Origin of the sequence: Catalinimonas alkaloidigena, assembly GCF_900100765.1 — a bacterium.
GTDB lineage: Bacteria > Bacteroidota > Bacteroidia > Cytophagales > Flexibacteraceae > Mooreia > Mooreia alkaloidigena.
In genome coordinates this window covers 57,672-115,342 of sequence record NZ_FNFO01000002.1, presented here as the reverse complement: position 1 = coordinate 115,342, position 57,671 = coordinate 57,672, and the positions used below count along the sequence as shown (strand labels likewise).

Genomic DNA, 57,671 nt, shown 5'->3' with positions numbered 1-57,671 from the left:
CAAACTCGCCAACGAACGGACACTGCTTACCTACGTGCGCACCAGCCTGTACATGGTGCTGGCGGGCATTGCGTTTCTGCAAATGGATAAGCTGGAGGACCTGACCTGGGTGGGCTACGTCTTGTTCGGGACCAGCGCGCTGGCGTTTACGTTCGGGACCGCCCGCTTTCTGCTGCTGACCTGGCGCTTGCAGAAGTATTACGACGACATCGACCTGGAAAGCTGATCGGCTGCAACTTCCTTGTCGTGGTGGAGTATACTCTGGAAAAACGTCTTGCCATGAACCTCTCTGCCCTGATTCATACCCTACGCCACAAACAATCGCCCAGCCTGACCCGTCGGCGGCGGCTGATTCTGCTCGCGGCGGTGGGCCTGGTCGACTTCAGCCTCATCTCGCTTTACCAGACGGGCGTTATCCGTCGCCTGCCCGATCTACCCGGAAAACTCTTTGATTCCAACGCCGTGAACGCTTCGGAAGAGGCGTATCAGTTCGGCGTGCCCGACGGCCCGATCAGTGCCGGGGTGTATGCCCTGAACATGCTGCTGGCGGCCTACAAGGGGGACGCTGCCCACGGCCGTCCGCTGTGGAGCGACGTGGCCTTAGCCGGCACGGTGATGCTCAACAGCGTGGGCGCAGCCCTGTATCTGAAAAATATGATCACGGTCCAGAAGAAAGCCTGCCTTTATTGCCTGACCGGCGCCGCCCTCAACTTCGTGATGACGCCCCTCGCCCTCGCAGAACTGAGAGAAAGACTACAAAACAAATGAGTGGTTAACAGAAAAAGGCTGCTCCGCCAATGCGCGAAGCAGCCTTTTTTATTCAACAACCTGATCGGCTAGAGCCGTTCCAGTTCCTTCATTTCCTCGTCCGACAGCTCAATGTCAGTGGCTTTCATGTTCTCGTGGAGGTGCTCTTCGCTCGACGTGCCCGGAATCGGCAGCATGATCGGCGAGCGGTGCAGCAGCCACGCCAGCGCGATTTGACTCGGCTCCGCGTTGTGCTTCTGCGCAATCTGGCTCAGTTGATCATCTTCCGTCAGCTTTCCTGTATTGAGTGGGTACCACGGAATGAATCCGATGCCTTCTTTTGTACAATACTCCATCACCGCTTCCGACGAGCGGTCGGCCAGGTTGTAGCGGTTCTGGACCGTGACGATGGTGGTCAGTTCCCGTGCCTGTTTCAGTTGCGCCACCGACACGTTGCTCACGCCGAGGTGGCGAATTTTTCCTTCCTTCTGCAAATCGACCAGCGTCCCGATCGAGTCTTCGTAAGGCACGTTGGGGTCGGGCATATGGAATTGGTACAGGTCGATGCGTTCAACGCGGAGACGTTTCAGACTGCCTTCCAGCGCTTTGCGCAAATGTTCAGGTTTGCCGTTGGGGCTCCACTGGTCGGGGCCGCCCCGCTCCAGACCGCCCTTGGTAGCGATTACCAGCCCGTCCGGGTAAGGGTGCAGCGTTTCCGCAATGATTTCTTCGCTGACGTTCGGTCCGTACGAGTCGGCCGTATCGATAAAGTTGACCCCTAAGTCAAGGGCCATCTGTAGAACGCGTTTGCATTGCTCCCGGTCGCGAGGCTCGCCCCAGATGCCCTTGCCGGTGAGGCGCATGGCCCCAAAACCCAGCCGGCGAATGGTCAGGCCGTCGGGAAAAGAAAAGTCCGTTTGAAAAGTGGTTGCGCGATTCATAGCGTACATGTTAAAAAGTGAAATAACTATTTTGCTGTACGTACAGATGTTAGATGCGTTGTGGCTTCGTCGCTAAGAAGCCTTTCGCTTTCAGCTACTTAGTCCTTTCTACCGCCTGGTTTCTGCGAAAAGAGGGGGCCAGCGAGATGCCTGTTTTTTTCTTAATCGAATTTTAATCTGGAAATTAAACGCTTGTTTAAAACAGACGTTTAATCTTGTAGTCCCACCCACACTTGTATGAGCGAAACCACAAAGCGGGAGCTCATTCTCGTGGCTGCCGAAGAACTTTTCCGCCACAAAGGCTTTGAAGCCACCACCGTACGAGAGCTCGCCGAAAAAGCCGGGGTCAACCTGGCCATGATCAATTATTACTTCGGGTCGAAAGAGAAGTTGCTCGAAGAGCTGATTCAGCAGCGCGCGGAATACACGCGCCTCCGGCTGCACGACATCCAGCAGGACGAGCGGCTGACGCCGATCGAAAAGATGGACCGCGTGGTGGAGTTCTACGTGGAGAAGGTCTTCAGCAACCGGGGCTTCCACCACATGATGTACCGCGAGTTGTCCATGAGCCAGCGCTCGGCCCTGCACAGCAGCATTTCGGACGTGCTGTTTCGCAACGTGGAAACGCTGCGGGGCATGATCCGGCAGGGCATTGACCAGGGGCATTTCCGGCCGGTGGATGTGGAGCTGACGCTCTGCACGCTGTACGGGACCATTAATCAGGCGTCGAACGAAAACTTTATGGGTCACTTGACCAACACGTTGATTGCTGACGAAGAAGCCATGCTCAAACAGCGCCTGATTCAACATTTACAGAACGTATTACGAAAGTATCTACTCTAATTCCATGTTTCTTCTGAACCGATTCCGCATCTCGCTGGCCGGGATGCTGATGCTGCCTGTCTTCCTGGTGGGAGCACAGCCGTTGGATACGCTTTCCTGGCAGGGGCCGCTTACGCCCGAACGTGCCGTGCAGTTGGGCCTGGCCCACAGCAAAACGCTAAAAATGGCCGAAAGCCGGGCCGAAGCCGCCAAGGCGCGAACCGAACAGGCGCGCGAAAAAGCGCTGCCGGACGTAGGGCTGAGCGGCACGTACCTGTACCTGACGCAACCGCATGTCTCCCTGAAAACGGCCCCTCCAGCCGGACAGGAAGGCGGGAGTTCGCCGCTGGCGGGGCTGAGTTTCAGCAACGTACACAGCCTGATGCTCGCACAGGTGCAGGCTTCACAGCCCCTGTTTACCGGCGGCAAAATCCGCAATGCCATTACCTCGACCGAGTTTCTGGAAAAAGCGGCGGCCTTTCAGGCATCGGCCACGCGCGACGAGGTGAGCCTGCAGGTGCTGCAGGCGCTCTACCAATATTATACGCTGCAACAGACGCGCACGCTGGTGCAGAACAACCTGGAACAGGCGCACCAACGGGTGGTTGACTTTACCGGGCTGGAGGCGAATGGCGTCATCGCCCGCAACGATCTGCTGCGTGCCGAATTGCAGGAAGCCCAGGTGCAATTGACGCTGTCGGGCGTGGACAACAACCTGAAGGTAGCCAACTACAACCTGAATCTGCTGCTGGGACTGCCGGAAACGCAGCCCCTGGCGCTTGATACAACAGCCCTGTTTTTCCCCCAGGAAAGCGTCACGCTCGACGGCCTGTTTGCCAATGGCCTATCGCAGCGCGACGACCTGAAAGCCGCCGAGATGCGCACGCAGTCGGGCGCGTATGGCGTGCGGGCTGCCAAAGGCGACCGCTATCCGTCGCTGGCCCTGACCGGCGCGTACGTCAACGCCGACATTCCGAATCTGATCGCCCTCACCAACGTGGTGAACGTGGGCGTCGGATTGAACTATAGTCTGAGCGGGGCGTTGTTTTCGCGGCACAAAATTCAGGAAGCGCAGGCCCAACAAGCCGAAGCCCGGTGGGCCTACGAAGCCCTTTCTGATCAGGTCAAATCCGAAATCAACCAGGCTTTCCTCGACTACCAGCAGAGTCTGGAAAAGATTCGCATCAGCCAGAAGGCCATTACGCAGGCACAGGAAAACTACCGCATCACCAAAAACAAGTACGACAACAGTCTGGTGCTGCTGACCGATCTGCTCGAAGCCGACGTCACCCTCCTGCAAACGCAAATTAACCTGGCCAGTGCCCGCGCCGAGGCGGCTGTGGCCTACTATACGCTGCAAAAAGCCAGCGGCAATCTGAACTACTAACCCTTTTTGAACTAGAGACTCGAATGGAAACGACCGTTCAATCCAACACAACTGCCAACAAAACCGCCCCGGCTACTGAGGAGAAAGGGCGCAAAAAGAAACCGTATTTCGGCATCATCCTGGGCGTCCTGGTGGCGCTGGGCGCCGTATTCGGTATTTACCGTTATGTGCACGGCCTGCACCACGAAACGACCGACGATGCGCAGATCGAAGCCAACATCAGTCCGGTCATTGCCCGCACGTCGGGCTACGTAAAAGAGCTACGCGTGGACGATAACCAGTACGTCCACAAAGGCGATACGCTGGTGGTGCTCGACGACCGTGAAACCTCGATTCGTGTGATGAACGCACAGGCGGCGTACGACAATGCGCTGGCCAGCCTCGACGTGAGCCAGTCGGGCGTGCCTTCGGCGACCGCCAACCTGCAAACCGTGCGCGCCAACGTCGCCGCCGCCGATGCCGCCCTGGCGGCCGCCCGCGTCGATTACAACCGCGCCACGCAGGACCTGCAACGGTACCAGAACCTGATCAAAGACCACTCGGTCACCCAACGGGAGTTCGAACAAATTCAGGCCACGCAACAAGCCGCCGCCAAAAACCTGGAACGGCTGGAGCAGCAGTACAATGCGACCAAAAGCCAGACTGTCGCCGCCGGCACTGAGGTAACCGCCGCCGAACGGCGCATTTCGGTCGCGCAGTCGGTCGTGGAGCAGCGGAAAGCCGAACTGGACCTGGCCAAGCTGCAACACAGCTACTGCTGGATTACCGCTCCGGAAGATGGCACGGTATCGCGGCGCAACGTACAGGTAGGTCAACTGATGCAGGCCGGGCAAACGGCCTTCGCGCTGGTGGCCGACAATGAAAAATGGGTCGTCGCCAATTTCAAAGAGACGCAACTGGAAAACGTGCGGCCCGGACAGGAAGTAAGCATCGAAGTGGATGCCTTCCCCGGCGAGGAGTTTCACGGCAAAGTGGAGTCGTTCTCGCCCGCGACGGGCGCGAAGTTTTCCCTGCTGCCGCCCGACAACGCGACCGGCAACTTCGTGAAGATCGTGCAGCGGGTGCCGGTCAAAATCGTCCTGACCGATACCACCGAGAAGATGCAGCTGCTTCGTGCGGGCATGAACGTGGAAGCGGACGTACACCTGAACTAACCTCCATTGCAGATTTAAAACAACCATGTACAGCGTGCCCTAGCGCTGCCTGTCAGCACGTGGGTCGATCTGTACATGGTAATGCGATACCATGCAAGCTACCCTTTCGCCCCCCTCCACGGTGGAGTACGGGTTCCGGCGGGTGATCGTCACGATCACCGCCATTACCTGTGCGCTGTTGGAGATCATCGATACGACCATCGTCAACGTGGCCCTGACCGACATGCGCGGCAACCTGGGCGCCACGCTGACCGATGTGAACTGGGTCATCACGGCCTACGCCATTGCGAACGTCATCATCGTGCCGCTCACGAGCTGGCTGTCGCAGCAGTTCGGCCGGCGGTACTACTTCGCCGCCTCCATTGTGCTGTTTACGGTGGCGTCGTTCCTGTGCGGCAACGCCACCAACATCTGGGAACTGGTCGCGTTCCGGTTCATTCAGGGTCTGGGTGGCGGTGCACTGCTGGTCACCTCGCAGACGATCATCACGGAAGCCTATCCGCCCGAAAAACGGGGCATGGCGCAGGCCATCTACGGGCTGGGCGTGATCGTCGGCCCGACACTCGGTCCGCCGCTGGGCGGCTACCTGATCGACCACTACGCCTGGCCCTACATCTTCTACGTGAACGTACCGGTGGGCATCATCGCAACGCTGCTCACGCTGACCTACATCCGCAGTCCGCACTACGGCGGCAAGCGCAAAGCCTCGGAAGTCGACTGGCTGGGCATTTTCTTCCTGATCGTGGCCGTCGGGTCGTTGCAGTTCATTCTGGAGCGCGGGCAAGAAGAAGACTGGTTTGACAGTGGTCTTATCATTCTGTTCGCCGTGCTGGCGTTCCTGGGCATTTACTGTTTCGTCTGGCGCGAGCTGGTCACGCCCAATCCGGTGGTGGAACTGCGGGTACTGAAAAACCGCAACCTGGCCATTGGCTCGGTGCTCTCGTTCGTGCTGGGCTTCGGACTGTTCGGCTCCACGTTCGTCATCCCGATTTTCACGCAGAGTTCGCTGGGTTGGACCGCCCTGCAATCGGGCATGTTACTCATTCCGAGTTCGTTGGCGACGGGCTTTATGATGCCGGTGGTCGGCCAGATCATCCAACGCGGCGTGTCGCAGAAGTACCTGATTGCGCTGGGCTTTTCCATCTTCTTCCTCTACAGCCTGTGGGCGTATCAGTTGATCATGCCCTCCACGTCGAGCGACGACCTGTTCTGGCCCCTGATGGTACGCGGGTTCGGGCTGGGCTTCTTGTTCGTGCCGACCTCGACCCTGTCGCTGTCTACGCTGCACGGTAAGGAGATCGGGCAGGGCGCGGCGTTCACGGGGATGATGCGGCAGCTCGGCGGTTCGTTCGGCGTGGCACTGATCAGCACGTACATCAACCACCAGAACCAACAGCACCGGGTCGACCTGCTGCCCAAACTTTCGCCGTACGACTGGGAGGTGACGCAACGCCTGCAAATGATGGCGCAAAATTTCCGGACGCAGGGATTTACGGCCGATCAGGCCCTGCAACAGGCGCAGAAGCTGATGGACCTTTCCATCACCCGGCAGGCCGCGTTGCTGTCGTACATGGACGTGTTTCTGGGCATCGGGATTTTCTTCGTGGTCTGCGTGCCGTTCGTCCTCATTCTGCGGCAGGACAAACCCAAAGGGGCCGTTTCGCGCGAGGCGATGAACGCACACTGATCACTCCGCCGTCGCGAAGCTGACTTCTTTCGTGGCCTCGTTTCCGACCCGGTCGACAGCCCGGATGGTGAGCGTGTAGGTCTGGCCGGGTTTGAAGCCGCTGAGCGGCCCTGCGTACGTTCTTTCGCTGCCACCGTTGAGTCGGTAGAAGACTTTGTCGATGCCCGTATCCTGATCGGTCGCGGCCAGAAAAACCGACACCAGTGCGGGATACTGGTTCTCGGCCACGGCCCCAATGCTGTAGCTCACGGAGATTTCCGGCGCATGGGCATCGACTGTGAAGTCGAGTTCGCTTCGGTTGCGGTTGTTGACGTTGTCGTAGCCGAACAGCGCCAGTTGGTGCGGCCCGTGCTGCGTGACCTGGAACGGTTGCTCGTACCGCGTTTCGCCGGGCTGCTGGTCCTGCGCATAGGCGATGTATTGCAGCCCCGACTCGTCGTCCGAAGCGGTCAGCACCACGTCGGTCGTCGGCCCGATGAAGGTTGTTTTTCCGATGCTGATCGATTTTCCACGAAACTGATGGGTGAGCTTGGGCCCGGTCAGGTCCACGTACACGCGGCTGACGTTCAGCTTAAAGCGGGCGTAGGGGTCGTCGCGCCGGCCACTGCCGCCTTCGTTCTGGGCGTTGTCGAGCGCATAAAATCGGATCTCGTGCAGGCCGGGCCGGTTGGGCAGGTAAAACGGCTCCTCATAGTCGGTGAACGGGGCGTTGTCGATCGAATACTTCACTTCCTTAATGCCTGACTTGTTGTCTACGGCAGTCAGTTTCAGTTTCGTACGCCCGGAAAAATAGACCTGCCCGTTGGCGACAAAGCGGTCGCCCAGCACGTCGGAGGCGATGATGGGTGCGGTCTTGTCATAGTAAAACGAAACCGACTTCACAGTTTCCCGATTAGCGACCTGATCTTCCGAATAGTAGGTCAGGCGGTGCGGGCCATCTTCCAGAAAAGTGAACGGCACGCCCTGTCCGTCGTAGCGCTTCCAGGGCAGGCTGTCGAGCCGGTAGTAGGTGGCAGCGATGCCCGCCAGGTTGTCTTCGCTGGTGAGGTAAATCTTCGAAGCCGACGAGATTATGCTATCCGCCGAAAAGCCGGTGATGTTGTGGAACGTACGGGGCGCAGACAGATCAACGGTAAAATTCGCGGTGTGTGGGGCTTCCTGATTTCCTACGCGATCGGTAGCGTAATAGGTGTACGCATGCGCTCCCTCCGCAAACGTTGCCAAGGCCGTTTGGTACGGCTGGTACCCCTTACCGTCCATCGAGAAATAGGTGGCCTGCACCCCCGACATTTCGTCGGTCGTAGCCAGCGCTATCGAAAGCCCGGGGCCGTAGTAAACCCTCTGCCCCGAGCGGTGCGTGGGCGCGCCCGAAAAAGAAGCGTTGGTCTGAGGGGCGTAGCCGTCGGCATAAATTTCGAAGGCGACGTATTCCTGATGGTCGGCGTCGTGGTGCCGAATCAGGTGTTTGCCGTGCCCGTCCAGGTACATCGGCTCGACACCGCCGTTGTTCTGTGCCAGAGGTGTGGCGTTACGGCCGTCCGGGGTGGCGGCCACAAACAGGTACACTGGCAAGGCCGCCTGCTGAAAATAGCGCCCGGCGCTATCGACGTAGGTGCGGGCCGTAGGCGCGGCGGGCGTTTGCGCCCACCCCAGAGTGCACAGCAAAAATCCGCTCCACAAGAAGCCGGCGTAGTGCAGGAAAGACGTTGCGGAAGAAAAGGCGGGACAGCAGTAGCGTGGTGTCATGAAGAGAAGTTATTGGCCAGATTGGTATTGATCTCGTGCGTGACCGAATCCAGCTCGCGGGCCGTAAAACCAATGCTTTTTACTACCTGCCGCTGTTCTTCCTTGTTCAGGGCGGTGGCCTGCAACAGTTGCACCAGCCCCAGCATGCGGGCCAGCGGCGCACGTAGTTTATGTGAATTGAGGTAAAGATGCTCCGAGAGCTGTTCGTTGCGGCGCTCCAGTTCGGCGGTCCGTTCCTGAACCTTGATCTCCAGCCCCTCGTTGATTTCCCGAATGCGCCGGGCTTGCGCCTCGATTTCCGCTTGCTGTGCCTGCAACAGTTTGTTCTGAGCCGTTACGCGCCGGTGGGCCCGGAACAGAAAAAACGAGTAGACCAGCACCACCAGTGCCAGAATCGCCACGCCCCACAACAGCATCCGGTCCTGTTTCAGTTGGGTGCTCAGCAGCATCAGCTCCTGCGAGGCCATTGCCCGCTCCAGGTTGTTGATTTTCTGCGCTTTTTCCAGGTAAGCAATCTCCAGTTCGCGCCCCTTCAGGCCCTTCAGCAGATCCAGGTTGACCGAGTCGGTCTCCAGCAGGGCCGCGCCGGTGGTGGCCAGGGCTTCTTCGGTTTGCTGCAACTGAAACTTTTTGAGCTGCTCTTCTTTTTCGGCCAGTGCGGCGCGCAGCTTGGCGGCTTCCACTTCGCGCTGTTGCTCTTCTTCTTTGTCGCGCTGCACCAACTCGTGGAAACTGCGGTAGAGGTTAAAATACTGGAGCGACTTTTCGGCATTGCCCGCATTCGAATACGTTTCGGCCAGCATGCCGTAACAACTGCGGATCTCTTCGGGGCTGCTCAATTCCTTGGCGAGCGTCAGTGCTTCTTCCAGCCGTGCGATGGCCTCGTCGTAGCGCGCCAGCCGGTTCAGCACCACGCCCAGGTTGTAGAGCGCCGAAATCTGCCCGATGCGTTCGCCCGCCGCTTTACGTGCTTCCAGCGTACGCTTAAAGTGCTCCTCTGCTTTTTCGTATTGCTGCACGTCGGCATACAACATGCCCAGGTTGCTGTTGATCATCGCCATGCCGTTTTCGTTGTTGAGTTGGGCATTGAGCGACAGCGATTGCAGGTAATAGTCGATGGCGCGCTGGTACTGGCTGTGCTTCCAGTAGATCATCGCGATGTCGTTAAAGTGGTGAGAAGCTTCCCGAAAATCGCCGAGGCCGCGGTACCGGGCCGCCTGCGCTTCGGACTGAGCGACCTGGAAACTGTCCTGCCGCGACAGGGCCATTTGCGCACACACCGTTTGCCCCAAAAGCCACAGCAGGAGCGACGTGCCGATCCAACGGTAGTGCAGGGGGCTGGCAAAAAGGCGCATACAGGATGGGAATAAGAGGATCAGGCTATGAAAGAAGCCCGGCTGTTTACGGTTGAAAGACAGCGAAATCAAGGCTTTTGTTGGATGATTCCGAACCCCTTGGGGACGAAATCGTTATTGAGTCGTTTGTCCGTGTTGAAAACAAACTTTGGCACAACACAGAAATACAATAAAGATAATTTTATTCATCATAATCAATATTTTAGTCCAGAAATTGTTTGCTTTGCTATCCATAAATTCCCCGTCGGGCACTCCCCGCCTGCCTTGCGGTACGGGGTACCGACCCGAAACCTTTTTTCCTTTACCCTCTTCCGAACGTACTGCATGATTCCAGACTGGTTTATTGCGCTCAGCCCGGTGGTTCAGGCGCTGCTGGCGACGTTGTTCACCTGGGGCGTCACCGCGCTCGGGGCCGCCTTTGTGTTCTTTTTCAAAACCATCAACCGCAAGGTGCTCGACTCCATGCTGGGCTTTGCGGCGGGGGTGATGATCGCCGCCTCGTTCTGGTCGCTGCTGGCACCAGCCATCGAAATGACCGAACAGGCCGGCGGCACGCCCTGGGTCCCGGCTACGGTCGGTTTCCTGGCGGGAGGCGCGTTTCTGTTCGGCATCGACAAGATCATCCCGCACCTCCACCTGAACCTCCCTCCCGAAAAAGCGGAGGGCATTCATACCAGCTGGCACCGGAGCATTTTGCTGGTCATGGCCATTACGCTCCACAACATTCCGGAAGGCATGGCGGTGGGCGTGGCGTTCGGCGCACTGGCCGACGGCGACGTGGGCGGCAGCACACTGGGGGCGGCCGTTGCCCTGGCACTGGGCATCGGGCTGCAAAACTTCCCGGAAGGCGTGTCGGTGGCCGTGCCGCTGCGGCGCGAGGGCTTTTCGCGGTTCAAAAGTTTCTGGTACGGGCAACTGTCGGGCTTCGTGGAGCCCATCGCCGGGGTGCTGGGGGCCTGGGCCGTCATCGCCATCAAACCACTCCTGCCCTACGCCCTGTCGTTTGCCGCCGGGGCCATGATTTTTGTGGTGGTAGAAGAGCTGATTCCGGAGTCGCAGTCGGACGAAAACACCGACATCGCAACAATCGGGGCCATGCTGGGCTTTGCGGTGATGATGATGCTCGATGTGGCGCTGGGGTGAGTGCGTGTGGTGATGTGGTGATGTGGTGATGTGGTGATGTGGTGATGTGGTGATGTGGTGATGTAAGGTGTACTTGAGGTTAAAGGTCGGATGTTTCAGGCGGTCACCGCACCACTTCACACTTCACACTTCACACTTCACACTTCAGAGTGTACTGGCTTATGGAAAAGGGGGTTAACGAAGCTTTTGATAAAAATATCGTCGATCGCTTGACTCAGCGCCTATTTATCGTAATATTGTATTATTACATTTAAGATCATGGGCATTACGAAATCGGAAGTCTTTAACGCACAGCAGAACCAGATTGCGGAATACGCCAAGGCCCTGGCCCATCCGGCCCGGGTGGCCATCTTGCAGGAACTGATCCGCCAGAAGACCTGCATCTGCGGCGATCTGGTCGACGTGTTGCCCCTGTCGCAGTCCACCATTTCGCAGCACCTGAAGGAACTCAAGCGCATCGGCTTGATCAAAGGCGAAGTGGAAGGCCCCAAAATCTGCTACTGCATTCACGAAGAAAACTGGTCCGCCGCCCAGGCCATGCTCAACCAGCTTTTCGGCTCGTTCGCCACCACCACGTGTTGCTAACGGAAAACCGGATCGGATACCCTCACGCTGATTAGCCCGCACAAATCGTCACCGCCCAAACTTACAGCCCAGTACATCGTAATATTACATTTTAACGATCAATATCATGGAAAATCAAGAAGCCCTGCGCCAACTCGTCCGCGAGAAGTACGGAAAAATCGCGGAACAAACCACTGACCGTTGCTGTGGCCCCGCCTGCGGGTGTGGTCCGGAAGAGGCCCCGTCCGATTACACCGTTTTCGCGGAAGATTACACGCAATTGGCGGGCTACAACCCCGACGCCGACCTGAAACTCGGCTGCGGCCTGCCTACCGAATACGCCAAGCTCCAGCCCGGCCAGACGGTGGTCGACCTCGGTTCCGGGGCCGGAAACGACTGCTTCATTGCCCGCTCGGTAGTGGGCGAAACCGGACGGGTGATCGGCCTCGACATGACCGAACCCATGATTGCCAAGGCGCAGGCCAACGCCGCGAAACTCGGCTTCACGAACGTGGAATTTGTGCTGGGCGAAATCGAAGCGATGCCCCTCCCCGACCAGACGGCCGACGTGGTGGTGAGTAACTGCGTGATGAACCTGGTGCCCGACAAGGAGAAGGCCTTCGCCGAAACGTTCCGCATCCTGAAACCAGGAGGTCACTTCAGCATCTCAGACGTAGTACTGAAAGGCGATCTGCCCGACGGGCTGCAACGCGAAGCCGAACTGTATGCGGGGTGCGTTACGGGAGCCATCGACAAAGACGCGTACCTGGGCCTGATCGAAAAAGTAGGATTCACGAACATTCAGGTCCAGAAAGACCGGGAGATTGTTCTGCCCGACGAACTGTTAAAAAATTACCTTTCCGACGAAGAACTGGCCCACTACCGCCAGTCCGACCTCGGCATCTACAGCGTGACGGTCTACGCCGAGCGCCCCGCCGAAGCGAAAAGCTGCTGTGGTCCCGATTGTTGCAACTAACCTCGACTTTACCTCCGGCCGGTCCAAGGGTCGGAGGCCTTCCCTGACGTTATGAAAAAAATCTTAGTGCTCTGCACCGGCAATTCCTGCCGCAGTCAGTTGATGGAAGGCTACCTGCGCCACTTTGCGGGCGACCGGGCGGCCGTGTACAGTGCGGGCGTCGAGACGCACGGCGTGAACCCCAAGGCAATCCAGGTGATGGCCGAAGACGGCATCGATATTTCCGGACACACCTCCAACCACGTGGATGAGTACGCCGACGTAGCTTTTGATGTTGTGATTACGGTCTGCGACCATGCGAAAGAACGCTGTCCCGTTTTTCCTACACGTGCCCGGCAGTTCCACCACAATTTTCCTGATCCGGCCAAGGCACAAGGCTCCGAAGAAGAGGTCCACGCGGTGTTCGTAGACGTGCGCAACCAGATCCGCACTTACGCAAAAACGTTTGCAGAAGAGCGGTTGTGAGACCATCACAACGCCTTTTCCATGCAGAGGCTCATGTCCAGGTGGGCGTAAGGTCCATAGTTGGGGATGCGTCGGTACCCTAGCTTTTCGTAGAGCGCAATGGCTTCGGGCTGGCGCGGTCCGGTCTCCAGGCGCATCGTCCGATACCCTTCCTCCGCGGCCCACTGTTCCAGGGCCTGCACAATGGCCCGACCGACGCCCCGGCCCCGGCTTTCGGCGTGTACAAACATTCGCTTCAATTCTACCATACCAGCCTCGGCTAGCGGACGAAAAGCGCCGCACCCGACCGGCTGGTCGTCATAATACGCCACCACGAGGCGCGTGGCATGATCCAACTTATTGAAGACTTCGTAGGCAGCCTGGTCTTCGGGATAGCGTTGCCAGAGTTCCCGGTCCAGCGCCCCGATCAGGGAGACGGCCGTCGGATGGTCGGCGGGGGTACGTTCGAGTCGGTACATAGGCGACAAAGCTACCGCGCCGTGGCTGATTTTCAACTGAAATCGAACGCCGAAACGTAGACCGGAACGTGACCCGGTTTGATGTCCTGCACCCCGACGCCGTGCCCTTCGAACATCACGTACGAGAAAATACGGTCGGTCAGCGCCCGCATCGGCCCCCAATTGCCTTTGCGGTGCAGAGCCCGGTGCAGCGGATCGTCCAGATCCAGTACCCACAGGGCGCTGGTCACCTCGAATTGCGCCAGGATGCTCTCCAGAAGTGTGAGCAGTTCCGGTTCCCGGCCGGGTTGTACGTAGGCCGCCTCGACCACCACAAACTGGTGTTGCCGCGGATCAAACAGCCGGTGCACCACCGGCAGGCGCGGGAGGATGTGCTTCAGGACGGCCCCGCCCATGCCGGGCAGTTCGGCGATGTGCCACGCCACGGGAAACACCTGCAATCCGGCCACCACCTGTCCGTGTTCCCGCAACACGAAGTAATTCTGTTCGTCGTAGAAGTGGTCCAGGTGTACCAGCGTGTAGGGTCGATACTGTTCCTGTAACCGCGCGAACATCGTGGGCCGCTCGGCATCGGTCAGCCGCCCGAAGCGACGGTTTTTGCGGGGCGATACGCGGCTGAACAACAGGGCCTCCAGCAGAGCCAGGCTCTGGAAATGCAGTTTTCGGGAAAGGCGCACGGACCGGCGGTTGGCGTACTCCACGTGCGAGTAGAACAGGTGCGACTCGGCCGTTTGTGCGGTCAGGAACCGTACGGCTTCCTGCTTCATCAGCCCTCCCCAGCCCCGGTCACCGTACGGCGGCCGGATGGACAGCAGTCGTCCATAAAAGCTTTGCACCTCGCCCACGGGCGTGCCCGTCCGCTGCGGCGCCACGCAGTAGGTCCCCACCGCTTCGTCCCGATAATAGAGCGTAAAGAAGTACGATCCGGCAAGTTTGTCGAGCTTCGACTGGTTGTTCAGGTGCTGGTAGCGCGGGCCGGACGTGCCGTACACGATCTGCTCGACCAGGTGCGTCCACGCCGCAGAGGCTTGTCGATTCACCGTGATGCGCACGGATTTTTCCTGGTAAATGGTCGTGTCGTCGGTCATAACAAACGGGCAGCTTGGCGCGGGGCAAGGTCTGCACATCGGATGGATTGTGCAACTGCTTCGGGAAGGACTTCCTTTGGTCGAAGTTCGGTATGCAGCTTACCAACTCCTGCGTATCTTTGGGGTTTGTTCACGTAACCTCCTGCATCCGTTGTCTTCTTCACGACTCATCGGCGCCCATGTCAGCACCGTCGGCGGCATCGAGAATGCCCCGCTGAATGCGCACCAGATCGGCGCTACGGCCTTCGCCCTGTTTACCAAAAACCAACGCCAGTGGCAGGGAAAGCCGCTGACACCCGACCAGATCGACCGCTTTCAGGCGGCCTGTGCCGAATACGGTTTTGACCTCGCGTCCATCCTGCCACACGACAGCTATCTGATCAACCTGGGGCACCCCACGCGCGACGGCCTGGAAAAATCGCGGGCCGCGTTTCTGGACGAAATGCAGCGGTGCGAACAGTTGGGGCTGAAAATGCTGAACTTCCATCCGGGTTGCCACCTTAAACAGATTTCCGAGGCGCAGTGCCTGTCGGTGATTGCCGAATCGATCAACCGGACCCTGGACCAGACCGAGGGCGTCACGGCCGTGATCGAGAACACCGCCGGGCAGGGCAGCAACGTGGGCTACTGCTTCGAGCACCTCGCCGAAATTATCGACCAGGTAGAAGACAAAAGCCGTGTGGGCGTTTGCATCGACACCTGCCACGCCTTTGCGGGCGGCTACGACCTGCGCACGCCGGAGACCTACGCCGACACGATGCGGCAATTGGAAACGATTGTGGGGATGCCGTACGTGAAAGGACTCCACGTCAACGATTCGAAAAAGGCCCTGAACAGCCGTGTGGACCGCCACGAAAAGCTGGGACAAGGCGAGCTGGGGCCAGAGGCCTTTCGTCTGCTGATGGAAGACGAGCGCTTTGCGGACGTGGTGTGCATTCTGGAAACCCCGAACCAGGAGCACTGGGACGAAGAAGTTCGTCAGTTACGGGTGTGGGCGGGCGAAATGGTCGAACAATCCTGATGATCATGCGTATCGTTTCAGGCGGACAGACCGGCGTAGACCGGGCCGCGTTAGATGCCGCCCTGGCCGGGGGCGTACCCTGCGGGGGATGGTGCCCCAGCGGCCGCGCCGCCGAAGACGGCCCCATTCCGGAGCGGTATCCGTTGCAGGAAATGGCCGACGGCGGCTACGCCTCGCGCACCAAAAAGAACGTCCGCACCAGCGACGCCACCGCCATCTTGTACTTTGGCGAACTGAGCGGCGGCACACAACTCACCGTTTTCTTCTGCATTCAGGAGCGGAAGCCCTACAAACTGATCGACGGAAAAGAAATTCCGCCGGAACGGGCAGCCGTGCTGTTGGCAGAATTTTGCCGGGAACACGCGGTGCAGACGTTCAACGTCGCCGGACCGCGCGCCAGCACCGACGCCCGCGCCTATCCGTACGCCTACGAGGTAATTTCCGCGTTTTTGCAGCATCAACCCACCGCGCACCCCGCTATCTGCCCGGGTACGCCGCCCGGTGTTGTGTAATTTCTTCCATGTGCTGCACGGCCCACGCTGCCAGGCGGTTGATGTGCGGCAACAGGCTCTGCCCCAGGTCCGTGAGTTCGTACTCGACCCGGGGCGGAATTTCGGCGTATTGCCGGCGCGACACCAGCCCATCGGCTTCCAGCGTGCGTAGCGTCACGGTCAGCATTTTCTGTGAGATGTCGCCGATGGACCGCTGAATGGCTTTGAAGCGCAGCGTGCCCTGTTCGCTCAGAATCAGCAACACGAGCATCGACCACTTGTCACCGAGCCGATCCAACACCTGCCGCACTGGGCAATTACCGTTGTTCTGGTATTTTTCTACTTTTGCTTCCATGCTAAGCTCCTGATTATCAGCATTTGTTTCCTGGACGTAACCGGCTTACCGGCAGGTGCCTTCTTGCGAGGCCCTTTTTTCGCGTCTACCTTTGAGTTACCAAAAGTAACCAAGTACCCTTAGGTTCGCAACCTGGTTGTGCGAGCCCTTTTCACAACAAATCGCATTTTATTATGATACTGATCACAGGAGCTACCGGCCATTTCGGCACGGACGCCATCGATTTTCTTCTGCAAACCACCGACGCTGCTCAGCTGGCCGCGCTGGCCCGCCATCCGGAGAAAGCCGCGCCGCTACGCGCCAAAGGCATCGACGTACGGCAGGGCGACTACAACGACTACGACTCGCTCGTGCGGGCTTTCCAGGGCGTTGAGAAACTGTTGTTTGTTTCCAGCAGCGATCTGGTCAACCGCGATGCGCAGCATGCGAACGTGGTGAAAGCAGCGCAGGCAGCGGGCGTGAAACACGTGATTTACACGAGCTTCCAGCGCAAAAGCGACGACCCCAATTCGCCTCTCGGTTCGGTCGCGCAGCAGCACTTGGCTACGGAAGAGCACCTGAAGGCCTCGGGCATGACCTATACCTTCCTTCGCAACAGTCTGTACATGGACGTGTTGCCGATGTTCATTGGCGACAACGTCCTGGAAACCGGCACGATCTACCTACCGGCCGGCGAAGGGAAAGCCGCCTATGCTTCGCGTCGCGACATGGCCGAAGCCGCCGCCCGCGTGCTCACCTCCGAGGGGCACACCAATCGGTCGTACGAAATCGCCAACGTCACCTCGTATTCGTTTCAGGACATCGCGACTCTCCTGAGTGACCTGACCGGCCAGCCCATCGCGTACCACGCCCCGTCGGTCGAAGTGTTTCAGAAGACGCTCAGCGAGGCAGGCGTACCCGAGCAAGCGATCGGCTTTACGGTGGGCTTTTGTCAGGCCATCCAACAGGGCGAATTCGACCTACCCACGTCCGATCTGGAAACCCTGTTGGGCCATGCCCCAACCTCGGCGCGCGACTTTCTGAAGACGGTTTACCAGCACGCGTAAAGCCTGCGGGCCACTTCTTTCCTTCCCTTCTCCGTCCGCCGACGGGGAAGGGATTTTTTTATGGGCGGCGAACACTTGTCGGGTTTCTACAAGAGCGCCGGAGGAGCGTTGCGTATCTTGTTCATTATGGCTTACGCTTCTACGCTTTCTACCCTACTTTTTTTGTTGCTTCTGCTCGATACGGCCTGCGTTCCTGCGTCTCAGGAGGCACACACGCCGCCCCCGCTGGCCGAGGCCTTCGCTTACGAACAAACGGACGTGAACTTTACGGTCGATTCTTCCTGGCAACAGGCCGGCATTCTGATTCAGGACATCAGCTACCCGTCGTATCAGCCGGACCACGGTCTGTTGAAGGCGTATCTGATTCAACCCCTACACACCACGGCCCCCACGGCCGGCGTTCTGTTTTTTCACTGGCTGGGCGAGCCGCACGGCGACCGCACGCAATTTCTGGACGAGGCGACAGCACTGGCCCAACAGGGCGTTACGTCCCTGCTGCTCCAAGGGTATTTCCCGTGGCGCGAACAACCCACCGACGGCCCCACCGACCGCCAGCACGTGGTTGACCAGACCATCGATGCGCGGCGTTCGCTCGACCTGCTGCTGGCCCAACCTGAAGTAGACCCGCAGCGGGTGGCGTATGTAGGGCACGATTACGGGGCTATGTACGGCGCCATTCTTTCCGGCCTGGAAGAGCGCATCCGCGCCTACGTGCTGATTACCGGCATGGGGACGTTCAGCGACTGGTCGTTAAAATACTGGCCCCATACCGCCACGGCGGGCGAGGCCCACTACCGGCAGGCGCTCGCGTCCGTCGATCCCGAGCAGTTTGTCGCCCAGGCCGCGCCGGCCGCGCTTCTGTTCCAGTTCGCACAGCACGACATTTACATTTCCCACGACGTCGCCAATGCGTTCTACGAAATCGCCAGCCAGCCCAAAACCCAGCTGTGGTACAACGCCCCGCACGACATGGACCTGGAAGCGGCCCGCCGCGACCGCCATCTGTGGTTGCAACCGCACTTGAACCTGGCGCCCTTCCCCACCGAGGTCGTGCAGACGCTGCTCTCGCCCTGAGAAAAGGACCTGTGCGGCGATTTTGCAGAAGGGCATGCAGAAGTGGACACAAATTTTTAATTTGACCGCCACCCACGCTGACCTCCTATGCAATCTCGTACCCCCGTTTTTTTAGCCTTGCTGCTGTTTGTGCTCGCCGCCTGCGCTACCCAACCGACCAACATAGCCAAAGTGGAACGCGGTGCCATGATTACCCTGCTCGGCACCGATACGCTCGCGCTGGAGCAGTTCGAATACACCCCGGCGGCGCTCCGGGCCGATGCCGTGATCCGCTCCCCCCAAACCCAGCTCAGCCATTATTTTCTGCAATTCAACCAGACCGGCGGGCTTTACCGCTACGAAGCCACGACCGAAACGCCGGCCGGTGAAACCCTCCGGCGGGAAGTATACGAACCCACCCCTACCGGCGACAGCGTGCAGGTCACCCTTACCGAAGGCGGCCGGACCGAACAGCGACGCATCGCGCGGCAGGAGCCCATGCTGCCGTTTGTAGAAATGGTCCACTGGCCTTTTGAACTGATGCTCCGGCGCGCCGACGCTACGCGACAAGACAGCCTCGTCCAGACGCTTTTTACCGAGCGCGGACTTTTATCGTTCGTGGTGCGCAAGACCGGTTCCGGCGAAATGACCGTGACGCATCCCTATCGGGGCACGATGGAAGTGAAGGTGGACGACGATGGACAATTGATTCAACTGGATGCGGGGGCAACCACCCGCAAGCTTACCGTCAAGCGTCTTTACAACGTGGATGTAGATCGGTTTGCGCAACACTTCGCCGCGCAGGAAAACGCCGGACATCCGTTTGGGCCGCTTTCGGGTCGGGGTACGGCCGAAGCCACGGTACAGGGCGCTCACCTGAAACTCGATTACGGACAACCGGCCAAGCGGGGGCGCGAGATTTTCGGGACGCTGGTGCCCTGGAACGAAGTGTGGCGGACCGGTGCCAACCGCGCCACGCACTTGGCAACCGACCGCACGCTGCGCTTCGGCGACCTGGATGTGCCACCCGGCGAGTACACCCTCTTTACAATCCCCGCCCCCAGCGGCGGCACGCTGATCATCAGCCGACAAACGGGGCAGAACGGCAATGCCTACGACCCGACACACGACCTGGGACGGGTGCCCATGCGCATCGGGAAGCTGGCCGCTCCGGTCGAACTGTTCACCATTCAGGTGCAGGAAACGCCCGACGGCGGTGCGTTGCACCTCCAATGGGACCGCGCCCAGTTTACCGTGCCCTTTACCGTAACGGCAGCTAACTAACCCAACACGTTACGCTTTCACCACGAGGCATTCCACATCGCGGTGCAGCCACAGGAACGAGGCGGGTAATGCCGTGGTAATTTTCCCCGACAGGAGTGCTTCCCGCGCCTGTTCTTTGTGTGCGCCCGCCACCAGCAAAATGACTTTCCTGGCCTGCAACAACGCCTGCATGCCCAGCGTAAGCCCGAACGACGGAGCCGCTTCGCCCTGAAACATGGGGTGATGCAAGGTAGTGTCCGACAGCTGCGCGACGTGACACAGCGGCTCCAGGGTGGGATGCGGTTCGTTCAACGCGAGGTGTCCGTTCTGGCCGATGCCCAGAATGCAGACGTCGAGCGGGCCGACCTGATCGAGCGCCTCCTGAACGCGCTGACACTCTTCGGCAGGGTCGGCCGCCTCGGACCGGAACGACAGGTAGCGCTCGGGCGCAATGCGCAGCGGCTGCACCAACCGGGTTTGCAGGTAGTGCTCGCACGAGATGGGCGACTGAGGCGACACTCCACCCCACTCGTCGAGTTTCACGACCCGCAGTTGCCCAAACAGCGCGGGGTTCGAGGCGGCGTGTTCGACCAGCTCCTCGTAGAGGCCCGCCGGCGAGTGGCCCGTAGCCGCGCACAGCAGCAGGTTAGGCTTTTGAGTAATCTCTGCGAGCACCAGAGCCGCAGCGCGTACGCTCATCTGAGCGTAATCCTCCCAGTACGTGATGTTCATGGTATGACGGGTCTATCAGGAAGCGTTCGTACGCTTCATTCTCTTTTTTTCCAGAGTTTGTAGGGTTTGTCGGCATCGGTCCGGAACGGCAGCGCCACTTTCTGGCCCGTACCGGCCGAGGCGTAGGCCGCAAAAATTACTTCGAGCACCGCCCGGCCGTCTTCTCCGGTCACCAGGGGTTGCTTGTCGTGTTTCACACAATCGACAAAATGGGCGAATTCCTGCGGAAAGCCGTAGTTCCAGATCTCCTCGTACATCGTGAAACTCCAGCCGACCGTATTGCCGGCTTTTTCCACCGCGTACCCCACGCCTTTGGTGCTGTAGGTCTGGATGGAGTTGCCTTGCAACACATCGGCGTACGCCACCCCTTCCGACCCGTGAATTTCGGCCCGGTCGTCCATGCCGCCCAGTTTGGTCCAGCTCTCTTCGGCCAGGGCCACAACGCCGTTTTCAAATTCCAGGATCAGGAGGGCGTTGTCGTCGCCCTCGGTTTTGTCCGCGTGGACGCTGGTGTTCATCTGCGCGTAGACCGACGTAATGGCATGGTCCCCGTTCAGCCACCGGAAGAACTGAATGGCGTGGCAGCCCATGTCCATCGTGACGCCCCCGCCCGACCGCTCCACATCCCAGAAGTGGTCGGCGTGCGGTCCGTCGTGTTTCTCCGACTGCTTGAAAAACACCGGTCTGCCCAGAGCGCCTTCGTCCAACAGCGCTTTGAGGCGTACGTACTTCGGGGTGAAACAAAGCTCTTCGGCGTACATCAGCTTCACCTTCGCGTCACGACAGGCGGCAATCATCCGGTCGGCTTCGGCCAGGTTCATGCAGAACGGCTTCTCGACCACGATGTGTTTTCCGGCTGCGGCGGCCTTCAGGGTGATGTCGCAGTGCAGGTAGTTGGGAGCGCCGATTACCACCATGTCGATGTCGTCCTGCGCCAGCATCTGGTCCAGGTCGGTGAAGTGCCGCGGAATGCCGAACTTCTCAGCAAACGCCTGCGCGTGGCCGGCGGTGGGCGACATCACGGCCCGGACTTCGGCATCGGCGACAGACTTCAGCGCTTCGGCATGGATGGTGGTGATGAACTGGGAGCCGATCAGGCCTACTCCTACTTTTTTATCCATAAGGGTGTGGTGGTAAGTGGGTTATAAAGTTCCTTGTTTGACCTGCGCCGCCGCGTAGGTAGCCGCCCGCGCGGTCAGCGCCATGTACAGAATCGACGGACTCTGGTTGCCCGTGCTGGTCATGCAGGCCCCATCCGTCACGAAAACGTTCGGGCAGGCGTGCAGTTGGTTGTGTGCATTCAGCAGCGAGGTTTTGGGATCGTGGCCCATCCGCGCCCCGCCCATTTCGTGGATGTCGAGGCCGGGGGCCTGGTGGTTGTCGTGCGTAGAGATGTCCTGACACCCCATGGCCGTCAGCATCTGGCGGCTCTCCTGCAAAAAGTCGGCGATCATCTTCTCGTCGTTTTCGTCGTATCCTACGTCGGTCACCAGCTTCGGAATACCCCACGGGTCGGTTTCGTCTTCGCTCAGGTACACACGGTTCGAGGCTTTGGGCATGGTTTCCCCCTGCATGTACATGTAGACGTACCAGTCGCCCGCCTCGCTGAGCCGGTCTTTGTACTCCCCGCCAAGTTGCACTTCGCCCGGCGCGTGGTCTTTCCGCACGCGATAGGCCCCGGTGAAGGTGGTGTAGCCGCCCTTGAAAGCCTGGTCGTTCCGGTACAGATTCCGGTAGTTGGCGATGATGCACTCGGTGGGGTTCCGCCCGTAAACGTATTTGTCTTCGAAGCCTTCGATGCGCCCTTGCGCGTAGCCCCGGTACAGGTGAAACCCGACGTAACGCCCCAGCAGATCGTGGTCGTTGCCCAGCCCGTGGGGAAAGCGCGCCGACCGGGAGTTGAGCAGAATGAGGTTGGTGTTCAGCGCCGAGGCGTTGACAAAAATCACACGCGCCCGAAACATCAGTTCTTCTTTCGTCTGGGCGTCGATCACCTTCACGCCCGCGGCCTTGCCGGTCGCTTCGTCGTACACGATGGAGTGCACCACAGAAAACGGCCGGAGGGTCAGGTTGCCGGTGTTGGCGGCCCAGGGAATCGTAGAAGAGACCGAACTGAAATAGCCTCCGTAGGGACAGCCTCGCATGCAGAGGTTCCGGCACTGGCACTGCCCGCGTCCCTGTTGCAGGTGAATGTCTTTCGGTTCGCTCAGGTGGGCCCACCGTCCCTGCACAAGGTGCCGATCGGGATACTGCGCACGGAGCGATGCCTGCATGTGTTGTTCCACACAGTTGAGGTCGAAGGGCGGCAGAAAGTCGCCGTCGGGCATGGCGTCGAGACCGTCGTGGTTGCCACACACCCCGATAAATTTTTCGACGTGCGTGTACCAGGGGGCCACGTCGTCGTAACCGATGGGCCACGCAATGCCGTACTGGTCGCGCGCAGGCGCTTTGAATTCGTAGTCGCTCCACCGCTGGCAGGCCCGCCCCCAGGTCAGAGACTTGCCCCCGACCTGATAGCCGCGAATCCAGTCGAACGGCCGTTGCTGGACGTAGGGATGATCGGCATCGCGAACGAAAAAGTGCGCCGTATCTTCCCCGAATCCGGCCGCTTTGGAAATCAGCGGATTTTCGTCCAGAAAGGCGCGCGTCATCCGCCCGCGGTGGGGCATCTGCCAGGGGGCCCAGTTGGCCGTGGGGTAATCTTTCAGGTGCTCGACGTTACGGCCCCGCTCCAGGAGCAGCGTTTTCAGGCCCTGTTCACACAATTCTTTGGCCGCCCATCCACCCGAGATGCCCGACCCGATGACGATGGCATCAAATTCCGTTTCCATAGGTTGTTTTACTTCATGCGTGCTTCGCGGAGGCGCTTTTCCCGTAAGTTGACCTGCCCGGCAATTCCGCCGAGGGCCGAGAGGCTCGTGGTGCCGCACCGCATCGCCAGCGCCACGCAGGCGTCGAGCGGTTCGCTTCGCAGCCAGCCGAACAGCATCCCGGCATCGAAGTTATCGCCAGCGCCGGTGGTATCGACCAGACGCATCGCCTCGCGTAAGTCGCGGGGAACGGCGAAGTGCCTCAGCGCATCGTGCTGGCAGATCAAGGCCCCATCGGCCCCGCGTTTTATCACCACCAGCCCTCCGAACTGCGCCAGCCACCGGGCGGCGTCCTCTACGTTTGCCTGTCCCGAAATGCACAGTGCTTCCGCCTCGTTGGGCATAAACAGGTCTACGTACGGCAACAGCGGCACCACCGACGACCAGTCCTCGTCCGGGGCCCAGTTGGTATCCAGCGAGACAGAGATGCCCTGCGGCCGTAGGGTCGGCAGCACCTCGTGCCAGTAGGGTTGCAGCGCGGTCAGCAGAAAATAGCTGGCGATGTGTACGTGCCGGGTGTGCGACAACAGCGCCGATCCGGTCACCACCGCCGGCGTCAGGGCCTGCATGCTTCCCGCGTAGGTCAGCATGGCCCGGTCGTTTCCGTTCGCCAGCCCCAGCCCCACGGAAGTTTTCAACTTCGTCCGAAACACGTACTCGGTCGAGAGCGACAGCGCTTCCAGTCGGTGGTGCAGCCAGTCGCCGAACGGATCGCGTCCGACGGCCGCCAGCAGCCCGACCGTGCCGCCCAGTTTGGCGAACTGCGACGCAAAAATGGCCGCCGAGCCGCCGAGTTCTACGGCGTAGTCGTCAACAAACTGTTCTACCTGTCCGTAAATCGGCGCTACGTTGCCCGTCATCAACAGGTCGAGACACAGGTCCGCGACCACCGCTACGTCGTACGTTTGCTGTTCCATCGTGTCGTGTGCCGGGCCGCTCGTTTCGTGCGTACACGCTATGCCCCCGGGTGCCTCCGCTTTTTGTTACTTTTAACCCAAATATCTCGTTTCCAGGGACAGAAGACCCTGTACAATCCTTCACAAGTTTGGTAAAATCGTATGAGGCAGCAGGAAGTCAGCCGGTTCTATTTCGACCTGAGCGAGGCAAAACCGATCCACGTTCTGGTCAATCGCCATCAGGATTTACAGGACCGGTGGTTCGACATGCACTACGAGTTCGAGGTGGGGGTATTGATCAGCGGCCGGATGAAACGCCAGTACCTCGCGCACGAGCGGCTCTTGCAGCCCGGCGAGGTCTGGTTGTGTGGGATGTGGGAACCTCACGGCTTTGAGTTGCTGGAGCTGCCCTGCGAACTGGTCGTGTTTGTGATCGACCCGCGCTACGTGGCCGGTAGTCAGTTGTTGAACCGGGATGTGCTGACGCCCTTTCAGCTGGAAGCCGCCGCACGTCCGCAAATTCCGCCCGAGCGACGCCCCGAAGTGGTGGCGCTGGCCCAACACGCGAAGGCGCTTTTCGAACGCCAGGTCGATGCCGACTGGGCCAAGCTCCTGTTTTTTCAGCTCATGCTGCTTCTGCTCGAACACTGGCAGCCTCCGGCGCAACACGTCCGCAACTTCGCGTTAGAAGAAAGTATCCAACCCGCCCTGCGGCTGGTTTTTGAGGAACGCCGCCTGATCACCACCGCCGAAGCGGCGCGCTGCTGTCATCTGTCGCAGTCGGGGTTTCGCACGCGGTTTCAGGACCTGATGGGGACGTCGTTTTCCGACTTCGCGCTGCAGTACCGCCTGCGGGGCGCGCTGGCGCAACTCAAAGACCGGGGCGATACGCTGGAAGCCGTGGCCGAAGCCTGGGGGTTTGCCGACGCCAGTCACCTGCACAAATACGTGCGGAAAGTGCAGCACGACCGCTGATTGTCCCGCTTCCGCGCTGAAGCCTTACTCGTACTTGATGACGGTAGGAATCGTGATGTCGATTTTGCCCGCATCGATTTTAGCGGTGGTTTTGCGGATGGCCTTGGCCACGGTCGAGGCACCGGGCTGGAGGCTAAAGACCGATCCCTGAAACTCCCACGTCATGTCGTCGAGCGTATAGGTGCCGGCGTAGGCATAGGAAACCGGCCGGCTGTTGGGGTTGGTGACGACCAGACTGACTTCGCCGTTCATCGGCGGGCAATCCTCCCCCGAATAGTGGTGAATCACCTGGGTAAAGGCAAAATCGCCGACGGCCTCCAGGGTGGTATAATCCAGCACCACCACCGTGGTGTAGTAGGTGTCGCTCCGCTGGGTGCACGGGGATTCGCATCCGAAAAAGAAGAAAAGAAGGCCCACCAGCAGCAGGGCTTTGGGGCGAAAAGGGTACGTTTTCATGGGTTGGTTTAGAAAGGCTTACGCAAGTGACAGGCTGCATCACGCAAGCGGTTGAACGAGAGAAAGGGTTTCCCCGACCGGTTAGCGGCCGGGGAAACGTGCCTGATTTCTTGCTTACTGAATGACGAGGCGTTGGGTGTAGCGGCGGCGGTCGGTCGTCAGCCGGAGGAAGTAAAGCGACGGGCGCAGCGAAGGCTGTACCAGTTGATGGAACGTGCCACCATTGTGCTCGTATTCCCGGTGGAACATCACCTGCCCCTGCAAATTGACCAGTTCCAGTTGCACCCACGTTCCGGCCAGCGAATCGACGTGTGCGTAGAAAGCGCCCCGGTTCGGGTTGGGGTACAGCCGCAGTTGGTCGGCAGCGCCCGGGGGCACATGACCGGTCGTATCGCAGGTACCGACTTGCAGCAGACGCGTCAGCGTGCGTACACACCCCGTGGTGTCGTAGTACGTGTAGGTAATTTCATGTTTCCCCACGCCGGCCACGCTGGCGTTGAAGCGCCCGTTACTCACCCCGATACCGGAATAAATGCCCCCGGCGGGCAGCGCACCACTGAGCACGATGCTGGTATCCGGATTGCACAGCGGCGCGAGCGAGTCGAACGTGACGACCGTCGGCATGACCAGCCGGAACTGCACGTGCAGTGTATCGCACAAACCTCCGGGATCGCATACCGTCAGGCGCAGCGAGTCGGTGCTCGCTACCGCTTCGTCCGGCTGGTACGTCAGGCAGGCGCCCCGCTCGCCCGGTTGCACGTGGGCCGCGCCGCGTTGCGGTTCCTGCAGCACTTGGTACGTCAGGGCATCGCCGTTCAGGTCGGTCACGTCTACACACGCCTCGGTCGCGCCGTCGGTGCAAGCCGTGAGCACCATCCGGTCGATCCGTTGGCCTTGCAGGCGGAACACCGGTGCGTACGGTTTCGTCGAATCGGCCACGATGGTTTCGACATCGGCCTTGTCTTTCAGCGCCTCGCGGTTCCCGACGTGATCTACCGCAACGGTAAAGAACTCGTACTCACTGGCTTCCTCACCCAAATAGCGAACCGAAGTCGTGGTCAGTCCCTCGTATGCCCGCGCAAACGGACCTTTGTCGCGCGACACGTACACGTCGTACGACGCAACTCCCGAGCCGTTCGGTTCGTCCCTGGCCGACCATTCCAGCTGGAGGGTATCGCTGGTCGTGTAGCGGCTGAGGGCCGTCATGGTGCTGGTCGGAGCGCCGGCATCCACCACGTTGAAAATGGTAGGCGTCAGAATGGCCTCGTTCACGTCGAACACAATGCTGGCTTCGGCATAAATCGTATCGCCGGTCTGGGCAGTGCGCTGTGCCTTTACGGTATAGCTCACGTAACCCTGCCCGCTGCCGAGTGAATCGTTGATGGCCAGGAACCCTTTCAACGGATCGGTCGGAGCCAGTCCCGTGGCCGGATCGATGGTCTGCAGAATCCAGAACGCTTCGCCGGTGGTGATGTCCACGCCGGCCGTTACCTCCAGATCGTAGCCCAGCGAATCGGGCAGATCGACCGTTTCGGCATACGCCGCCGTGTTTTGCTCTACCTGGAAGTTGTAATTCCCGAACCCGAAGTTGCCCACGCGGAACGACAACGGATTCAACGTAGCGTCGAGCTGATGGCGGATTTCGACCCGTTGGGCCGCCGTGGTGGCCAGCGCCGAGTCGTTCTCGAAGCGGATCATGTACGGCAGCGTTTCATGTACCGAGACAAAGTGGCTGGAATCGTAGCCTACCGGCCCGATGATGTCGTTCGGATCGCAGGAGCCCAGCACCTGGTTGCAGATAAACTGCCCGCCGCAGATCACGGCCGACGTTCCTCCGATACAGCCCAGCAGGTCGACACCCCCAAAGTCGATGATCGGGTCGTTTCCGGCCACGGCATTGCCGCACGCAACCAGACTGGCTCCGCAGGTAAACACGCCCCACAGTGCCCCGGCCAGCGTTCCGCCCGGCCCTACGATGGTGCCCGTCACGGCCAACAGGAAGATGGTCGGCGCACAGCCGTAGATCGCATCCGCACACCCCAGCGGGGTAAAGATGTCGCTACAGAACTGGAGCCCGGCCTGCCGGTTGCACGAAGGGGTCGGTGGCGGCAAAGGCGGAGGCTGGGTCGGGTTGTTCGGAGGTGGCCAGCTAGGACGCGGGCCACTCGGATTGTAGCCCGGCCGGGGACGCGGACCTGACGGCGGCTGCGGGCCGGGGCCAGGATCGGGACCCGGTCCGGGAGGCGCATCCGGCGGCGAAGGCGGAGGTGTGTCCGGCGGCACTTGAGGCGGCGTCTGGGGTGGGCCACTCGGCGGCGGACCCTGCGGGCCGGTCGGCCCATTCGGTCCCATGGGGCCACCGCCCGGTCCTTGCGGTCCACCGGGTCCACCCGGTCCGCCGCCGCCCCCAGGACCGCCGGGTCCACCCGGCCCACCGGGTCCGGCCGGCGTGCCCGGCGCACTTGGGCCTCCCGGTCCTCCGGGCGAACCGGGTTCACCCCACCCGCCCGGGGCACCGGGAACACCCGCCTCGCCGGGAAGCGGCTGATAGGCCTTGAAGCACAGCATCAGTGTGTCCGTACCGCTCAAGGCGACCGAGAAGGTGCCGCCGTAGAGGTAGTTGTAGGCCGTAAACCGCGACAGGTCCAGGGCAAATTTGTTAGCCTGGAAGTGTTTGATCCCGCCCTCGGCGATGGCGATGGGCCAGCACTGATCCCCCCCCGGATACCACCCTGCCAGGTACGACGGGTAGTTGTTGTAGTCGAGGGAAGCTACGCGAATCACAAACGGGTTTTCCTTCGTCGCAGTGATGTTGAGCTCCCCCGAGATTTTCAGCAGATCCCAGCCGGGGTTGCCCCCTGCCGTACCGCCGTACTTGTTGATTTCCCAGAGGTAATCTTGGTTGGGTCCCAGCACCAGATTAGGATATAGGCCCAGACCCGGACTGGCTCCCGGACTCAGCGAGAAATTGCTGCCTGACGTCGAACCGTTGGCCGCCGACGTATCGGCTCCCGCCAGACAGGGCTCACAGTTCAGTTCTACACCTATTGTATCTTCGGCCCGAATCAGCCGGGCGGCGATCAGCCCCTGCACCAGTGAGTCGCGATAGGCGGTACGGTTCGCGTAGAACGCCAGCACTTCCGGCTGCGCCGCCACGCCATACAAACCGGGGTTAGCCAGAACCGTACGGCGCAGGTTTTCGGCCACGCTCAGCTGGTACTTGATGTAGTGCGCCCGGTCGAATCCCACCGCCCGGACCCGCAATGGGAACGTTGCTGCCGTGAAGTTGCTGAAGACCGTACTGACGGTGATCAGTTGCCCGGGAGCCAGGTCGTACCCCACAAAGGGGATGATCCGAAAGATGTCGTACTCCATCGCATCCTCCACACCAAACCGGGCATCGGCAATCATCTGGCTCCGCGTGCGGGCATTGCCCGTCACTTCCAGACTGAGCAGTTTGGACGCCGCCAGCATGGTGATGTCTCCCTGAATAATCGGAATATCGACGTTGCCCCGGTTCTGGAAGTAGAAGGTGTAGGGGGCCTGGGTTCCCACCCGAATCAGGGCGGGCGCGAAATAATTGTAATCTACTTCGAACGGACGGGCGGGTTCTACCACCAGGCCCTGAGGCAACACAAACACCCGGCCATCCGGATGCGTCACGCGCACGTCGTACGTACCGGTTGGCACCCGCGTCAGGTCCCAGCGAATGCTAGTCTGCATGCTATGCTTAAAATCTCGCAACGTGGCCTGACTGACCGGTCGCCCCGTCTGCCGACTCACGAGGGCAAACTGACTTTCCGGTGTGAAACCGGCACCGCGCATCTGCGTCGTCACGACGCCCTGCCCCACGGTGTCCGGCGCGATGCCCAGAATCGAGAACGGAATCGCCTCGGCCAGAATAGCCACCTGCTGCCCTTCAGGATATTGATAAGGCGTAAGTACCATCAGGTAATAGGTGCCCTCCTGCGTCGTGGGCACCAATACCTGCTGATCAGGACTGCTGGGCGTATCGAATTTATAGTCGTGGTCCTGCGGCGAGGGCACGCGGTTGTAAGCCACGTAAGCTTCGTTGCGCCCGTAAGCGCGGTTGCTGGTGAGGGTCACGAGCAGATCGGAACCCGCCGGCGCATCGATGCGGTAGTAAATCCGGTCGCCGAAGTTGAGCGCCCGGTGTTGCGTCAGGTGCAACGGAAGCGGATCGATTTTCACGTTGACGCGCCCGGTCGAGACCAAAGTGTTGTTTTCCAGATCGAGTTCGGGGACCGTGGCCGCTACGTTGGTTTGGGCCACGCCGTAGTAGTCGCCGGCGAGGACACCCGGCATTTTGTCAGTGAGGGTTCGTTGGAGCGTCTGTCCGGGGGCCAGCTCCACAAATTCGGCGGAGCGGCCGAACAGGGCATCGGTCAGCGGATCAAGCTGCGTGTCGGTCGAGAAATGCACCGCATCGCGCAGATTCCCCGCCGCCGCGTTGCTCCCGGTATTTTTGACGGTATATTCCACCGTTACATCGGCTCCCAGCGTCACGTTGTTGGGGACGGTGACCGCACTGACCACCAGATCGGAAGGCTCGGCCACTTTGATTTCCAGTACCTGCGCCCGCAAGTTGTTGTCTTCGCCCGCGCCTTCGTACACCGCATCTTTGTAATCCGCCTGGGCGATGAAGTAGTAGTTCCCGGAAAGCGCCTCCGGAATGGTGACTTGCACTTCGCCGCTGTAAGTCGCGCCGTCGGCCAGTGGGAACGGTCCCGGTCGGGTCGCGAGCTTGTACACCAGGCCATTTACATCCGGCGAGGCATTCAGGAAAAACAGGTCGTGCCACGGTTTGGTGGTGGGTCCCTGCCCCTGGTTTTTCACCGTGAAAGGCACCGTTACGGTTTGTCCGGCGTAGAGCGTGGCGGGCAGTGTGTAGCTGGTCACTACCAGGTCGGCGGCAGGCGTCAGGGTAACGGGAAACGCCTGGGCCTTCCGGTTATTCGTCCGCATGGTTTCGTTTTTTACCCGCTCGCCAAAATCGGCCGATACCAGCAGGTAATAGGTTCCTTCGTAGCCGTCCGGCACGTCCACCTGTAGCGTAGCACTGTATGAAGCGCCCGGCTGCAACGTTCCCACGTGTTTTACTTCTCCCCGCTGGGCGTCCTGCCAGTCTAAAGAATCGTCCTGGGAAATCACGACCCAATCGGTCCACTGGTCGAAATCGGTAGCTTGACTTCCTTCGTTTCGTACGGTCCAGGTAACCGGAATGGTCGCGCCCGAGGTGACCGTGGCAGGCATCTCGATCGAAGTGACCACCAGGTCAGCAAAGTGTCGTACGGGTTGCACTTGCAAGGCGGCCTGCCCCGCCGCAAACTGCTGATGGCTGGCACGGTTGTTCGCTTTATCGAGTTCGAATACCGTTGCTTTGGCGTTAGCATTAGCATGGACGAACACGTAGTACTCGCCTTGCAGGTCGCGTGGTACCGTCACCGAATCGCGGACGGCATACGCACTCCCGGCGGCCAGTGGGGCAGCCATTGTTTTCTTGCCTATCAACAGGGCTTTCGACGGGTCCCAGGTCGGCGCGGGCATCAGAAACCACTGGTCTTCCCACGTACCGGCGGCAGCGGCTTCCCCGCGGTTATCGACGGTGTAGTCCAGCAAGAATTTCTCGTCGGCATAGACCGTCAGCGGCACCTGAATGGTGCGGATCGCCAGGTCCGGGTAAGGCGACAGCGTGATGTGTATCGCCTGCGGTGCGTGTCCGAAGTTGTTGTCGTCGAAGGTGTATTCGAACACCCGCTGGTCGGCGTCGGTGTGCACAATCAGGTAATAGTCGCCCGACAGGCCGTCCGGCACTTTGGCGCTGACTGTCCGGCTGTAGGTGGTTTCCGGCTCCAGCGCCTCGATCCCGATGCTGGCCTGATGCATCAACACCGCCGTGGCCGAGTCGAACGAGGGGGTCGGACTGAGGTACAGTTTGTCGGTCCAGTACTTTTCGACCGGCGCGTTAGCGCCCTGGTTGAGGACCTTCCATCCCACGCGGACCTCCTGCCCGGAAGCCGCGGTGGCGGGGAGTCCGACCGAATCGACCACCAGATCGGCCGGGGGCGACAGCGTGATCTGCAACGGGCGCGCGCTGAAGTTGTTAGTCTTGCTCAACTCGACCATCTGGTCTTTGAACGCCGCCACCACGAAGAGGTACTGCTTGCCGCTGAGGTCGTGCGGCAACTGCACCGTGACGGTGCGCGTGTAGCTGCTGTCGCGCGGCAGGTAGTCGGGGGTGGCGAACCACGCCTCTGCCGAACTCGGCGTCCCACACCAGAGGTACCCGAACTTCGCCGCCCGGAAAGCGACCTCCACGTACCCGATGGTGCGTACTTTGTTAACGTCGAACGTAGAGTCGGACGACAGGTAGATGTAGTCGTACCAGAAATGCTCGGTCAGCGGAATGCAGTTGTCGTTCGCGGTGACTTGGTGCGCCTTGGGCCGATAGTCGAAGCCCTGCGCCTCGATGAAGCCTTCGTTTTTCACGGTGTAAGTCAACGTGACTTCCCGCCCGGAAAACGCGGTGGTCGGGGCTCCCAACGACGTTACCACCAGATCGGGGCGCGGGGCCGGCGTCACGGTAATGGCCGTGCGCGTGTATGACCGGAGGTTGTTCGTATCGTACCGCTCGATCAGCTTGTTTTTGTAATCGGTAAAAACGAACAGGTAATAGCCGCCACCGAGGTTAGTGGGGACCGGGAACGAAGCGGTTTTTCGGTAACGCTGGCCGGCATTCAGAAAACTAGCGTTGTCGACTGCACCCAACAGCACGGCACTCTGCGTATTCCAGATGGAATCGGCCGAGAGGTAAACCGCATCCTGCCAGGACTGCGATCCCGTACCTCCAGAGCCCTCGTTTTTCACCTCCCAGCTCAAGGCCAGCTCCTGTCCGGCAAAGATTTCCTGCGGAGCCTGCATATCCACCACCACCAGGTCGGGCAGCGTGCGCGCCTGGAAACTCCAGATCGGTCCGGGCGTCTCACCACAGCTGTTTTTAGCGACTACCTGCCAGTTGTACAGTTGACCGTAGTTCAGACCGCTCACCTGTAGGTTGATGTCGGCCGTATTATGAAATTCCGGATGGGCCGGGCGCGATTCGTTCGCGCGCCATACGTACACGTCGTAGAGCGTGGCACGTGCCGCCGGTGTCCAGGAAAGCTGAACGGGCAGGTCGGCATTCAGAGCCCCGTTGGCGGGTTGCGGCCGCGTTACCTCGGCGGGGGCTTCGGCGAGAATGACCAGAATTTTCACCGACAGGTCGTAGCTACACCCCAGCACGCTCTTTCCGGTGACGCGATACGTCGTGGTGACGGTAGGGCTCACCATAAGCGTATCGGCGGTGGCGCCGGTCGACCACTGCGCCGTGGCAGCGTCAGTCACCGTCAGCCCCAGGGAGCTACCCAAACAGATGGTCGCCTCGCCGTTTTCCAGATGCGCCAGGCCTACCAGCGCAATTTGCGGTGCCTCGATTTTGACGCGGATCGTGTCTGAATCGGTGTAGCATCCCTCGCCCTGATAGGTCACGTAGTACACACCCGACTGTTCGGCGGTAGTCAAAGTAATGCTGGGAGTGGTCGCCCCGTTCGACCACCGGATGTTTTCGGTAAGGCTAGACGTGAGCGTGACCGACTGCCCGAAACAGACCGACGTGGGGCCAGAGGCCGTGATCACCGGTACCGGACAGCTTTGCAGCAGGAACGTGTGCACCGGTCCCGGAGCGCCGTAACACGCCGTGCGGGGCACAACCTGCCAACTGTATTGTTCGCCGGACGCCAAACTCCAAAGGGTGGCTTCCGGCGCTGTGAGGTGCGACAGGTAAGGCAACTCCGGTTTTGCTTCGTTCGTTTTCCAGAGGTACAGTTCGTAGAACATTGCCCCTTCGGCGGGTTGCCAGCGTAACGTTAGCGGCAGTCCGGCTACGGAAGCGCCATCGGCAGGCTCCAGGCCACTGACAGGGGCGGGCGGTGGCGCACACGTCGTGAACGACCACACCGCGCAGGCAATCGCATCGCCCTTTTCATTATAGGCCACCACCCGCCAGAAGTACCTGGTACTGTAGGCCAGCTTGCCAAGCGCATAGCTGGTTGTGGTCTGATTGGCCACGCGAGGTAGGTTCAGCGAGTCGGTACCGAAAAACACCCGGTATCCGGCAGGGTTGCCCCCACCCGTGGTCCAGCGTAGAGTCGTGCCCTCAATGGGAATGTTGACCGCCTGGGTGGCAGGTTCCGGCGACGCTACGCAGTTGGGTGGTGCCTGAACCGCCTGTTCGGTTTCTACTTCCAGCGCAAAAATGTCGTTGCGGAATGCGTCTTCGAAGCTTTTCCAGGCGTTGTCGTACGTATCCTTGAGGAAGAAGATGTTGGGCCGGAGGGGTTCTTCCTCGTCCGCCCGCAGGCTCAGGTAATTCCCCTCGCCTTCCACCTCGATTCCGATAAAAAAGTCGCCACTGAAGGCCACCGACGGAATCACCGGAATGCGCCGGACGCCGCGCCGGGCAACCAGCGTATCGGATCGGTAGAGGAGCGCTCCCGGCGTGGCACTTCCTGCCGATGCCTCGTACATCACCACGCGATACACGCCGTCTCCGTAATACGTCTCCAGGTTCACCTGATTGATTTTGCCGGAGCGGGTAGGCCGGAAGCGGGCGACCACCTGCTCACCTTCCGCAACCCCTAGGCTACTGGCGTTGTCGAGCGAATCGGCCTTTACATAGGCAAAGACCTGTGCCGTGACGGTCTGTGCTACCGAACGTTGGTTGTTGGTAGCATCCAGGTCTTCGGGCAGCGTTACCTCCACCTCCAAGGTTTGTTCGCCCTTTTGCGTGGGAGTAAAGACGGCAAAATTGATCACCGTCGAAGCGCCCGAGGCCAGCCCCGGCACGGCCTGCACATCCTGAAAAGTATTCGCGCCACTGACGTTCAGTTGCACGTTAAACGCCGGAGCGGCCACCGGCGACAGGTTCTTGATCAGCGCCTGCACCGTATGGGGCGTGCCGTGGCTCAGTGGCAGGGCCTGCACCGTATAGATCTGCTGCACTGCCAGGTCGGGCTGCGTGCTGACGGCCCCGTGCTTCAATTTGTTGAGGTACATGTGTGTGCCTCCGCCCGTCGCTACCAGCGGCAGTGCCCCCCATTGCGTGGTTCCCGAGAACGAGCCAGCCATAAAGACATGGCCCTCGCCGTCGCTTCCCAGTCCAACCATTTTCTCTTCGTCAGCCCCGCCGCCGCTGTTGGCCCACAAAAAAACGCCGTTGGCGTCGTACTTGGCCAGGAACACATCGCCCCGCCCCCGGCTGGTCAGCGTGGGGCCATCGACCAGGCCGAAACTCTGGATGAAATCGCCACCGATCGTCGGGCGACCCTGTCCGTCGACGGCCAGAAAGAAATCGTAGAAGTAGGCACTACTTTCCGAAAGCAGGCTTTTGGCCCAGGCCACCTGCCCATCGACACCGAACCGCACCAGGAATACGTTGTTGTAGTCCACCGCACCGGTCAGGGTAATCGACCCGAAGGTGGCCGTCTGGTAAAAATTCCCAACGATGAGGGCATTCCCTGCGCCGTCGATCTTCACGGCCAGGGGCGTTGTCAGGCTGTAGGCGGTACCGCTTTTTTCCCACACCGTAGCGCCGGTACCGTCCACCCGCCGGACAAAATAGTCATAGTTTTTGAGGCCCGCCAGCACGATATGGCCCGACGCCCGGTCGACGCCCAGTTCCACCTGTTCGCTTAGGACGCCATCCGCCTCGATCAGCCGCGCCCAGTGCAGGGTGCCACTGGTGGCATACCGCGCCAGAAACGGCTTTTTCGTGGTGCCTTCGGCCTGTAGGCGGGTGCTTTCGAAGGTCACTTCTCCGTAAAAACTCCCCGACACCACGGCATTGCCAGCCCCATCGACGCCGAACGCCTGCAACTCCAGCGAGGCGTCTTCGGCCAGAGGCGCCTGTTTCACCCAGAGGCCCTTGCCGGTAGCATCGAGCTTCGCGATGAACAACGCCTCACGGTCGTCGGGGGTAGTGAGGGTTACTGTGCCCATCGTCAGCGAACCGCGGTAGGTACCGACGAGGTACACGTTGCCGGCGGCATCGTAGTCGAGGTGCTCGATCTGCCCGTAGTTCGAAAGGCTAAAATGGCTGACCCAACTCACCGTGCCGGTGGTGGTGAACTTGGCGACAAACAAACTCTGGTCCGAGTTGCGCCCATAGGTAACGCCCCCGATGGTCACTTCGTCGTAGAAGTAGCCGGAGGCAAAGCTGTTTCCGGCCGCGTCGCTCACCAGCGCGCCGGGGGTAATGCGGCCAGGGTTGTCCACCTGCTGCACCCAATCGAAAGTCTGGGCCCGGGTGACTACGCACCACAAGAGCGCCCACAAAAGGAGTACGGATTTGCGCATTTGCTTGGATTTACCCCCTACGCACAGCCGGCAACAGGGGGCTTATCGCCGCTGCACGCTACCGCCGAGGGGTGCTCGTTGGGGGCGAAGATCGTGAGCCGTCGGGCAGAGCGATTGTAAAAAGACGACGCTTCCGGCCGGGGCGCTCGGACGGGCAGCCCTGCGGCGTTTGAGGCCTTGCGCGCGCTTCGAAATCAAGCGATAAAAACGTGAGGGAAATAAAAAAGCCCGCTCTTTCGAACGGGCTCGTGTGTTGACATGGAGTGCGGAGGGAGCGGGATTCGAACCCGCGGTACCCTTTAGAGGTACGGCAGTTTAGCAAACTACTGGTTTCAGCCACTCACCCATCCCTCCGGATGGCGCTTAGCTTAGCGGTTGCAAATATAAACGAATCCGCGGCATCCTCACAACCCGCCGAAGCAATCCGATCCTTTATTTTTCGTTGTATCGCCGGAGGCACTTTCTATCTTTGTGCCGCTGGTCGCACACCGGGCCGGCTTCACCTGACTTGTACGCATGACCTGGTACCACGCGTTTGGCTTGACGGAACTTTTGATGCTGGCGGTTTTTCTGCTGCTTTACGTCGCGTTTTTGCGCCGCAATTTTGTGATGTCGCGGCGGTTGCGCTCCAAGAGCCGGTCGGTGTGGGTGAAGTTTTTTGTCCGCTCGCTCTACTTTGCGCTGATGATCATCGCGCTGCTGGGCCCTTCGTTCGGTGCAGCGCAACGCGAGGTCGAGGCGGTGGGCAAGGACATTTACGTGGCGGTGGACCTTTCCCAGTCGATGGACGCCATCGACATTCAGCCTTCGCGTCTGGCCAAAGTGAAATTCGAATTGCGGAACCTGGTCGACGCCTTTGCTTCGGACCGGATCGGCCTGATCATTTTCTCGTCGGAGGCGTTTATCCAGTGCCCTCTCACCTTCGACCACAACGCCCTTTCCATCTTCATCGAAACGCTGAACACGTCGCTCGTGCCCAACACCGGCACCAACTTCGGCGCGCCGCTGGAAATCGCCATGGAGAAGCTGGAAGACGAAGAAGGGGCCGCGCCCAACCAATCGAAAATTATTCTGTTGATCAGCGACGGGGAAGATTTCGGAGAAAACACCCGGACCATCGCCAACGATGTAGAAAAGGCGGACATCAAACTGTTTACGCTGGGCGTCGGCACGCCCCAGGGCAGCCCGATCCCGACGCGGCGTGGCTACAAAGTGGGGCCGGACGGCGCGCAGGTCATTACGCGGCTCGACGACCGCTCGCTGCGCGACCTGGCGGACCAGACCGACGGCGAATATTTTGAAATTACGGACCGGGTGAACGAAACCAAGCAACTGATCGGCGCCATTCAAGAGATTGAAGGGCAGGTGCGCGACACACGCTTTGTGGATGTGCAGGCCAACAAGTACTTTTATTTTTTGCTGGCCGCGCTGGTGCTGATGGTGCTGGACGGCCTGTTTACCGTAAAAATCATTCAACTCTGACGGCATGCGGATTTTCGGATGGGGTTTGTTACTGGTAACACTCTGGCTGGGCGACGGCGGGCTGAGCCGCATCGCGAAGCTGAACCGTGCCCGCGAGGAAGCCGCCGAAGCGTATCAGGCCCACCAATGGGAACAGGCCATTCAGAAATACACGTACCTGGTCGACTCGCTGCGCGACGAAACGCCCGCCGCCACGCTGAACCTGGCAAACGCTTACTTTCAGGCCGATCAGAAGGAAGACGCCCAGCGCTATTACCTGCGCCTGACCAGCACCGACGACGCCAAAGTCCGGTCTGTCGCCCGGCAGCAGCTAGGGGTGCTGGCCCACGAGCAAGACAATGTTGAGCTGGCGCTCGGCCACCTGAAAGAGTCCCTCAAAGCCGACCCGACCAACGAAGCGGCCCGCTACAATTACGAACTGCTGAAACGCCTCCAGGCACAACAACAGGAAGAAGAGAAGAACAAGCAGGAGGAGCAGAAACAGCAGGACGAGCAGAAACAGCAAGAGCCCAGCGATTATGCGAAAGCCATGAAGGCCCAGGCGGAACAACTGGCCGCGCAGCATCGTTATCAGGCTGCGTATCAGCTGATGCAGGAAGCCCTGCGCAAAGACAAAACCACCGAGGCCTTTAACGATTTCATCAAACGACTGGGCGAGGTGGCGGATATCAACAACCTGAACTGACCATGAAATTTTTTCTCTTCGCCGTTGCCTTTTTCGCCAGCCTGTCGGCTTGGGCGCAGAACGTAGACGCTTCGTTTCACGCGGCGGCCAACCAGTACATCAACGGCAACAAACAGGAAGCCCTGGCGACGGTCGAAACCGCCCTGCGCCGCTATCCGGACGATGCCAAGCTGAACGCGCTGTACAACAAACTGCAGGACGAGAACCAGCAGGACCAACAGCAGCAACAGCAACAGGGCGATCAGAAACAGGAGGATCAGGAAAACCAGCAGAACCAACCGCAACAGCAGCAGCAAGGCCAGCAGCAGGAGCAACAGGAAGGCGAACAACAGGAAAAACCGTCGGAAGAGCAGTCCGGAAAAGACCCGCAACAGCAGGAAGAACAGCCGCAGGAAGGTGAGGAAGGCGACGACGAAAAAGAGGCCTCGCAGGCGGCTCCCATCAACCAGGAGCAACTCGACAAGCTCAACATCAGCGAAGAAAAGGCCCGGATGATTCTGGACGCCATGCGCGACAGCGAGATTCAGTACCTGCAACAAAAGAAACACCGCAACAGCAAGGGCATCGACCCCAACAAGCCTGACTGGTAAGCCGTCGGTCGGCGCGCATCTCAGCCGCTCCACGCCACTTTTCCCCGGCACCGGCCTGCGAGGGGCTTTCCCCGATTTCGGGTAACTTGCCGTAACCAAACACCTCGTTTATCTCATGCAAGAAGTCTATATCATGTCGGCGGTACGCACGCCGATCGGCAGTTTCGGCGGCGTGCTGAGCGCGCTCTCGGCCACGCAACTCGGGGCGGCGGCCATCCGCGGCGCGCTCGCCCGGGCCCAGGTCCAGCCCGAACAGGTGCAGGAAGTGTTTATGGGCAACGTCGTATCGGCCAACCTGGGACAAGCCCCCGCCCGTCAGGCCGCGATCTACGCCGGCATTCCCAACACCGTCCCCTGCACAACCGTCAACAAAGTGTGCGCTTCGGGCACAAAAGCCATCATGTTTGCGGCACAAGCCATTCAGTTAGGCCTGGCCGATGTGCTGGTCGCCGGAGGGATGGAAAGCATGTCGAACATTCCGTATTACGTCCCCAAAGCGCGCTACGGCTATCGCTACGGGCACGGCGAACTGCTCGACGGCTTGGTGCGCGATGGACTGGAAGACGTATACCAGCAAAAAGCAATGGGCGTTTTTGCCGACGCCACGGCCCAGAAATACGGCATCTCGCGGGAACAGCAGGATGACTTTGCCATCGCTTCGTACAAACGCGTGGCCGAAGCGACCCAGTCGGGCCAGATGCGTCACGAAATTGTGCCCGTGGAAGTGCCGCAGCGCAAAGGCGATCCGATCGAAATTGCCGAAGACGAAGAATACCTCAACGTAAAATTCGAGAAGATTCCCGGCCTGCGCCCGGCCTTTACGAAAGACGGTACCGTGACGGCGGCCAACGCCTCTACCATCAACGACGGTGCGGCGGCGCTGGTACTGATGAGCAAAGCAAAGGCCGATGCCCTGGGTCTGAAGCCCCTTGCCCGGATCGTTTCGTTTGCCGATGCCGCCCACGAACCGGAATGGTTCACCACCGCACCGACCAAAGCCGTGCCGAAGGCCCTGGAGCGGGCGGGCCTCACGAAAGACGACATCGACTTTTTCGAGGTAAACGAAGCATTTGCCGTAGTGCCTCTGGCCTTTAACCAAATGCTGGAAATTCCGGCCGAGAAGGTCAACGTGTTCGGCGGCGCGGTAGCCCTAGGACATCCGCTGGGCTGCTCGGGCGCGCGCATCGTCACGACCCTGACCAACGTACTGCAACAGCGCAACGGCCGCTTGGGCGCGGTCGGCATCTGCAACGGCGGCGGCGGTGCCTCGGCGATGGTCATCGAACGGCTGTAGCGCCAACGTGCGGGGTCACAGGTCCGGACGTGCAACCTGCGTCCCCGCACCTATCCCTGAAATGCCTGCACATTTCCGCTTCACATCACGTACCCGGTCAGGAGCATACGGAACTATCTGGTTCGTGCGTTACTTTACTGCTGAAACACAGGTATTAACTGGCGTATGCGTAACCGTCTTTTCTTTCTGGTGGCCCTCGGTGGCCTGATTTCTCCCCTGTCGGCGCAATACAAAGTGCAGACCCGGTACGAAGGATCTGGAGCGTTGAAAGAAGAATATTTCGTTCAGGCACCGGGCGATACGGTTTTGGAAGGCTCGTTCCGGCGCTATTACCCCAACGGGCAGGTCGCCATTACGGGGGCCTTTCACAACGGCAAGCGCGACAGCATCTTCACGGAATATTACGAAGACGGGCAGCCCAAAATGGAAGTCCGTTTCGAGGCTGGTGAGCGAGAAGGGCCCATGGTCGCTTACAACCGCGAGGGGCGCATCATCCAGAAAGCGCAGTACGAAGACAACCAGCTTAAGGACACGGTTTACACTTACTACGACGACGGCAATCCCCGGCGCATCGGGCGGTTCGAAAACGGTTGGCCCGAGGGTCTGCTCCGTGAATATTATCCGAACGGCAAGGTGCAGAAGGAGATCATGTACGTCGGCAACAAGCAGAACGGCATCACCAAAACGTATTATCCGGAAGGAGGACTGGAAACCGAGGCGCATTACAAGGACGGGCGCGTCAATGGCTTCTACAAGGTGTATTACCCCAACGGCGCCCTAGAAAAAGAGTCGATGATGGTCGACGGCACCCGCAACGGCGTGTTTCGTCACTTCAGCAAAAGCGGGCAACTGCTGCTTGAAGGGCACTATACCAAGGGTGAGCTCGAGGGAATCAACCGCGCTTTTTACGAAGACGGTACCCCGCGCCATGAAATCCGCTACGATGCAGGCAAAAAGGTGGGTACGGCCCTGTACTACCACCCGAACGGCAAAGTGCGCGAACAGATCCGGTATGCGAACGACGAGAAGGACCGCGCCGTTAAAACCTGGGATGCGCAAGGCGTTTTGCTGAGCGAGAAGACCTACGTGGAAGACCAGCCCGCCGAAACCTGGATCTACTATTACCCTAACGGAAAGCCGCAGCGCCAGGAGCCTTATGCCAACGGGCGCGTCACGGGGGTGGTGAAGGAGTTTTACGAAGACGGCACCCGGAAGGAAGAACGGTCGATGCAGAACGACCTTCGCTCCGGGCCTGCCAAAACGTATTATCCGTCGGGCCAACTGGAGAGCGAAGGGATCTGGAAGGCCAACAGCCCCATCGATACGCTGACGCGCTACCACGAAAACGGGCAGATTGCCGAAAAAGGCGGTTTCCGAGGTGGGAAGCGTTCCGGCCCCTGGGAAGTCTTCAACGAAAAAGGCAAGCCGCTTCGCACCGAAATCTACCGCAATGGCGAAATCATCGAAACCAAAGCCAAGTAGCCTGTAGGCGAAGGGCTGTCAGCCAGAGCCAGAGCCTAATCAATTCCACCGCTCCGCAGCAAACCACGGTCTGTTCTCCTCATCCGTCTTGCGCTAACTCCCGCCATCCCCTAGCTTTGTTGGCTCATGCTTCCCATTATGCAGGCCATCAAAGAAACCCATTTCCAATTTCCTGGACAGACCGGTTTTTACCGGGGAAAAGTCCGGGATGTCTACTATTTCGGTTCCAAACTTGCGCTGATCGCCACCGACCGGATCTCGGCGTTCGACGTGGTACTGCCGCGGGCCATTCCTTACAAAGGCCAGGTCCTGAATCAGATTGCCGCCCGTTTCCTGCACGCAACGGAAGACATTGTGCCCAATTGGGTGATGCACGTGCCCGACCCGAATGCGACCGTGGGGCTGGCCTGCGAACCCATTCCGATCGAGATGGTGGTGCGCGGGTACCTCGCCGGACACGCCTGGCGCGAGTACCGCAGCGGTAAGCGCACGCTGTGCGGCGTGGCGTTGCCGGAAGGCCTGCGCGAAAACGACCGCCTGCCGGAGCCGATCATCACGCCGTCGACCAAAGCGCACGAAGGCCACGACGAAGACATTTCGCGGGAGGAAATTCTGCAACGCGGCCTTGCGCCGGAAGCCGACTACGTTCAGCTGGAAAAATACGCGCTGGCGCTTTTTCAGCGCGGCACCGAGATCGCCCGGAAGCGCGGTCTGATCCTGGTCGACACCAAATACGAGTTCGGACGCTACGACGGAAACCTGTACCTGATCGACGAGGTACACACCCCCGATTCGTCGCGCTATTTTTACGCGGAGGGCTACGAAACACGCCAGCAGGCAGGCGAACCGCAGAAGCAGCTTTCCAAGGAATTTGTGCGCCAGTGGCTCATCGACGGCGGTTTTCAGGGCAAAGCCGGGCAGCAGATTCCGGAGATGACCGACGAGGTGGTCAGCCGTATTACGGAAAGATATATAGAACTTTACGAAAAGGTAACCGGCGAACCGTTTCACCGTACAAATGACGAAGACCCGCTGTCTCGCATTGAGAAGAACGTCGCCGCGTACATCTGAGCTGAGAGGCGAGTCGATTCAGAGCCGCTCAATCTTTTTTGATTTATGAAATTTACTACCGACAAAGAGGAGAAGTACTGCATACTCCGCCTTGAAGAAGACAAACTGGACGCCACTATTTCTCCGCAGCTGAAAGCCGAATTTGTGACGCTTCACACCAGTGGGTACAAAAACATCATCCTGGATCTGTCGCGCGTGCGTTACGCCGACTCTTCCGGCCTGAGCTCGATCCTGACGGGCGATCGTCTGTGCAAAGACGCGGGCGGGGTATTCATCCTGTCGTCGCTGAACGATCACGTGCTGAAGCTGATCCGCATCTCTCAACTGGACACCGTGTTGAACCTGATTCCCACGACCGAAGAAGCCGTCGATGCCGTGTTCATGTACGAGATTGAAAACGAACTCCGTAACGAAGAGTAAGTGGTATTTGACATTACGATTCTGGGCTCGAATTCCGCGTCGTTCGCGTTTGGCCGGCATCAGACCGCACAAATTGTAAATCATAACCACCATCTTTTTCTGATCGACTGCGGCGAAGGCACGCAGATCCAGATGCTCCGGTACCGGATTCGTCTGAACCGGATCAATCATATTTTTATCAGTCACCTGCACGGTGACCATTACCTGGGCTTATTGGGGTTGCTTTCGACCATGCACCTGCAAGGTCGGCGCAACCCGCTTTTTTTATACGGCCCGCCCGGCCTGGCCGAGATCATCACGCTCCAGTTTCAGATTTCGGACACCCGCCTGAATTACCACATCGACTTTAAAGAACTGGAAACCGAGCGCTCGTACCAGATTCTGGAAACCGATACGCTGACGGTCCAAACGCTGCCGCTCGACCACCGCATTGCTTGCTGCGGCTTTCTGTTTAAGGAAAAACCGAAAAAACGCCGCCTGTTGCGGGATAAGTTGCCGCACGGCTTGCCTCCCGTCCACCTGAACGCACTGAAGCGGGGCGAAGACGTGAAAGACGAAGCCGGCAACGTGGTGGTGCGTAGCGAGGAGGTAACGCTCCCCCCCCGCCCCAGCCGTGGCTATGCCTACTGCTCCGACACGCGCTATAACGAGCGGCTGATTCCGCTGATCCGGAACGTCGACCTGCTTTACCACGAATCGACTTTTACGAACGAGTACGCCGAGCGCGCCGCCGTTACGTACCACAGTACCGCCCAGCAGGCGGCCGAAATTGCCCAGAGGGCCGAAGTCGGTCGGTTGATTTTAGGCCATTACTCGTCCCGTTACCGAGACCTTACTACCTTTGAGCAGGAAGCCCGCGAAGTCTTCGCCAACAGCTTTCTCTCTTCCGAAGGCGCTACCATTCCCATAGGTGAACTCACAAACGAATCCGACTGACAAACGCACCCGGCTTTTCATTCTGCTGAGTGGCATTTTTCTGACCAACGCACTGGTCGCCGAAATCATCGGGGTCAAAATCTTTTCGGTAGAAGGTACGTTGGGCCTGTCGCCGGAAGCACTGGGCAACTACAACCTCACGGCCGGGGCGGTCATCTGGCCGCTGGTGTTCATCACGACCGATGTCATCAACGAGTACTTTGGTCCGAAGGGCGTGAAGCGCATCAGTTACCTGACGGCTGGATTTATCGGGTATGCGTTTCTGGCGATTTGGGTGGTGACGCTGTTGCCCCCGGCTTCTTTCTGGCTGGAAGTGAACGGCACTGACGCAGCCGGACAGCCGTTCGACATCGATTACGCCTTCAAAACCATTTTTCGGCAGGGACTGGGCATTATCATCGGATCGCTCACGGCCTTTCTGCTGGGCCAGTTGCTCGACGCTTACGTTTTTCATTACCTCCGTCACCTGACGGGTACCCGAAAAATCTGGCTGCGGGCAACAGGCTCTACGCTGGTTTCGCAATTGGTGGATAGTTTCGTCGTGCTGTGGGTCGCCTTTTTTGTGTTTGGCAACTGGTCGTGGGCGCAGGTGCTCGACGTGGCCTGGAACAACTACATCTACAAGTTTATTGTCGCCGTGGTCCTGACCCCGCTGTTGTACGTAGCACATTATTTCATTGACCGGTACCTGGGCGAACAAACGGCCGAGAAGCTAGAGACTGAAGCGGCCCGACAATAAAAAAGGCACCCCACAGGATGCCTTCTCTTCGCTATTTCACTGTACTTACTGTTGCTTTTAAAATCCGCCGGTGTTGTTGGCGGTCCGCATGCCGTTCATTTTGAAACCAAAAACGGGCAGTCCGACGCGGGCCTCCGCATACAACCCGCGCCCGGCGATGCCCGGCCGGAATCCCACTTCCCCACCGAAGGAAAAATAGGAGCGCTGGTTGAACATGATGTCAAAGCCGGTACGAAAACCGATTTTACGGGTTTTCACGGCAGCGGTGCTGAAGGTAACCTGCTTCTCGGTGTCGTCCAGGTGCGCGATAATATCGTCAAGCTTCACCCACGGTGAAAGTAGCAGATCGCCATAGAAGGTGATGAAACGGTCGTCGCCAATCGTTCCGACCTTGTCGGCTTTCACCGAAATGTTCCGGATGATGCCGTACGAACCGCCCAGGTACATTCCGGGGGCGGTTACGTTGGTGAACAGCGTACCGCCATTCTCGGGCGAGTAGGCCAGCGTACTGCCGTCGTCGCCTGTCAGCACGGCCCCCTGTTTTCTCAACACGGGCGACAGGGCCGTTGCCGTTTCATAATGTTCGAAGCCCCCGCGCACGCCCACGAAGTTGCGAACCTGGGCATTGACCGTAATGCGGTCGTAATTTTCGTAACGGTAACGTTCCTGTTTTTTGTACGCCATCACCAGCCGGGCCACGCCCTTTTTCTCCCGGTCGATTACGTGGTAGGTCATGCCCGCCTGAATCCGCAGAAAGCGGTCCAGTTTGGTGGCAAGTTCGTAGCGTTGGTCACCGATCATCACAGCGCCGTTGCTTTCGCCGAGCTGACGCGCGAAATCGACCTGTTTTGCGTACGGTCCCCGAAGTTTTGCTTCAAAATGGTATTTATCTTTCATCAGGTAATCTGCCTGGACGCCATAACAGATCGCCATGTTGGTCTGAAACATATCCGCCGTTAAGGGCTGGATGTGCAGCCAGAGGTTATTGATTTCGTAGGGTTCGTCGGCAATGGTTTCGTAGTTCACCACTTTATTGGAAGAGGACTGTGCCAGCGCAAAACCGGCTACCATCCATGCCATTACCGCCAGAGAAAATCGAAGCTTCACGATAGTAAGGTCTGTTGTGTCAACATTCAGGGAGGTGTATCCCCGTTGTTAACAAATGTAACCCTTCGTTTCGGCCGCACTGTTCGGAATGCGGCGAAGACCTTACAGCCCCTAAAAGTAGGTGATAATTAAACGGTTACCACGAAGAAAGGCGCACCCAGACGTCGGTATTCCGGCCGCGGTCGTCGCTGCACGACACCTTCAGCCGCCCGTCCGTAGCGCCCGCGTCCGGTTGCCAGAACACCGGCTCGGTCGGGGACGCGGCTTTGAAAAACTGATCGTTGACGTACCAGTATACTTCCTTCACATCGCCTTCGGCCTGGCACTGCAGCATAAGCTCGGCCGGTTCTGTGCGCTCCACCACGTATTCTTTGCCGTCTACCGGCGAAACAATCTGGGGCGCATCCGCCTGCCAGACCCGCGTGCAGGCTGGGTTGTGTGGCGGCACGACTTCCGGTGCTGTGCCCTGCGCCCGCTGAAAAGCCAGCACCGGAGCGGGCAGACGACGGTAACGTTTGCGCTTGTAGCCCGCCGGCGGTGAACAGACCGGACAGTACGACAGCGTTTCGTCGGGCGAGACGCGGACTTCCTGCCAGTGGTCACATACCCGCGCTTCGGACACCAGCGGCAAGAAGTAATCGACCACCTGATGCTCGCACGCTGGACCAGGCACCAAGCCGGTCTCTGCACAGACCAGCCGGAAACCCAGCGCGGCAGGCGCCCGAAACCAGCGCTCCGTTCCGTTGGGCTCCAGCATGTTGAAGAGCTTGAACAACAGCGGCGTGGCGGCGTCGGCGCCGGTGAGTTCGCGCACGCCTTCACCCGAGAAATTTCCGACCCATACCCCAACCGTGTAGCGCTCGTTGTAGCCGATGCTCCAGGCGTCGCGGCGGCCGTAAGACGTCCCCGTTTTCCAGGCAATGCGGGGGACGCGTAGGGCATGGTGCTCGCGCTGAGGAAGGTCGGGGCGCTCCAGTTGGGTCAGAATTTCGGTTACCACGAACGAGGCTGCCGGACTCACTACCGCGGCTGTGGTCGTGTCGTCTCCGGCTGTGGCCAGAGTCCGCAGCGGTCGGTAGCGTCCCTGGTCGGCCAGGGCGGCGTACAGCGCCGTCAATTCCTCTAACGTGGTGCCGCAACCGCCCAACACGGTTGAGAGCCCCAGGTAGTGCTGCTGACGCGCAATGGTGGCGAACCCGGCCTGTTTGAGGCGTTGTACCAACAACGGCACGCTTACCTCCTGTAATAATTGCACCGCAGGCAGATTCAGCGAATGCGACAGCGCCAGTTCGGCTGTCACTTGGCCGTGAAATTGCCGATCAAAATTTTCGGGGGCATAACCGTCGTAATCCGTCGGGACATCGGGCAACATCCGTTTAGGCGTCACTTTTCCTTCGTCGAACGCCAGGGCATACACCAGCGGCTTCAGCGTACTACCCGGCGACCGGACCGCCCTCACGCCGTCGACTTGCCCGGCATGGGTACCGTCCTCGAAATCAGGCGACCCGAGGTACGCCACTACCTCACGCGTACGATTGTCTACCACCATCACGGCGGCGTTGTGCACATTGCGCTGTTTCCAATGTCGTATGTGCGTCTCGGTCAACGTTTCCACCTGCGCCTGCACCCGGCGGTCGATTGTTGTGCGCACCACCGGCACGCGTTTGTGGGTCTGGGTCAGGCGGCGGGCCAAGTGCGGAACGCCGCGGGGCGTAGGGCGACGCCGCAGGTTGAGTGGCTCGGCTAAGGCGTCGGCAACGGCCTGCACAGGAAACACATTCGCCTCGCGGAATGCCCGCAGCCATTGGTTTCGCACCGCCAGCAGTTCATCGTTCGGTTGGTCCAGACGCAGCGAAGAGGGTCGGTTGGGCACTACGGTCAGGGTAGCAATCTGCGCAAGACTCAGGTGGTTGGGGGATCGCCCGAAATACAACAGCGCTGCCGATTTCACCCCTTCCAGGTTACTCCCGTAGGGGACCAGATTGAGGTAGAGTTGCAGGATCTCGTCTTTGGAATAGTGCCACTCCAGTTGCAGGGCCCGGAACATTTCCCGCAGTTTGTTTCCGTAGGTACGAGGTTGTGGGTCAAGCAGCCGGGCGACTTGCATGGTGATCGTAGAAGCGCCGGAAGTACGCCGCCCGCTACGCCAGTTGCTTGCCAATGCGCGCACCATCGCCAGCGGATTGACGCCCATATGGTAGTAAAAGAAGCGATCTTCTTTAAACAACAAGGCCTGCCGCAACGTAGGCGTAATTTCGGACAGTTCGGTATACATCCGCCATTTGTCATCGGCACTCAAACGGGCATGCAGCACAGTTCCGTCGCGGTCCAGCACCAGCGGCGCATACGCTACCTGCGGTCGAAAGGGAAAACAGGCGTCCAGCAGAAGAAAAAGCCCCCACAGTGCCACCATACTTCCAGCAAACAGGACCCAGTGCTGCTTACGCATTCGTCTGAAGTAAGTGAACTTAAGCATCGGGCGACGTGGCGTTGGCATACGCCATTTTCATAAAAACCTGCAGTTCTTCGTCCAGGTCGGACGGCTCGTAGAGGCGGAAATGGTGTGCGTACACCCGGGACTGGGGGGCTACCTTCCCGACCTTGAAAAAGCAGAGATGGCCTTCGTACGACTGCGGGAAGCGGAACACTCCACTCACAAACGTTTTTCCGAAGGCATAGAGGTACGCCATGTGCCGAGTCGCCTCAAAAGCCACCGTGGTTTTGGTGGGACGCAGGTGCACCGGTCCCAGCGCCTGCATTTCCTTGGTAAACAGGCGGAACAGTTCCACCGCGACGGGTGGTTTGTTGCTCAGAAAATTTTCTACGTCGCGTGGCAGCATGATTCTCGTTACGGCCGGGCGTTCTGTTTTGGGCTTGCCAAGGTTATCCAAAAAGTACTCCTTTTTTCTTGCGTATTCTTTGCTAACGTTACACACTCCGCGGCTTATATCTTTTTTTTCTGTTGATTTGGTATTAATCTTAGCCTGATTTATCTGTTACTTTTTCGACCAGCGCACTTCATCATGAAAAATCTGCTTCTGCTCCCGTTGTTTCTCGCATTGAGCCTGCCCGCCGGGGCCGTGGGCTCCCTGAAATGGGGCAAAGTCAGTAAAGAAGAGTTAGCCCTGACCGTATGCGACTACGACTCTTCGGCCGTGGCCGTGATGCTCGACGAAGCGGGCAAAGTCACGTTTGCTTACGGCAGCGACCCGATCATCTACAAACATTTCCGAATCAAGATTCTGGACGACAAAGGGTTGGATTACGCCGACGTCCGGTTACCGTTTTACGTAAAAGATAACCTGGAAAGCATTAACGGCATCCGTGCGCAGACCATCAATGTAGAACCTGACGGGTCGATTACCAAGCACGAAGTTTCGAACAAAGAGATTTTCGAAGTGCGCCTCGACGACCGCTGGAGTGAGAAACGCTTTACATTTCCGAACGTTCGCAAAGGTTCGATCATTGAGTATTCGTACCGCACGTATTCGGAGAGCGTAGTTTTTCTGGAGGGTTGGGTCTTTCAGAACGACATTCCAACGCTTCATTCGGCGTTCGAAGCCGAAATTCCTTCGGGCCTCGATTACCGCGTGCTGTATCAGGGCACGCGCCTTCTAAAAAATTATTCCGAGACTCCCACCAGCAAGTGGGAATTAGAAGACCTGCCGGCCATTCGTAAAGAGGTTCATGCTCCGCATCTGCTGGACTACGTCGAGAAAATCCGCTTTCAGCTGGCAGGGTATTACAAACGCGGGAGTATGCCGAGCAGCGGTATGGAATACACCACTCTGATGAAAACCTGGGAGAAATTTTCGGCCGATGTACTGGAAGCCGATGCGTTTCGGTTGTACCTGGAGAAGAAAGGGTGGGCGCGCAAACGGCTGGAGGAAAACATGACACTGCCCGTCGACCCGACCGACCGGGCCCGTGCCATTTATGCTTTTGTGCGCGACCATTTCCGGTGGAATGGTGAGTATGGGTATTTTGCCGACAAAACGCCCGATCAGTTGTGGGAAGCCCAGGAAGGGGCTAGCGACGAAATCAACCTGCTGCTCTGCCTGTTGCTGCGTGCCGCCGACCTGGAAGCCGATCCCGTCCTGGTAAGCACCCGAAGCCACGGCCGGGTTTTTCGGGGAGCACCTATGCTATCCCAATTCAACCACCTGATTGCCAATGTACACATCGACGGTAAAGACCAGCCCCTGGACGCCATCCTGGGCCATCACCCGTACGGTTGCCTGCCGTATCAGGATTTGAACGAGGGTTTGTATCTGCTGCATGCCAGCAAGGGGCGTTGGCTTGAACCTACTCAGCCGGCGACAAACGTCGCCACGTCGATTCAGGTAAACCTGCAAGACCCGTCACAGACGGTTTCGGAGTACGAAATCAATTACACCGGCTACGAGGCAGTACGGATGCGCCAGCAACTGGCCAAAGGCGGCGAAGAATGGCTGCGGAAACAATGGAATACCAAAGGCACTTTGGAGCGCCTGGAAATCGAAAATTTGGCAGCCTTGGACAAACCCCTGACCATTCGTTGCCAGCTCATCCAGCCGAGTCAGGCCGCAGGCAACCGGATGTATTTTCAGCCCGATTTTCAGTCGCAGTTCGACGAAAATCCCTTCTCTGAGGCCAAGCGGTACTACCCCATTGAGTTCGACTATCCGTTTACAGAGATTTTTACGATGTCAGTCGTCCTGCCGCCTGGCCTGCAAGTCGAAGAGTTGCCGAAGTCGCTGAAAGCAGTTACACCCGACCGGTCTGCCAGCATCCAGTACCAGTCGCAACAAATTGAAACACAAATTCAGATACAGGGGCGATCAACCCTCCACCAGCATCTGATCGGGGCCGATCAATATCATGCACTGCGGGCGTTTTATGACATGACGACCAACAAACTCAAGGAACCACTCGTGTTGAAACGCCTCACCACCCCAGAGGGCCAAGGTGAGTAAAGTTGCGTCGAGGCTGGCACCTACGCCCAGTGGCTATTTGCATCTGGGCAATGCGTTTTCGTTTGTTCTGACGTGGCTTCTGGTGCGGCATCATGGCGGGACGTTGCACCTCCGCATCGACGATGCCGACGCGGCCCGCGTCCGCCCCGAATACGTCGACGACATTTTTCATACGCTCGCCTGGCTGGGGCTGGACTGGGACACCGGCCCCGAGGGGCCCGCCGACTTCTACCGTCACTACTCTCAGCAACTGCGCGAGGCACTGTACCAGAGTGCTCTGCAACAGCTCAGTGCCGTCCCGGAGGCGGTTTTTGCGTGCACCTGTACACGCGCGCAATTGCGCCGTCAGTCGGTGGATGGCCTGTATCCCGGTACGTGCCGCGCACGCCATCGGGCCTTGGACACACCCGGCTGCGCCTGGCGATTGCGCGTTCCCGAGGGTCTCCAGGTTACGTTTCAGGCATGGGGCGGGGACAGCTCCACGGTTGATCTCAGTCAGGCAATGGGCGATTTTGTCGTTCGTAAGAAAGATGGCAGTCCCGCCTATCAGCTTTCGTCCGTCGTGGATGATCTTCATTACGGCACCACCCTGATTGTCAGAGGGCTGGATTTGTTGCCTTCGACCGCAGCGCAAGTTTACCTGGCACAGCAACTAGCGCAGGTCACGCCCACTTACGCCGCCTTCGGAGACGTGCTGTTCTATCATCATCCGCTGGTGCAACTCGCTTCTGGTGAAAAGCTTTCCAAATCGGCGGGGGCGCAATCGGTACGCGAGGCCCGGCCGTCGGCTGCATCATTCTACCAAGTCATCGCTAAATCGCTCGGTTACAGCGTCCCGCTGCCGACTTCTGCGGCTGAACTCCTGGCACGTTTTGCAGAAGCCGCGTTGCCCACTTCGCCGAACGCCACGCTGCATGCTTCCGATTTTACACCTTCACCGCACTAATTTTCCGTCGGTTCTCCATACCACTGTTGGCTTCCACGACGTTGTAGAGGCAAGTTTTTTCATCGGGTTGCATTTCGGAAGTGCGGAGCGATATTTGCGCTGACGCTCCAACCTCGTTATTGATCCTATGTCCAGAATATACATGTTGATGCTGGCGCTGGTGTTTGCCGCTGGTGCCTGCCGTTCCCAGAAAGACACCGAAGCTCGGCTTCCGGTACTCACCATCGAAAAAACGCCCTGTTTCGGGCGCTGCCCCACGTACAAAGCCAGTGTTTACGAAGACGGCACCGTGTTCTACGAAGGCAGGCAGTTCGTGGCCAAAGAAGGCACGTATGAGTTTCAGGCCCCGGCCGAGCAGGTAAAACAATGGCTGCAGGAAGCGAAGCAATTGGGTTATTTTCAACTAGAAGACGAGTATCCTACAAAAGCGACTGACCTGCCGTCTACGATTACGTCCGTGCGCCTCGACGGAAAAACGAAACAGATCACCGCCGTGGAGAATGTCCCTCCCGCGCTACGGGCGTTTCAAACGAAGCTACACGAATCGATGATGCAACTCATCGAAGAACAGGAAGGAAAACCCGCTACCGAAAGGCATGATTAGTTGGGAAGATTTTGAAAAGGTCGAGCTCCGCGTCGGCACTGTCGTACGCGTTGAACCTTTTCCCGAGGCACGAAAACCCGCCTGGAAAGTCTGGGTAGATTTTGGCGAGCCGCTGGGCGTCAAAAAAACCAGCGCTCAAATTACCGCGCACTACACCGCCGAGACCCTGATCGGTCGGCAGGTCGTATGTGTCACCAACTTCCCACCCAAGCAGATCGGTAAGTTTCTGTCGGAAATCCTGATTACCGGCTTTCCTGATGAGCAGGGTGCTGTGGTCCTGATCGGGCCTGACCAGTCGGTTCCAAATGGGGCGCGTCTTTTTTAAGCCAGCAACAGATCGGCCAGTTCGTCGCCAATCAGGCTGCCGATGGCTACACCCATGCCGCCCAGGCGTACTCCCGCCACAGTACGAGTCCCTAACCGCCGGACAATGGGCCGCTTGTCTTCGCCAAAAGCCATAATGCCTGCCCATCGTTGGGCAATCTTCACCGGGTGGCCGGGCAGAATCACCGTCCGCAGCTTGTGAAGCAGGTCTTCGTAGATGCGCTCGTTGATTTCAAACGCGGTGGTTTCTTCGCCTGCGAAGTCGAGATTACGCCCACCCCCGAACAGCACCCGCCCTTCGAAGTTGCGGAAGTAGTAATACCCTTTGTCGAAATGGAAAACGCCCTTGAACGGCAGCGTCCCGAGCGGTTCCGTCACCAGAACCTGGCCTCGTCCCGGCCGCAAGGAGAGCTCCGGCAACAGGGCTGGGGTGAAGGCATTGGTACAGAAGGCCAGTTGCGCCGCCGAAAACTTTACCGGCTCCGGGTGGCCGGTCAGCGCGGCGGTCACGGTCACCTGCGCGTTGGCCTCTTCCCAGGATCTGACGTCGCACCCGTGCAACACCGTGACACCTTGTTCCACAGCACGCTGCCAAAGAGCACGCATCATTTGCCCGGGGTGCAACTGCCCCTCGTAAGGGTTGAAAATGAGGTGACGTACTGCTTCGGACGCAAAACCCAGGCGTGCCCGCGCTTCGGTTTTCACCTGAAACACCGGCTCCTGAAACAAGGGACTCAGTGATTCATTCACTTCCTCCAGCCGTGACAGGGCACCCTCTTCCCACTCTCCGATTAGCTCCCATCCGCCGTTCCCCTGGTAATCGAGAGCGGCGTCACCGACACGCGCGCGCAGGCGTTGCAGGCCCCGGTACCGACGCTCGACCAGCGCTAGCGTTTCTGCAGGGCCAATGGTGTCGATGTCTTCCAGCAATTCGGTTAAACTTCCGAAACAGGCGAATCCGGCATTCTTGGTGCTGGCCCCGTTCGGCAAAGTGCCGCGTTCCAAGACAGTTACCTGTGCGTTTGGCCGCCTTTCTTTCAGACGTAGGGCCGTCGAAAGACCAGAAATGCCTCCCCCTACGATCAGAAAATCGGTCGACAGATAGGTATGGGTTTCCCAAAAGCTTAACATCGCGTTACTGCTGTGTCGTAAAATAAAGAGGCAACTTCCCCAATTTTCTGCACTTTTAGCCGCACTACCCACCGTCATTTTACTACTCTTTTCCTCTGTTTATTATGCCCACGCAACCCGTTTCTGTTGTCGATGCGTTTGCACTACGACCGTTTTCCGGTAATCCGGCCGCGGTCTGTTTACTCGCTACTCCGCTTTCGGACGAGCGCATGCAGTTGATTGCTGCCGAGATGAACTTGGCCGAAACGGCATTTCTCCAACCAGAGTCGGAGGGATTCCGGCTGCGCTGGTTTACACCGGCCGTGGAAGTAGAGCTGTGCGGACACGCCACGCTGGCCAGTGCACACTGGCTTTATGAAAAAGGGGTAGTGTCTGAAAACCAAAAGATTACGTTCTACACCCACAGTGGTACGCTGTATGCCCACGGAAGCGCCGGTGAGGTCACACTGAACTTTCCGGTGAGTCCGGTCCATCCCGTCGAAACGCCGCAAGGGTTGGAAGAAGCGCTCGGTCTCCGCATAGCCACCACCTACCGTAGCCCTTTTGATTATCTGGTGGAGTTAGAGAGCGAAGCGGCCGTTCGATCTTTACAACCGGACATGAACCGCCTGAAGCATTACCCGCGGGGTGTGATTGTTACGGCGCGCAGCGACTCGTACGACTTCGTCTCGCGCATGTTCGGGCCAGCCGTCGGCATTCCGGAAGATCCGGTGACAGGATCGGCACACTGCGCCCTGGCCGCCTATTGGCAGCCCAAGCTGGGAAAAGCTGTTTTTCAGGCGTATCAGGCGTCGATGCGGGGTGGGGCGTTGGAGGTAACGCTGCAAGGCGATCGCGTTTTGCTGAAAGGAAAGGCTTTCACCGTGATGAACGGCGAATTGCAATGGACATAAAAAAAGCCTCGGAACCTTACATTCCGAGGCTTTTTAAGGTCTCTGAAAGTCTATTTTACCACCAAACGCTTGGTATCCTGCCGCACGCCGTCGAGGTAAAGTGAGTAGAAATAGACCCCTGCGCTCAGTTCGTTGGCAGGCAGGTCTACTTTTGTATCGTATTGAGAAAGAGCGATCTCTTTCGTCAGATTTCCCAGAATGTTAAAGATCATCACTTTCGCTTCCCGCACTTCCGGAGCCAGGGTGTATTCGATCACCGCTTTTCCGACGATGGGGTTCGGATAAATGTGCACACCGGACTGTACGCTGCTAACACTGCGCTCGTCACGACGCAACGACACTTCCCCCCGATCCTGTGCTCGAACGGCCGCGGCTTCTCCCCACATGCCGAACGCGAAAAGTGACACAATGAAGATATGTATAATTTTTTTCATAAGCTGCATAATCATTAAAAGAGGTCGTCAGTGGTTGCTCATCTAAAATTAATCAATATACCGACACCACGTTTTTTATTTTTCCTTTTTTATTACCTCTGAAGTCATCGTGTCTTCCACTTTTGGTGCGGAAGCAGGCTTCCTGGGTTTCTGTACGGAAGTTCTGACCACGTTGTTTTTAGCCGGGCGCTCTGAAACGCGCCAGGCAAAACTTTTTAGACGGCGATCGGGCTCAGAAAGCTCGTGCGGCGGTATAAAGACCGCATCGGGTTGCTGAATAAACACAATTTCGTGCACTTTTTTTTCAGCCATCCGGATTTGCATGTTGCTGCAAATCACTTTATTCATGCCAATCATCAACGAATCGCCTTCCAGCGCGAAATAGATGCTTTCGCCGTTGCCATCCACATCGACCCGGCGCATGTCACCTTCCTGGAACAAAGCTGTCATATTCCGACCTTTTATCTGATTGAAATTGTGCAGACTGTCGGTAGAAATGATGAACGCATTGGTTCGCATGTACAAGCGGTCGATGCGGTTGTTAGCCATTTGCACCTGTACGGAATCGGCCGTGAGCTGACTTTCGCCACTCCACAGCACAGGATCGTCGTAGAAATACAACAGCGAGTCGGCCAGGTCGTACACCAGGGAATCACAAATGCCTTGCAGATCCGACCGGTAGATCCGGATATTCGGGTAAGCCAGGAGCTTGCGGATTTCCGGTTTTTTAGGAGGACGCAGGGAGATCATGGTGTCGGCCGCGATAAAAAGCGTATCGCCTTCGACTGCGTTCTTCATCAGTGCCCGCCCGATTACTCGTGAATACCCGCGATTCCCGTCGTGGTAACCGCGGTCGCCTTCAATAATCAAACTATCTTTTTTCGCGGTGATCGAAACGTTGCGTCGCGCCCGCCCTACTTTGGTCAGTTCGTCGTACACCAGCGTATCACCGCGCAATACATACTCGTCCGTTTCGACTTGCGCCCCGCCCCGGAAATCTGACTGACGGCTCACAGTATTATAATCACCCTCCTGGGCGGTCAGCACACGCCCTTCCGAAATAATTTTGGTCGGGGCCCGGAAGTGAGCGATTTTTCCGACCCGGCTGTATTCGAGCGTGTCGGATTCCAATTGGTACGGCGGATCGATGCCCCGCAAGGTGACGCTGTCCTTAAACCGCATGTACTCGGTGTCGGTATGGTAGTACCCCTGCTTGCTGGTAAGCCTGTTTTCGTCGTCGACGATGGTGCCACCACCAAAGTAGTAGGCCAGCCGGTTTTCCCGGTCGAAATCCAAGTGCTGCGTGGTCAGGGTCATCTGGTCGTCGCGCAGCACAACCCGCTCGCCTCGCATGCGCGCCAGTCGGGTATTGCCGTCGTACAGGAGGCTATCGCCCGCTAAAGTCAGCGAATCGCCTTGTTTGATGCGCACATGTCCGAACGCTTCGATGGTGTTGGTCTTCACAAACCGATAGGCCGAGTCGCACGACATCACGGCCTTGTCGTGCCGGAAACGGACATTCCCTTTCAGACGCATGTATTGCAATTCCTGGCCGTTGCGTTCGATCATGCCCCCCTGTGCTTCGTCGGCATTGATAATTTCGATCAGCTCGCCTTTCGCGGTCGGTTTGGCTACAGCGGTGTCCGTCTTCACGGGCGACTGCGCCTTAACCCAGACCGTGATCAGCATAAAAACCAGCCCTAACAGAATTGTATTTCTCACGCTCCGATTTTTAGCAAAAATAGTGCCTGCACTCCACAATTCTCGACTGGCGTTCTATACATCCAAAAGTAACCTTCCGGACTCCTACTTTTTTGTAAAAACCCGAACTCTCTGTCGATCTTATTCAGCGCGCAGTCGATTTTTTCCGAACGGACACTGTGCCAATACCGGACACCGCGCACAATCGGGCTGGTAGAAATAGCAACAGCGCTGACCGTGGTACATCAGGGCTTCGTGGTGATCGTATACCGTTTGGGCATCCCAATCGGCTGGCAAAAGGGCTGACAGCACCGCATGCGCCGGGCCGGGGCCCATCTTGGCCGGAATCCAACCCAGCCGCTGCGCCACCCGGTGGTGGTGGCTATCGACAGGCAAGGCAGGAATGCGCAGACGGCTGAACAACAGCGTCGCGGCACTGGTCTTCGGCCCCACGCCCGACAGGCTTTCCAGCCACGCTCGCGCTTCCGGCACCGCCATCTCTTTCAGAAACTCCAGGTCGTACGTATCTCCGGTGCGTTCGCCTACTTCACGCAACACCGCCTGGATGCGGGGCGCTTTCTGTTCAGGCCACGTACAGGGCGCAATGGCTTCTTCTACCTCCGCCACGGGCGCATCGCGCACCTGTCGCCAGTCGGGGAACCGTTCGCGCAACTGCTTGTAAGCCCGCCCCGACTCGCGGTTTTTGGTGCGGTGCGACAACAACGCGCTGATCAGTTCGCTCAGCGGATCTTTGGTGCTGAAGTAAGGAAACG

General features: G+C 58.9%; 49 protein-coding genes and 1 tRNA gene (2 of these 50 cut by a window edge). 30 read left to right on the top strand and 20 right to left on the bottom strand.

Annotated features, from left to right (window positions below):
* Together BLR44_RS03920 and BLR44_RS03915 are read left to right on the top strand one after the other, a co-directional pair.
* On the top strand, positions 1-226 hold the 3' portion of the coding sequence (locus BLR44_RS03920) for a DUF202 domain-containing protein (protein ID WP_089679450.1). It extends 89 nt beyond the left edge of the window; the window shows 226 of its 315 coding nt (coding positions 90-315); the start codon falls outside the window, past its left edge; the stop codon is at positions 224-226.
* A gap of 53 nt (positions 227-279) precedes the next feature.
* Entirely contained in the window at positions 280-768 is a 489-nt protein-coding gene (locus BLR44_RS03915) for a vitamin K epoxide reductase family protein (protein ID WP_089679447.1), read from the top strand.
* A 68-nt stretch (positions 769-836) separates the two neighbouring features.
* Here BLR44_RS03915 and BLR44_RS03910 read toward each other — a convergent pair whose 3' ends face one another.
* The gene (locus tag BLR44_RS03910) at positions 837-1,688 is read right to left on the bottom strand and encodes an aldo/keto reductase (RefSeq protein ID WP_089679443.1); all 852 of its coding nucleotides are present in this window, start codon (positions 1,686-1,688) and stop codon (positions 837-839) included.
* A 237-nt stretch (positions 1,689-1,925) separates the two neighbouring features.
* On the opposite strand from BLR44_RS03910, the gene BLR44_RS03905 reads away from it, so the two are divergent.
* From BLR44_RS03905 to BLR44_RS03890, 4 genes are all read left to right on the top strand, one after another.
* Positions 1,926-2,531 (top strand): TetR/AcrR family transcriptional regulator, encoded by a 606-nt coding sequence (locus BLR44_RS03905; RefSeq protein WP_089679436.1) that lies wholly within the window; start codon positions 1,926-1,928, stop codon positions 2,529-2,531.
* Between the two features lie 4 nt (positions 2,532-2,535).
* Complete coding sequence (locus tag BLR44_RS03900) at positions 2,536-3,897, top strand: TolC family protein (protein WP_089679433.1); 1,362 nt, start codon at positions 2,536-2,538, stop codon at positions 3,895-3,897.
* A gap of 23 nt (positions 3,898-3,920) precedes the next feature.
* On the top strand, positions 3,921-5,051 hold the full coding sequence (locus BLR44_RS03895) for an HlyD family secretion protein (protein WP_089679428.1): 1,131 nt from the start codon (positions 3,921-3,923) through the stop codon (positions 5,049-5,051).
* Between the two features lie 91 nt (positions 5,052-5,142).
* Positions 5,143-6,738, top strand: a complete 1,596-nt coding sequence (locus BLR44_RS03890) for a DHA2 family efflux MFS transporter permease subunit (RefSeq protein WP_089679425.1) — start codon at positions 5,143-5,145, stop codon at positions 6,736-6,738.
* Here BLR44_RS03890 and BLR44_RS03885 read toward each other — a convergent pair whose 3' ends face one another.
* Together BLR44_RS03885 and BLR44_RS03880 are read right to left on the bottom strand one after the other, a co-directional pair.
* Positions 6,739-8,484, bottom strand: coding sequence for an OmpL47-type beta-barrel domain-containing protein (locus BLR44_RS03885; protein ID WP_143017097.1), 1,746 nt, complete (start codon positions 8,482-8,484; stop codon positions 6,739-6,741). It lies immediately after the preceding gene.
* Positions 8,481-9,839, bottom strand: a complete 1,359-nt coding sequence (locus tag BLR44_RS03880) for a tetratricopeptide repeat protein (RefSeq protein WP_143017096.1) — start codon at positions 9,837-9,839, stop codon at positions 8,481-8,483. Before BLR44_RS03880 ends, BLR44_RS03885 begins: the two co-directional genes overlap by 4 nt.
* A gap of 324 nt (positions 9,840-10,163) precedes the next feature.
* Here BLR44_RS03880 and BLR44_RS03875 point away from each other — a divergent pair, with 324 nt between their 5' ends.
* From BLR44_RS03875 to BLR44_RS03860, 4 genes are all read left to right on the top strand, one after another.
* Entirely contained in the window at positions 10,164-10,982 is an 819-nt protein-coding gene (locus tag BLR44_RS03875) for a ZIP family metal transporter (RefSeq protein ID WP_089679417.1), read from the top strand.
* Positions 10,983-11,240: 258 nt separating this feature from the next.
* Positions 11,241-11,567, top strand: coding sequence for an ArsR/SmtB family transcription factor (locus tag BLR44_RS03870; RefSeq protein WP_089679414.1), 327 nt, complete (start codon positions 11,241-11,243; stop codon positions 11,565-11,567).
* A 106-nt stretch (positions 11,568-11,673) separates the two neighbouring features.
* A complete protein-coding gene (locus tag BLR44_RS03865) occupies positions 11,674-12,522 on the top strand; it encodes an arsenite methyltransferase (protein WP_089679411.1) in 849 nt (282 codons plus the stop codon).
* A gap of 51 nt (positions 12,523-12,573) precedes the next feature.
* Positions 12,574-12,987: an arsenate reductase ArsC gene (locus tag BLR44_RS03860; protein ID WP_089679408.1), complete on the top strand. Its 414-nt coding sequence runs from the start codon at positions 12,574-12,576 to the stop codon at positions 12,985-12,987.
* Between the two features lie 5 nt (positions 12,988-12,992).
* Here the strand turns inward: BLR44_RS03860 and BLR44_RS03855 are convergent, their stop codons facing one another.
* Together BLR44_RS03855 and BLR44_RS03850 are read right to left on the bottom strand one after the other, a co-directional pair.
* Positions 12,993-13,445 (bottom strand): GNAT family N-acetyltransferase, encoded by a 453-nt coding sequence (locus BLR44_RS03855; protein WP_089679406.1) that lies wholly within the window; start codon positions 13,443-13,445, stop codon positions 12,993-12,995.
* Between the two features lie 32 nt (positions 13,446-13,477).
* Positions 13,478-14,533, bottom strand: coding sequence for a GNAT family N-acetyltransferase (locus BLR44_RS03850; RefSeq protein ID WP_089679403.1), 1,056 nt, complete (start codon positions 14,531-14,533; stop codon positions 13,478-13,480).
* A 151-nt stretch (positions 14,534-14,684) separates the two neighbouring features.
* On the opposite strand from BLR44_RS03850, the gene nfo reads away from it, so the two are divergent.
* Entirely contained in the window at positions 14,685-15,554 is an 870-nt protein-coding gene (gene nfo / locus BLR44_RS03845; RefSeq protein WP_218127005.1) for a deoxyribonuclease IV, read from the top strand.
* Positions 15,555-15,559: 5 nt separating this feature from the next.
* Complete coding sequence (locus tag BLR44_RS03840) at positions 15,560-16,066, top strand: putative molybdenum carrier protein (protein ID WP_218127004.1); 507 nt, start codon at positions 15,560-15,562, stop codon at positions 16,064-16,066.
* On the opposite strand, the gene BLR44_RS03835 is transcribed toward BLR44_RS03840, so the two are convergent.
* A complete protein-coding gene (locus BLR44_RS03835) occupies positions 16,032-16,400 on the bottom strand; it encodes a winged helix-turn-helix transcriptional regulator (protein WP_089679398.1) in 369 nt (122 codons plus the stop codon). The genes BLR44_RS03840 and BLR44_RS03835 overlap by 35 nt on opposite strands.
* Before the next feature lie 173 nt (positions 16,401-16,573).
* On the opposite strand from BLR44_RS03835, the gene BLR44_RS03830 reads away from it, so the two are divergent.
* From BLR44_RS03830 to BLR44_RS03820, 3 genes are all read left to right on the top strand, one after another.
* Positions 16,574-17,446: an SDR family oxidoreductase gene (locus tag BLR44_RS03830; RefSeq protein WP_089679394.1), complete on the top strand. Its 873-nt coding sequence runs from the start codon at positions 16,574-16,576 to the stop codon at positions 17,444-17,446.
* A gap of 126 nt (positions 17,447-17,572) precedes the next feature.
* Positions 17,573-18,520 carry an alpha/beta hydrolase family protein gene (locus BLR44_RS03825; RefSeq protein WP_143017095.1) on the top strand — a complete coding sequence of 316 codons (948 nt, stop codon included), beginning with the start codon at positions 17,573-17,575 and terminating at the stop codon, positions 18,518-18,520.
* Positions 18,521-18,607: 87 nt separating this feature from the next.
* A complete protein-coding gene (locus BLR44_RS03820; protein WP_089679388.1) occupies positions 18,608-19,783 on the top strand; it encodes a DUF2911 domain-containing protein in 1,176 nt (391 codons plus the stop codon).
* A gap of 9 nt (positions 19,784-19,792) precedes the next feature.
* On the opposite strand, the gene BLR44_RS03815 is transcribed toward BLR44_RS03820, so the two are convergent.
* From BLR44_RS03815 to BLR44_RS03800, 4 genes are read right to left on the bottom strand one after another with little or no spacing between them, the layout of a single operon-like run.
* Positions 19,793-20,494 carry a galactosamine-6-phosphate isomerase gene (locus tag BLR44_RS03815; protein ID WP_089679385.1) on the bottom strand — a complete coding sequence of 234 codons (702 nt, stop codon included), beginning with the start codon at positions 20,492-20,494 and terminating at the stop codon, positions 19,793-19,795.
* Between the two features lie 35 nt (positions 20,495-20,529).
* A complete protein-coding gene (locus BLR44_RS03810; RefSeq protein ID WP_089679382.1) occupies positions 20,530-21,615 on the bottom strand; it encodes a Gfo/Idh/MocA family protein in 1,086 nt (361 codons plus the stop codon).
* A gap of 21 nt (positions 21,616-21,636) precedes the next feature.
* On the bottom strand, positions 21,637-23,325 hold the full coding sequence (locus BLR44_RS03805; RefSeq protein WP_089679379.1) for a GMC oxidoreductase: 1,689 nt from the start codon (positions 23,323-23,325) through the stop codon (positions 21,637-21,639).
* 8 nt (positions 23,326-23,333) lie between these two features.
* Positions 23,334-24,281 (bottom strand): carbohydrate kinase family protein, encoded by a 948-nt coding sequence (locus tag BLR44_RS03800; protein WP_089679376.1) that lies wholly within the window; start codon positions 24,279-24,281, stop codon positions 23,334-23,336.
* Positions 24,282-24,422: 141 nt separating this feature from the next.
* Between BLR44_RS03800 and BLR44_RS03795 the strand changes: the two genes are divergently transcribed.
* Positions 24,423-25,235 (top strand): helix-turn-helix transcriptional regulator, encoded by an 813-nt coding sequence (locus BLR44_RS03795; protein WP_089679373.1) that lies wholly within the window; start codon positions 24,423-24,425, stop codon positions 25,233-25,235.
* A 24-nt stretch (positions 25,236-25,259) separates the two neighbouring features.
* Here the strand turns inward: BLR44_RS03795 and BLR44_RS03790 are convergent, their stop codons facing one another.
* From BLR44_RS03790 to BLR44_RS03780, 3 genes are all read right to left on the bottom strand, one after another.
* Positions 25,260-25,691: a hypothetical protein gene (locus BLR44_RS03790; RefSeq protein WP_089679370.1), complete on the bottom strand. Its 432-nt coding sequence runs from the start codon at positions 25,689-25,691 to the stop codon at positions 25,260-25,262.
* A gap of 114 nt (positions 25,692-25,805) precedes the next feature.
* Positions 25,806-36,104, bottom strand: coding sequence for a CARDB domain-containing protein (locus tag BLR44_RS03785; RefSeq protein WP_089679367.1), 10,299 nt, complete (start codon positions 36,102-36,104; stop codon positions 25,806-25,808).
* A gap of 266 nt (positions 36,105-36,370) precedes the next feature.
* A tRNA-Ser gene (locus tag BLR44_RS03780) sits at positions 36,371-36,458 on the bottom strand.
* A gap of 162 nt (positions 36,459-36,620) precedes the next feature.
* Between BLR44_RS03780 and BLR44_RS03775 the strand changes: the two genes are divergently transcribed.
* The 9 genes from BLR44_RS03775 (at position 36,621) to BLR44_RS03735 (ending at position 44,803) form a co-directional block, all read left to right on the top strand.
* Positions 36,621-37,586 carry a vWA domain-containing protein gene (locus BLR44_RS03775; protein WP_089679364.1) on the top strand — a complete coding sequence of 322 codons (966 nt, stop codon included), beginning with the start codon at positions 36,621-36,623 and terminating at the stop codon, positions 37,584-37,586.
* A 4-nt stretch (positions 37,587-37,590) separates the two neighbouring features.
* Positions 37,591-38,271 carry a tetratricopeptide repeat protein gene (locus BLR44_RS03770; protein ID WP_089679361.1) on the top strand — a complete coding sequence of 227 codons (681 nt, stop codon included), beginning with the start codon at positions 37,591-37,593 and terminating at the stop codon, positions 38,269-38,271.
* 2 nt (positions 38,272-38,273) lie between these two features.
* Positions 38,274-38,861, top strand: coding sequence for a hypothetical protein (locus tag BLR44_RS03765; RefSeq protein ID WP_089679358.1), 588 nt, complete (start codon positions 38,274-38,276; stop codon positions 38,859-38,861).
* A 115-nt stretch (positions 38,862-38,976) separates the two neighbouring features.
* Positions 38,977-40,155, top strand: coding sequence for an acetyl-CoA C-acyltransferase (locus tag BLR44_RS03760; protein WP_089679357.1), 1,179 nt, complete (start codon positions 38,977-38,979; stop codon positions 40,153-40,155).
* Positions 40,156-40,320: 165 nt separating this feature from the next.
* On the top strand, positions 40,321-41,637 hold the full coding sequence (locus tag BLR44_RS03755) for a toxin-antitoxin system YwqK family antitoxin (RefSeq protein WP_089679354.1): 1,317 nt from the start codon (positions 40,321-40,323) through the stop codon (positions 41,635-41,637).
* Between the two features lie 138 nt (positions 41,638-41,775).
* A complete protein-coding gene (locus BLR44_RS03750) occupies positions 41,776-42,708 on the top strand; it encodes a phosphoribosylaminoimidazolesuccinocarboxamide synthase (protein WP_089680707.1) in 933 nt (310 codons plus the stop codon).
* A gap of 45 nt (positions 42,709-42,753) precedes the next feature.
* Positions 42,754-43,128: an STAS domain-containing protein gene (locus tag BLR44_RS03745; protein ID WP_089679351.1), complete on the top strand. Its 375-nt coding sequence runs from the start codon at positions 42,754-42,756 to the stop codon at positions 43,126-43,128.
* Entirely contained in the window at positions 43,129-44,064 is a 936-nt protein-coding gene (locus tag BLR44_RS03740; protein ID WP_089679348.1) for a ribonuclease Z, read from the top strand. It begins immediately after the preceding gene.
* Positions 44,039-44,803: a queuosine precursor transporter gene (locus tag BLR44_RS03735; protein WP_089679345.1), complete on the top strand. Its 765-nt coding sequence runs from the start codon at positions 44,039-44,041 to the stop codon at positions 44,801-44,803. Before BLR44_RS03740 ends, BLR44_RS03735 begins: the two co-directional genes overlap by 26 nt.
* A gap of 57 nt (positions 44,804-44,860) precedes the next feature.
* Here the strand turns inward: BLR44_RS03735 and BLR44_RS03730 are convergent, their stop codons facing one another.
* From BLR44_RS03730 to BLR44_RS03720, 3 genes are all read right to left on the bottom strand, one after another.
* Positions 44,861-45,910 carry a hypothetical protein gene (locus BLR44_RS03730; protein ID WP_143017094.1) on the bottom strand — a complete coding sequence of 350 codons (1,050 nt, stop codon included), beginning with the start codon at positions 45,908-45,910 and terminating at the stop codon, positions 44,861-44,863.
* Positions 45,911-46,046: 136 nt separating this feature from the next.
* Entirely contained in the window at positions 46,047-48,359 is a 2,313-nt protein-coding gene (pbpC, locus tag BLR44_RS03725) for a penicillin-binding protein 1C (RefSeq protein WP_089679339.1), read from the bottom strand.
* Positions 48,360-48,378: 19 nt separating this feature from the next.
* Positions 48,379-48,750: a DUF5655 domain-containing protein gene (locus tag BLR44_RS03720; RefSeq protein ID WP_143017093.1), complete on the bottom strand. Its 372-nt coding sequence runs from the start codon at positions 48,748-48,750 to the stop codon at positions 48,379-48,381.
* Between the two features lie 183 nt (positions 48,751-48,933).
* Here BLR44_RS03720 and BLR44_RS03715 point away from each other — a divergent pair, with 183 nt between their 5' ends.
* The 4 genes from BLR44_RS03715 (at position 48,934) to BLR44_RS03700 (ending at position 52,740) form a co-directional block, all read left to right on the top strand.
* Positions 48,934-50,865, top strand: a complete 1,932-nt coding sequence (locus tag BLR44_RS03715) for a DUF3857 domain-containing protein (protein ID WP_089679333.1) — start codon at positions 48,934-48,936, stop codon at positions 50,863-50,865.
* On the top strand, positions 50,858-51,811 hold the full coding sequence (locus BLR44_RS03710; protein ID WP_089679330.1) for a glutamate--tRNA ligase family protein: 954 nt from the start codon (positions 50,858-50,860) through the stop codon (positions 51,809-51,811). Before BLR44_RS03715 ends, BLR44_RS03710 begins: the two co-directional genes overlap by 8 nt.
* A gap of 127 nt (positions 51,812-51,938) precedes the next feature.
* Positions 51,939-52,415 (top strand): DUF6438 domain-containing protein, encoded by a 477-nt coding sequence (locus BLR44_RS03705; RefSeq protein ID WP_143017092.1) that lies wholly within the window; start codon positions 51,939-51,941, stop codon positions 52,413-52,415.
* Positions 52,408-52,740, top strand: coding sequence for a tRNA-binding protein (locus tag BLR44_RS03700; protein WP_089679324.1), 333 nt, complete (start codon positions 52,408-52,410; stop codon positions 52,738-52,740). The genes BLR44_RS03705 and BLR44_RS03700 overlap by 8 nt, the downstream gene beginning before the upstream one ends.
* Here BLR44_RS03700 and BLR44_RS03695 read toward each other — a convergent pair.
* Complete coding sequence (locus tag BLR44_RS03695; RefSeq protein ID WP_089679322.1) at positions 52,737-53,870, bottom strand: NAD(P)/FAD-dependent oxidoreductase; 1,134 nt, start codon at positions 53,868-53,870, stop codon at positions 52,737-52,739. The genes BLR44_RS03700 and BLR44_RS03695 overlap by 4 nt on opposite strands.
* Before the next feature lie 104 nt (positions 53,871-53,974).
* Here BLR44_RS03695 and BLR44_RS03690 point away from each other — a divergent pair, with 104 nt between their 5' ends.
* Positions 53,975-54,763 carry a PhzF family phenazine biosynthesis protein gene (locus BLR44_RS03690; protein WP_089679319.1) on the top strand — a complete coding sequence of 263 codons (789 nt, stop codon included), beginning with the start codon at positions 53,975-53,977 and terminating at the stop codon, positions 54,761-54,763.
* Positions 54,764-54,813: 50 nt separating this feature from the next.
* Here the strand turns inward: BLR44_RS03690 and BLR44_RS03685 are convergent, their stop codons facing one another.
* The 3 genes from BLR44_RS03685 to BLR44_RS03675 form a co-directional block, all read right to left on the bottom strand.
* Positions 54,814-55,197 carry a T9SS type A sorting domain-containing protein gene (locus tag BLR44_RS03685; RefSeq protein WP_176955890.1) on the bottom strand — a complete coding sequence of 128 codons (384 nt, stop codon included), beginning with the start codon at positions 55,195-55,197 and terminating at the stop codon, positions 54,814-54,816.
* A 75-nt stretch (positions 55,198-55,272) separates the two neighbouring features.
* Positions 55,273-56,919, bottom strand: a complete 1,647-nt coding sequence (locus tag BLR44_RS03680) for an OstA-like protein (RefSeq protein WP_143017091.1) — start codon at positions 56,917-56,919, stop codon at positions 55,273-55,275.
* A gap of 120 nt (positions 56,920-57,039) precedes the next feature.
* Positions 57,040-57,671, bottom strand: partial view of an endonuclease III domain-containing protein gene (locus BLR44_RS03675; RefSeq protein ID WP_089679310.1) — the 3' portion only. The gene runs 76 nt beyond the window's last position; the window shows 632 of its 708 coding nt (coding positions 77-708); its start codon lies off the right edge, out of view; the stop codon is at positions 57,040-57,042.

What these genes read in the sequence shown, in the direction of transcription:
- BLR44_RS03915 (WP_089679447.1), top strand. Translation starts at nt 280, where the DNA reads ATGAACCTCTCTGCCCTGATTCATACCCTACGCCACAAACAATCGCCC.
- BLR44_RS03910 (WP_089679443.1), bottom strand. Translation starts at nt 1,688, where the DNA reads ATGAATCGCGCAACCACTTTTCAAACGGACTTTTCTTTTCCCGACGGC.
- BLR44_RS03905 (WP_089679436.1), top strand. Translation starts at nt 1,926, where the DNA reads ATGAGCGAAACCACAAAGCGGGAGCTCATTCTCGTGGCTGCCGAAGAA.
- BLR44_RS03900 (WP_089679433.1), top strand. Translation starts at nt 2,536, where the DNA reads ATGTTTCTTCTGAACCGATTCCGCATCTCGCTGGCCGGGATGCTGATG.
- BLR44_RS03895 (WP_089679428.1), top strand. Translation starts at nt 3,921, where the DNA reads ATGGAAACGACCGTTCAATCCAACACAACTGCCAACAAAACCGCCCCG.
- BLR44_RS03890 (WP_089679425.1), top strand. Translation starts at nt 5,143, where the DNA reads ATGCAAGCTACCCTTTCGCCCCCCTCCACGGTGGAGTACGGGTTCCGG.
- BLR44_RS03885 (WP_143017097.1), bottom strand. Translation starts at nt 8,484, where the DNA reads ATGACACCACGCTACTGCTGTCCCGCCTTTTCTTCCGCAACGTCTTTC.
- BLR44_RS03880 (WP_143017096.1), bottom strand. Translation starts at nt 9,839, where the DNA reads ATGCGCCTTTTTGCCAGCCCCCTGCACTACCGTTGGATCGGCACGTCG.
- BLR44_RS03875 (WP_089679417.1), top strand. Translation starts at nt 10,164, where the DNA reads ATGATTCCAGACTGGTTTATTGCGCTCAGCCCGGTGGTTCAGGCGCTG.
- BLR44_RS03870 (WP_089679414.1), top strand. Translation starts at nt 11,241, where the DNA reads ATGGGCATTACGAAATCGGAAGTCTTTAACGCACAGCAGAACCAGATT.
- BLR44_RS03865 (WP_089679411.1), top strand. Translation starts at nt 11,674, where the DNA reads ATGGAAAATCAAGAAGCCCTGCGCCAACTCGTCCGCGAGAAGTACGGA.
- BLR44_RS03860 (WP_089679408.1), top strand. Translation starts at nt 12,574, where the DNA reads ATGAAAAAAATCTTAGTGCTCTGCACCGGCAATTCCTGCCGCAGTCAG.
- BLR44_RS03855 (WP_089679406.1), bottom strand. Translation starts at nt 13,445, where the DNA reads ATGTACCGACTCGAACGTACCCCCGCCGACCATCCGACGGCCGTCTCC.
- BLR44_RS03850 (WP_089679403.1), bottom strand. Translation starts at nt 14,533, where the DNA reads ATGACCGACGACACGACCATTTACCAGGAAAAATCCGTGCGCATCACG.
- BLR44_RS03840 (WP_218127004.1), top strand. Translation starts at nt 15,560, where the DNA reads ATGCGTATCGTTTCAGGCGGACAGACCGGCGTAGACCGGGCCGCGTTA.
- BLR44_RS03835 (WP_089679398.1), bottom strand. Translation starts at nt 16,400, where the DNA reads ATGGAAGCAAAAGTAGAAAAATACCAGAACAACGGTAATTGCCCAGTG.
- BLR44_RS03830 (WP_089679394.1), top strand. Translation starts at nt 16,574, where the DNA reads ATGATACTGATCACAGGAGCTACCGGCCATTTCGGCACGGACGCCATC.
- BLR44_RS03825 (WP_143017095.1), top strand. Translation starts at nt 17,573, where the DNA reads ATGGCTTACGCTTCTACGCTTTCTACCCTACTTTTTTTGTTGCTTCTG.
- BLR44_RS03820 (WP_089679388.1), top strand. Translation starts at nt 18,608, where the DNA reads ATGCAATCTCGTACCCCCGTTTTTTTAGCCTTGCTGCTGTTTGTGCTC.
- BLR44_RS03815 (WP_089679385.1), bottom strand. Translation starts at nt 20,494, where the DNA reads ATGAACATCACGTACTGGGAGGATTACGCTCAGATGAGCGTACGCGCT.
- BLR44_RS03810 (WP_089679382.1), bottom strand. Translation starts at nt 21,615, where the DNA reads ATGGATAAAAAAGTAGGAGTAGGCCTGATCGGCTCCCAGTTCATCACC.
- BLR44_RS03805 (WP_089679379.1), bottom strand. Translation starts at nt 23,325, where the DNA reads ATGGAAACGGAATTTGATGCCATCGTCATCGGGTCGGGCATCTCGGGT.
- BLR44_RS03800 (WP_089679376.1), bottom strand. Translation starts at nt 24,281, where the DNA reads ATGGAACAGCAAACGTACGACGTAGCGGTGGTCGCGGACCTGTGTCTC.
- BLR44_RS03795 (WP_089679373.1), top strand. Translation starts at nt 24,423, where the DNA reads ATGAGGCAGCAGGAAGTCAGCCGGTTCTATTTCGACCTGAGCGAGGCA.
- BLR44_RS03790 (WP_089679370.1), bottom strand. Translation starts at nt 25,691, where the DNA reads ATGAAAACGTACCCTTTTCGCCCCAAAGCCCTGCTGCTGGTGGGCCTT.
- BLR44_RS03785 (WP_089679367.1), bottom strand. Translation starts at nt 36,104, where the DNA reads ATGCGCAAATCCGTACTCCTTTTGTGGGCGCTCTTGTGGTGCGTAGTC.
- BLR44_RS03775 (WP_089679364.1), top strand. Translation starts at nt 36,621, where the DNA reads ATGACCTGGTACCACGCGTTTGGCTTGACGGAACTTTTGATGCTGGCG.
- BLR44_RS03770 (WP_089679361.1), top strand. Translation starts at nt 37,591, where the DNA reads ATGCGGATTTTCGGATGGGGTTTGTTACTGGTAACACTCTGGCTGGGC.
- BLR44_RS03765 (WP_089679358.1), top strand. Translation starts at nt 38,274, where the DNA reads ATGAAATTTTTTCTCTTCGCCGTTGCCTTTTTCGCCAGCCTGTCGGCT.
- BLR44_RS03760 (WP_089679357.1), top strand. Translation starts at nt 38,977, where the DNA reads ATGCAAGAAGTCTATATCATGTCGGCGGTACGCACGCCGATCGGCAGT.
- BLR44_RS03755 (WP_089679354.1), top strand. Translation starts at nt 40,321, where the DNA reads ATGCGTAACCGTCTTTTCTTTCTGGTGGCCCTCGGTGGCCTGATTTCT.
- BLR44_RS03750 (WP_089680707.1), top strand. Translation starts at nt 41,776, where the DNA reads ATGCAGGCCATCAAAGAAACCCATTTCCAATTTCCTGGACAGACCGGT.
- BLR44_RS03745 (WP_089679351.1), top strand. Translation starts at nt 42,754, where the DNA reads ATGAAATTTACTACCGACAAAGAGGAGAAGTACTGCATACTCCGCCTT.
- pbpC (WP_089679339.1), bottom strand. Translation starts at nt 48,359, where the DNA reads ATGCGTAAGCAGCACTGGGTCCTGTTTGCTGGAAGTATGGTGGCACTG.
- BLR44_RS03720 (WP_143017093.1), bottom strand. Translation starts at nt 48,750, where the DNA reads ATGCTGCCACGCGACGTAGAAAATTTTCTGAGCAACAAACCACCCGTC.
- BLR44_RS03715 (WP_089679333.1), top strand. Translation starts at nt 48,934, where the DNA reads ATGAAAAATCTGCTTCTGCTCCCGTTGTTTCTCGCATTGAGCCTGCCC.
- BLR44_RS03705 (WP_143017092.1), top strand. Translation starts at nt 51,939, where the DNA reads ATGTCCAGAATATACATGTTGATGCTGGCGCTGGTGTTTGCCGCTGGT.
- BLR44_RS03700 (WP_089679324.1), top strand. Translation starts at nt 52,408, where the DNA reads ATGATTAGTTGGGAAGATTTTGAAAAGGTCGAGCTCCGCGTCGGCACT.
- BLR44_RS03695 (WP_089679322.1), bottom strand. Translation starts at nt 53,870, where the DNA reads ATGTTAAGCTTTTGGGAAACCCATACCTATCTGTCGACCGATTTTCTG.
- BLR44_RS03690 (WP_089679319.1), top strand. Translation starts at nt 53,975, where the DNA reads ATGCCCACGCAACCCGTTTCTGTTGTCGATGCGTTTGCACTACGACCG.
- BLR44_RS03685 (WP_176955890.1), bottom strand. Translation starts at nt 55,197, where the DNA reads ATGAAAAAAATTATACATATCTTCATTGTGTCACTTTTCGCGTTCGGC.